This is a genomic window from Bacillus sp. L381, assembly GCF_030284525.1.
In the GTDB taxonomy this organism is placed as follows: Bacteria; Bacillota; Bacilli; order Bacillales; family Bacillaceae; genus Bacillus; species Bacillus amyloliquefaciens.
The window spans coordinates 2408193-2465863 of the sequence record NZ_CP127224.1 but is presented as its reverse complement, the minus strand read 5'-3'; the positions used below and the strand labels follow the sequence as shown (position 1 = coordinate 2465863).

The window sequence follows — 57671 nt, the reverse complement described above, 5'->3', positions numbered from 1 at the left end:
CAACGGATTGAACATCCATCTCGATCCGGTGCTGAAGCGGCTGAGCTATGATCTCTCTGTTTCAAACCCCATGCTTAACGACATCAAAAAAATGTACCCTTATTTGTTTCATCTTATCATCGACGTCTTGGAAGACATCAATCAAACATTTGATCTTCATATTCCTGAAGAAGAGGCGGCATATTTGACGCTGCATTTTCAGGCAGCGATCGAACGGCTGCGCCGAAGCAGTGACAGCCATAAAAGGGCGGTCATCGTCTGCCATATGGGCATTGGTATGTCACAATTGCTGCGGACTAAAATTGAACGGAAATTTCATGACATTACCGTAATAGACTGCATCGCAAAAGCGGAGCTGGCGGAGTATATCAAAAAGCATAAAGATATAGATTTCGTCATTTCTACGATAGAGCTTGAAAATGTAACGAACCCTCATATTGTCGTTTCACCGCTTTTGGAGCCTGCTGATGAAAAAAAGCTCAGCGCATTTATTGGACAGCTTGATATATCGCACCGCCGGGAGCAAAAAACGTTCAAAATGCTGAATGATACGACTCCGTTTCTCGTTTTTTTACAGCAAGAGACAGAGCACCGCTATCAGGTCATTGAACAGCTGGCACGTGCTTTGTACGAGAAAGGCTATGTAGAAAAAGAGTATGGCATTCATGCAGTAATGAGAGAAAAAATGTCGGCGACAAATATCGGGGCGGGTATTGCCATCCCTCACGCTAACTCCAAATATATCAAACAATCAGCCATTGCAATCGCCACGTTAAAAGAGCCGATTGAATGGGGGTCGGAAAAAGTGTCGCTCATTTTTATGCTTGCCGTCAAACATGAGGATCAAAACATGGTAAAGCAATTATTCAGTGAGCTTTCCTATCTCAGCGAGCAGCCGGCATTGATTCAAAAACTGACCGAAGAAAAAAATGTGATGACGTTTTTATCTTATTTAAACTATTAAAAGCAGGGAATGGCTCCCTGCTTTTTTTCTGTTTATAGGAAAAAATGCCGTTATTTCCGGAACTTATGGTAAAAAAACGCGCTAATTAAGGTGTGATTTCAGTATAAAGTTGAGACAAGATCTTGATATTCAAACGGCAGAGGAGGATTTATATGAAACTGGTAGCGATTACATCATGTCCGAACGGCATTGCCCATACGTATATGGCTGCCGAAAATTTGCAAAAAGCCGCCGGCAGATTAGGCGTTCAGATCAAAGTGGAAACCCAGGGCGGAATCGGAGTGGAAAATAAGCTGACCGAAGAGGACATCCGGGAAGCAGACGCAATCATTATCGCTGCGGATCGTTCGGTGAATAAAGACCGGTTCACAGGAAAAAAGCTGCTCGCTGTCGGAGTTCAGGACGGCATCCGCAAACCGGAAGAATTAATTCAAAAAGCACTGAGCGGTGAAGTGCCCGTCTATCAATCAGCTTCAAAAGCTGAATCGGGAAGTCAGCAGGAAAAAAAACAAAACCCGATTTACCGCCATTTAATGAACGGCGTTTCTTTTATGGTCCCCTTTATTGTAGTCGGCGGTTTATTGATAGCGGTTGCATTGACGCTTGGAGGAGAAAAAACACCAAAGGGCTTAGTCATACCAGATGAGTCTTTTTGGAAAACGATTGAACAGATCGGCAGTGCTTCTTTTTCATTCATGATCCCGATTTTAGCCGGATATATCGCGTTCAGCATCGCCGATAAGCCAGGTCTGGTCCCCGGAATGATCGGCGGATATATTGCGGCATCCGGAAGCTTTTACGACAGCGCAAGCGGCGCAGGATTTCTCGGAGGAATCATTGCCGGATTTTTGGCGGGGTATGCGGCGCTTGGAATCAAAAAATGTAAAGTCCCGAAAGCTATCCAGCCGATTATGCCGATTATTATTATTCCGGTGTTTGCTTCACTGATTGTCGGTTTGGCGTTTGTATTTTTGATCGGTGCCCCCGTAGCTCAAATTTTCGCATCTTTAACGGTTTGGCTGGCGGGAATGAAAGGTTCGAGCTCAATTCTCCTGGCATTGATTTTGGGAGCGATGATCTCCTTTGATATGGGCGGCCCCGTAAACAAGGTGGCGTTTCTTTTCGGATCGGCCATGATCGGAGAAGGAAATTATGAAATTATGGGGCCGATTGCCGTTTCCATCTGTATACCGCCGATAGGGCTTGGAATTGCGACGTTTTTAGGGAAAAGAAAATTCGCCGCATCAGAAAGGGAAATGGGAAAGGCTTCATTTACAATGGGCCTTTTCGGTATCACGGAAGGAGCCATTCCATTTGCAGCCCAAGACCCCCTTCGTGTGATCCCGAGTATTATGGCGGGCTCTATGACCGGCTCGGTGATCGCGATGATCGGCCATGTGGGTGACAGAGTGGCACACGGCGGCCCTATAGTTGCCGTGCTTGGAGCAGTTGATCATGTATTGATGTTTTTTATCGCTGTAACAGCAGGTTCTCTTGTCACAGCTCTGTTGGTTAATGTACTGAAAAAAGATATGGCGAAATCCCCCGCGCCCGGCGAAGCTCCGCCGGCTGCCGAACCAAATGAAGCTGCAGCGGCAAAAGAAACTGAGAAACAATCTCAGTCCAGTCAAAAAGGCGGCATGACCGACATCAACAAATTAACTGACATTATCAGCACAGACCTGATTGAACCGTATTTAACCGGAGAAACCAAGGATGGCATTATCGATGAAATGATTCAGAAATTGTCCCGTAAAGGCATGTTGCTTTCTGACAGCGGATTTAAACAAGCAATTTTGAGCCGTGAACAGCAGGGAACCACAGCGATAGGTATGAATATCGCAATCCCGCACGGAAAGTCTGAAGCCGTCAGAACACCGAGCGTCGCATTCGGGATAAAGCGCTCAGGTGTTGACTGGAACAGCCTGGATGGATCCGATGCAAAACTGATTTTTATGATTGCCGTACCGAAAGAAAGCGATGGAAATCAGCATTTGAAAATATTGCAGATGTTATCCCGAAAACTGATGGATGACAACTATCGGAAGAGGCTGCTCTCCGTACAGACAAAAGAAGAGGCGTTTGAGCTTCTGGATGAGATCGAATAAAGCGGGGGATGATCATGTCAATTGAACCGATATTTTTCAAACCGGTTTTCAAAGAAAGAATGTGGGGAGGCAATGCCCTGCGTGCTTTTCACTATAATATTCCGTCAGAGCGGACAGGGGAGTGCTGGGCATTCGCCGCTCATCAAAATGGGCAGAGCACAGTGCAAAACGGAAGGTATAAAGGATGTACGCTCGGTGAATTATGGGAGCATCACAGAGATTTATTCGGATACCTTGAAGGGGACCGTTTTCCTCTTCTTACAAAAATTTTAGATGCAGACCAAGACCTGTCCGTTCAGGTGCATCCGAATGATGATTTTGCCAAAATGCATGAGAACGGAGAACTTGGAAAAACCGAATGCTGGTATATCATTGATTGTGAAAAAGATGCGGAGATTATTTTCGGCCACAATGCAACAACAAAAGAAGAGCTGGTATCCATGATTGAGCGCGGAGAATGGGACGGGCTCCTGAACAGAGTTAAGGTAAAGCCGGGAGACTTCTTCTTTGTTCCAAGCGGCACCGTTCACGCGATCGGGAAGGGCACACTCATTTTAGAAACGCAGCAAAATTCAGATACGACTTACAGATTATATGATTACGGAAGAAAGGATGCGGACGGCAGACCGCGCGAGCTCCATTTGGAAAAAAGTACAGAAGTCATAGACGTTCCATCATTCCGTGAACGGCCGACTGTTCAATATAAACAAACGGATGATCTGCTCGCAGCTATATTAATAGAATGTCCTTATTTCTCAGTCGAAAAGTGGGATGTAAAAGGTGAAGCAAATCTATTTCAGAATCATCCCTTCCTTCTTGTCAGTGTGATCGAAGGCGAAGGCATGATGGTTACCGGCAAGCAAGAACATCACTTTAAAAAAGGTGATCATATTCTCCTGCCTTCCGGTTTGGGGGAATATAAAATTACGGGACATTCAGAATGTATTGTGTCTCATCTGTGATCTTCTAAACCCTTCTCTGTCATCAGAGAGGGGTTTCTTAGCGGTATTTACGGAAGTGTCAGCAGCTAAATTTGTTTCATGATGATTAACCGCGAAAGATTCCCTCAGCGCATCGGCGCTAAAGAGTTAATCTCTCAATTTGTATATTTCCCGAGCCATGGATTCAAGTATGTACATAACGGGGATTTGGGTGGTGATATTCGCATTCTCAACCCATTCTTCCGTCACGTAATATGACAGATTCACATCGGACATTTTGGCAATGGTTGAATGTTTATGATTTGTAATACTGATGACCCGGCTGCCTTCTTGTTTCAGCTGATTCAGATGAGTCACCGTAGAATGGCCTTCACCTGAAACCGACAGAGCGATTGTTATGCTGTTATGGCGGAAATGGGAATGGACCGGAAAGTAAGGATCTTTAATATACATTGAAAGTTTCCCTAAGCATGAAAAATATCTGGCTCCGTATTCGGCAAGAATTCCTGAGGTGCCCACTCCGATAAAAATGACGTTTTCTGCATCGGCGACAAGGGATGCGGCTTCCTTCAGCTTTTCTTCCATGTCACCGCTTACTGTTCTTTCAAAAAACTCGGTAACGGAATGATGGGAACTCTTTAAAGTCGTTTTTTTATCAGCTTCAGCATACATTTTGAGCTTGACCTTAAACTCCGAAAATCCTTCGCAGTTTATTTTTTTGCAGAAACGTAATATAGAAGCCGTAGATACGTGGGTTTCATCTGCCAATTCACGGATTCGCATATAGACGGCTTTCTCGCTGTTTTGGCAAATGTAATTGTATAAAGAAGTTTCAAGCTCGTTAAATGAAGCAATCATTTCGTGTGTGAACATGCAGGGGGATTCTCCTTTTTATGAGAATAGTGACCGTACATCTAATCGTAACATATCACATAGTGTTATATTCATGTGACAAATCACTTTTTGTGTCATTCAAAACAAAGCGCCGTCAAACGTTTACGTCACGGATCAACTGCGGATATAATTCGTTCATACGCATTATTTGAATGGGAGCGGGACGATATGAGTATTAAACTGATAGCGGTTGATATGGACGGAACGTTTCTGAGTGATGAAATGGCATATAACAAAGAGCGTTTTATGAACCAGTATCGTGAATTAAAAGCGCGGGGAATTTATTTTGCCGTAGCGAGCGGAAACCAATATGCGCAGCTTATATCCTTCTTTCCGGAAATCGAGAATGAAATTGCTTTTGTTGCGGAAAATGGCGCTTTCGTCGTGAATGCCGGAAAAGAATTATTCGCGGGTAAAATGTCTGAAGACACAATAAAGGCAGTAATCCGGGCATTAGAGCAGTATGATGTGAAAAACGCCATTGTCTGCGGGAAAAAAAGCGCGTATATTCATAAAAATGCCAGTGAAGATGAATATCTGCACGCCAGTAAGTATTATTATGTGTTAAAAAGGGCGCCGCATTTTGAAAAGATCGATGATGACATCTTTAAATTTTCCGTCAGCTTTCCCGCCGAACATTGTCCCGCACTGCTGAGCCATTTGAAAAACACCATCGGATCTTTTGTGACGCCTGTATCAAGCGGACACGGTGACATAGATCTGATCATACCGGGGCTTCATAAAGCAAGCGGGATTCAGCTTCTTCAGAAACAATGGGGAATCAATAATGAAGAATGCGCGGCCTTTGGAGACAGCGGTAATGACCTGGAGATGGTGTCCGCTGTGAAATACGGAGTCGCAATGGATAACGCGCAAGAAAGCATTAAACAGGCTGCCGCGCATATCACGCAATCAAATAACGAAGAAGGAGTCTTAAACGCGATTGATTCCATTCTCAAATATGAAAAACCTTTTGTCTTAAAGAGACGGGGTTCAACTGCGGAGGTGCTGAACGATGATTAAATTAGTAATTACGGATTTAGACGGCACGTTTTTAAATAATCAAGGCGGCTTTGACAGAACGTTATTTGAAAAGACAAAAAGAGTAATGGAGGAACAGCATGTCGCCTTCGCCCTCTGTACCGGAAAGCAGTGTGAAAGGGTGGAAGCATTGTTCGGAGAAGATGCGAAAGATTTTTGGATTTTAGGAGACAGTGCCACACGTATGAAAAAGAACGGCAAATTCGTATATGAATCTTTGATCAGCAATAAAGCGGGACTGTCAATTATAGAGGCTTTAGAAAAAATCAGCTGCAGGCACAGCATTATTGCGTGCACAAAAAAAGGCGCGATGGTAAAAGAAAACCTGTCTGAAAGCGAAATGAGATATGTAAATGCCTCTTATGCACATGTAACGAAAATAGCTGATTTTACTGAGATAAAAGACGACTTTATCAAAATTACGGTTCATGACCCTCACGCCAACTGCCCGGAAACGAGAGAAAAGCTGCATGAATTTTTTCACCAGTTTTATATCGTAGCATCAGAAGATACCTGGATCGACATTTCAAATATCGGAATACATAAAGGAACAACAGTACAAGAACTGCAGCGATTATTAGGAGTTTCGCCTGATGAGACAATGGCGTTCGGAGACGGCCGCAATGACAAAGAGTTGATGGAAGCGGCATCCTACAGCTTTGCGGTCAAGAACGCCATTGACGAAATAAAAGATGCGGCGCATTTTGTCATCAAATCAAACGAGGAAAGCAGCGTCATGCACACGATTATGAGAATATTAACGCTGCAGAAACAGAACATGAAAGACAGAACATGAGAAAATGGCGTGTGCTGGAGAGCCTGACATTAAAAAATATTGAATCTGCCGGGTTCCCTTAGGATCGGAGCATAAAATGTTCGATTAAAGTTTTGTTCTTTTTAACTAAACGTTGCACTATAATTGAGCTGTAGGCGCATGAAAAAAGGAGGATTTTCGTGTTTCAAACTTTAGACCATTTTTTGAAATCTTGGGAATTCGAAGCCGATGCCACACAGAAACTGCTGAATCATCTGACTGATGAATCACTTAAACAAGAAATCACTTCACAAAATTGGACTTTAGGCCGTATTGCTTGGCATACTGTTGCTGCTATTCGCATCATTACCTCAAACACCAACTTAACGTTTCATGCCCCAGCTGAAGATTATCCTGTTCCCGCTTCGGCTCAGTTGATAGCTGACAGCTATCATCAAGCCAGACACGCATTAGTGCAGGCGTTAAAAACCCAATGGACTGACGATACATTTCAAGAACGTATTAATTTTTTGGGTCAGCAAATGTCAAATGGTTCACTTTTAATGTTTTTAATTCAACATCAAAATCATCATCGAGGACAAATGACTGTCCTGATGAGACAAGCAGGTTTAACTGTTCCGGGGATTTATGGTCCGGCAAAAGAGGAATGGACAAAATTTGGTTTGGAAGCTCCGAAAATGTAATCAAATTATAAAGAAGTTAACCTATTACAAACATACAAGAGCATGCTTTGATCAATGTTCAATTTGCTTAATTTTCATTCCAAACGCTTCAAATCATAGGCTTTTGTAGATAAGGGACTCGAATTAACAGGCGATACCAAACGATGTTTGGTATCTTTTTTGTTTTAGTCTTAAAGTTTAAAGCGGTTTAGGAATATCCATGACAGGCCGCTTGGGACTATGGAATTGCTTTGGATCGATAATTGGATTTGTTGAACACTCTTTCTTTCCTGTACTCATTTTAGCCCGGTTGATTTAAGAGACTGGTGCAGCCGCATTAGGTTGTAGTTGCGCGCTATATTCCGAGAGAGAACAGGGAGAAAGCATTTGGTCTGATCGATCCGCAGAATCAATGGGAAAGGTGTCGGACCAGCTATAGGCGGAATGGTTGCTCATTACATCCATTGGTCATATTTGCTGCTTGTTCCAACTGCAACAATTATCACTGTTCCATTCCTTATAAAACAGTTGAAAAAGGAAGAAAGAATCAGCGGTCACTTCGACATTCCTAATCAAAATAAAAACAAACGCTGTTATTATAGAGGTTTTTGCAACTCCTAATAAAGGCTCTCTTTATTGAGGGCCTAGCGGAATGAAAAGAAGCCGGAATATGAGATCCCGGCTTCTTTTACATTATTTCCCCTTCGCCTTCTCTGCCCGGTAAAACTCATGAAACATCTTCATCAATGCGCGTTTTTCAATCCGGGATACATAGCTCCTTGAAATGCCGAGCTCCTTCGTGATCTCACGCTGCGTTTTTTCTTTTTTTAAATTTAGTCCGAAGCGGGCCAACGATGACTTCTTTTTCGCGGTCGTCTAAAATGTCGATATATTTTTTGACCTTTTCAAGCTCCATGTTGAGCTGAATGGTATCGATCACATCTTCACTTTCCGACTTAAGGACATCAATCAGGCTTATTTCATTCCCTTCTTTATCCTGGCCGATCGGATCGTAAAGGGAGACGTCTTTTTTCGTTTTTTTCAAAGCGCGCAGATGCATTCAAATTTCATTAAATAATTCTTTAATGAGGATTATCACAGTAAGATGCAACGGATAAAATAAGTAAAAAGCCCATTTCATAAAAGTACTTGAATAACCTTTTTTACCGTTATACAGGAGAAAGAACGGGAAAGCGAAAACCATCATCCATTGATAGTCATATAAAAACAATTGGTTAAACAAGTCCGGTGCACCTAAATTGGTCAGTAAGAAGAACAAGCTGAACAAGATATAAGTGATAATCTTCAGGCCTTTCTTTTCTCTTAGGAAGTAGAATATGAGTACCATCCCTAGACCGTATAGGGATGCTTCGGTAAATAACATAAGTATGCCAATAACAATAGCTGCAATCGTACTCAATGCGTATTTTTTCGTCCGTTTACCATAATCCAAGACTGTTAGCAGCACTATACCGCATCCTAAGGATAAGAAAATGTTATTTGGTATTTTAAGTAAATAATCTAATGCAACCATTACAATCGCAAAACCAAATAACCGAATAATATATTTTTTCCGATTTCTCGTATGGATAAATCCTTCAACAATCAAAAAGAAAAATATTGGTGCAGCTAATTTTCCAACGTATCCGAACCATATGGGATAATTGGGGATATAAGTATAAACGTGGTCAAATATCATTAAAATGATGGCTAATAATTTTAAAACAAATGAATTCATAATTTACTCCTTTAGAAAATTTTTAAGTTTCATATGTTATGTCCTGCTAAAGAGCGGCGAAAATTCATCTTAATCCTTCAGAGCTTGTAAAACTGTTTTTTATTCGGCCCATAAGCCAAAACGAATTTCCCACTACTTTCTGGCACAGTATGCACAGTATAAAATAAAGGACTCACAAAAAAAATAGAGAAAGATTACGCTAAGCTTTCAATTTTGTAATCTTTCTCTGTTTATATTCCTAATTTTCGACGTTTGGTATATATGCTGTCTTAAGCAAATACCTAGAACATCTTGATCAATGGGCACTTTTTAATCCAAGACACAAGCCGCGCGAAATTCCAAGACTCCTTCGTTCATCTCTTTCTCAAAACAAGGCTGAATGGACCGACGATGACTTCTTTTTCGCGGTCGTCTAAAATGTCGATATATTTTTTGACCTTTTCAAGCTCCATGTTGAGCTGAATGGTGTCGATCACATCTTCGCTTTCCGACTTGAGGACATCGATCAGGCTTATTTCATTCCCTTCTTTATCCTGGCCGATCGGATCGTGAAGGGAGACGTCTTTTTTCGTTTTTTTCAAGGCGTGCAGATGCATTAAAATTTCATTTATAAGTTTCAATAATGACTGTTTGTATACTCCAAGGATGAAAACCTCTTAAAGACGACAATCTAAAAATTTGATTCGTTTAAATATTATAGGGAAATCACGATTTAATAAGGACTGTTTTCGTAAGCAGTATGGTTTTAACACGCATCTGGATTCCCCTATCAAAGTAAAGGTTTTTGGGGATTTTTGTTAAAATGATAGTAAGAACCTTTTGCAGCGGACAGGGAGTTTCGTTGCTTCATAAGGAGAGGGAACTATGAAAAAAAATATTCACATACTGGGAGCCTCTGGAGTCGGAACTTCAACATTGGGTGTTGCATTATCAAAGCATTTGCCTCATACGCATCTTGATACTGATGATTACTATTGGACAGATAAATTCACTAAAAAAAGAGAAATTCCTGAAAGAAGAAAGCTGCTTGAAAAAGACTTGACAATCAATGAGAAATGGATTCTTTCTGGCGCAGTGTGCGGCTGGGGCGATGATCTAAAAAGTTATTTTGACCTTGTCATCTTCTTATGGGTTCCGCAAGATATACGGCTTGAGAGATTAAGGCATAGGGAATTTCAGCGTTATGGAAACGAAGTGTTAGCCGGCGGCAGTAAATATGAACAATCAAAAACATTTTTAGAGTGGGCTTCTTTATATGATAATGCTGGAATGGAAGTTAGAAGTAGAGCTTTACACGAACATTGGATGGCAGATTTATCTTGTCCATTGTTAAAAATTGAAGGAGATTACTCAGTCAATGAAAGAGTTGATCGTGTCTTGGATTATCTGAATTCTAATTAAACTAACGGATGGAGATAACTTAACCAGAAAATAAATCCAAAAGTCAAAGGCATTTTCAGTTTGTCTGTTGTGAAGTGATTTATTTTCGGCAGCATCCTACAACAGACAAGTGATTTGTTCTTCGTTAAGTTCTCCGTATTAAAGCCCTCTCATAACGAGAAGGGCTTTCCGCCTTTTAATATTTTCTCTTTAAAAAGAAGGGGAAGGCTTTATCCATTTATCCCTCGTATAGTTTATTAATCAGCTCTGTAAACATGAGGGAGTTACAATAATTGGTTAAAGTGAGCGTTGCTAGGGGTATACTTATGTTTGTGAAAATAATTATAAATATATTTTTAGAATTTTTTCGATCCAAACAAATATCTTTAAAAAAGTTACCGGAAACATCTTCATCGATGCACATTTTTCAATGCGGGATACATTGCTTCTTGAAATGCCGAGCTCCTTCGCGATCTCGCGCTGCGTTTTTTCTTTTTTAAATCAAGTCCGAAGCGGCCGACGATGACTTCTTTTTCGCGGTCTTTTTCATAGGAAAAACGTCCAAAAGTGCAGGGTTATCCAAATGAAATGGATTGTTAAAAAGGAGTTTTCTTGTTGGAGGGGTTTAATATCCATCAATTGAAAGTTGCTTACGCAGAGGTATATAAAAAATTTTAGTTTATGTCGAGAACGATGTTCACCTTCACCGCTTGTTTAATTAGAGGAAGTGATTCTTCTTTAGGGGAGATCACTTTTACTTATTCAACTAAAACAGCAGTTTTGCGGAAGAAGGAGAAAAATCAGTTGACTTACTTGAATGCTATTAATACGAAGGATTGAAAAAGAAGAACACACAGCAGATGATTCACTTGCTCTTGTTGGGGGCAAGTGTTGACAACCCTATTACTGGTTTAATTAAAGAAGGAGTATAAAACCTGTATCAATGATGTTACTGGATATCTGCGACACAGGTTTTATATTTAGGTAACTAATATATTATGCAATAGTTCACTCTATTTCTGCTTTCAATTTTTCGAACCATTCTAAATTAACCAAGTGATGTGAACGGGAATTTTCATTCATACGGCGAAAGTAATTGATTGTGCCGGGAATTTCTTGATTAATGGACAAGTATTCATCAAGGAGCTCGATTCGAGCTTTAGTCTGATCGATTTGTGATTGGATCAGATCCAGTAATTTATTTTTGTCGAATTCATCGGCAAAGAGTAACGCCCCATAAAATTGCAGGTTCACATATTCCGATTTGGTGCCGTATTTGATCATTAATTTTTCGAATTCTGCCCTTCCCGCTTCTGTGACTTTAAAGTTACGGATTTCACGCCCACTGGTTGAGGGTTTCTGCTGAATCTGTTCAATCAAACACTTTTCTTCAAGTTGCTGCAGATTGTAATAAAATGAACCTTTCGTGAAGTTAACAATGTATTTGTAATGACGTTTTTTCATTAAGGCCAGAAGTTCATAGCCGTGAGCTCCGGGGTTTTGGATTAACAAGCCAAGGATAAGTAAGGGAATTATAGTTTCATCACCTTCGCCATCCGCGCCTCAAATTCCGCGTACGTTATTTTACCCGAAGCCAAATCCATGCTATGAAGGTAAATCTGTTCTGTTTTAGAATAGTCACCATTCACTTTCAGTGATTGCTCCTCTCCCGAAATGGGTTTCAAGATATGGTGCTTTTTCGAAAAAGCCTCGAAATAGCGGTAACCGAATTTGCGTTGTGAAGCTGCGTCTAAATGAATGCCATCAGGATTCGCAGTCAAACCTGTTGCAGTAACAAAATAACAATTCTGTTGTTCATTAGCAAAACGCAGCAATTGTTCATTAACCTGTCGAAATTCAGTTGCGTGCTGTCCAAAACCGGTCTTCCCAAGAAAGTCACCAAGCCCTCCAATAATCAACGGTACCTCATCAAGTTTCAACTCGTTTCTTAGCGTCTCGATGATAAGAGTTAATTTCTCGTAATAAGTTTCATGTAGAGAACGATAACTGTCACTCTCACCTTGGTGCCAAAGGATCCCACAAATTTGACTGGACCTGAGGGCAAAGCGGGCTTCGGACAAAGCATGCTGAAAAAGGATGCCTTCCGGATGCCAGTCATTCAATGAGCTGCCACCTTCCGCACAAGGGATCAAGCCAATTTCTTCATCGGGATGAGCTTTCGACCATGCATCTGCAAAAGATGCTGCCAGGCCAATGCCGGAAACCGGACGGTCGTAATTAATCGGCTCTGTCATCATCTGCCACTGTCCATTGCGCAGCATTTTTATTTTTTCATTATAGATAGGGTCTACTTCATTCAAAAATCCACGGCCCGCCATATTCGACTGGCCCAACATTAAAAAAGACTTTATCATCTAATTTTTCACTTCTTTACATCGATATTTTAGTCTATTTAGACTATAGTCAATTCAGTTTGTCTTGTAAAGTTTCCTATGAGGTTCAAAATCATTTTTCAAAGGAAGTACGTTCAATGATGGAAGAATGATGAAACGAACTGATATGTGGACAAATGGTGGAAATGAATCATTTGATCTGAGTCTGTTTGCTTTTTATTGAAACAGGCTATTGAGTGTGGAAGAGTTTCCTAATAACACCCCCACCATGACTGACATAATAAAATGCAGAAAAAGCCGGATGTCAGATCCGGCTTTTCGCTCACTTTCCCTTCGCCTTCTTCCGCTTCTCTTTCTCCGCCCGGTAAAACTCATGAAACATCTTCATCAATGCGCGTTTTTCAATCCGGGAGACATAGCTCCTTGAAATGCCGAGCTCCTTCGCGATCTCGCGCTGCGTTTTTTCTTTTTTTAAATCAAGTCCGAAGCGGCCGACGATGACTTCTTTTTCGCGGTCGTCTAAAATGTCGATATATTTTTTGACTTTTTCAAGCTCCATGTTGAGCTGAATGGTGTCGATCACATCTTCACTTTCCGACTTGAGGACATCGATCAGGCTTATTTCATTCCCTTCTTTATCTTGGCCGATCGGATCGTGAAGGGAGACGTCTTTTTTCGTTTTTTTCAAGGCGCGCAGATGCATTAAAATTTCATTCTCAATACATCGTGCGGCATATGTGGCAAGCTTCGTGCCTTTTCCTGCTGAATAGCTTTCAATTCCTTTAATCAGCCCGATTGTACCGATGGAGATCAGATCTTCTGCGTCTTCTCCCGTGTTTTCGAATTTTTTTACAATATGGGCGACCAAACGGAGATTATGTTCGATCAGCATATTGCGGGCGTGTTCATCTCCTTCAGCCATAAGGTCTAAGTATTTTTTCTCCTCATTATTTGAGAGCGGTTGTGGAAAGGCATTATTTTTCACGTATGATACTAAAAACACGAGTTCTTTCACAATAAACCCGAGCGCTGCAAAAACACCTGTCACCATCCTCACCTCCACAAAGTTATGTAGGCAAAAGCCTATATGTAACTGTATGTGGCAGTCAGGCTGTCTGTGTCTGTACAGGGAAATTAATCAAAGGCAAGTTTTATTTCTAAAGGCCTCTTGATTTTTTCTGATTGAGCCTGTATATTGTTAAAAAAAGTAAGAGCGAAAAGAATATACGTAAAAAGCGCTGAAGAGAAGAGTAGGCAGGTATCATTCATGACAGAGAGCTCCGGGAGCTGGGAAGGAGTATGAATGGATGTGTTGAAACAAATCTCTTAGCTTCGCATCGGAATCGTGCAAAACGAGGATGATGCGGCGGATACTCCTGTTACCGAGTAAGCTTTGTACCCGGCAAGGCCGGCACCAAACCGAATTGAGGTGGCATAGCGGGTTGTTTCCCGTCCTCAAGACTTCATTGTCTTGAGGGCGTTTTTTTATTTTTGAGGGGAAAAACCGGAAGTCTTGGCGGTACCCGCTGCTTTTGTTAACCGGAATCGGGATCGCAAACATTGGAGAATGGATTTATTTTTTGTCTCTTAATCTCATTGTCTTAAAAGAAACGGGATCTGCTTTTGCCGTTTCCATCCTCTATTTAATCAGGCCCGCGGCTGTTTTGATGACAAATGGCTGGGCGGGCAGCATCATCGACCGATGTAACAAACGGAATATGATGATGTCGCTTGATTTCATCCGGGCTGCATTCATTGCCGTTCTGCCGCTGATGTTTACTGCACGGTCTTTGTTTTCCATTTATTGTATCGTGTTTTTGATTCAAATGGCCAATGCGATGTTTCGTCCATGTTCCATGGCGTATGTGACGATGCTTATCCCGGCCGAAAGGAGAAAACAATTCAATTCACTCAGGGCATTGCCGGAATCAGGGGCTTTTCTCCTCGGACCGGCTGCGACTGGGCTGCTTTTTATCATCGGCACGCCGATTTTTGCGATTTGGGTGAATACGGCAGCTTTAATGCTGTCCGGTATTATCACAATGATGCTGCCAAACCTTGAAAATGAACCTCATGTACATTCTCCCAGACAGAAGCTTTCTTTGGCAGTGTACAAAGAAGATTGGAAGCTCGTATATCGCTTCAGCCGAACGGCGCGAAACGTCATGATCATTTATTTTTTATTCAGCCTGGTCATGACCGTTATGATGTCTGCGCTTGATTCGCTTGAAGTCGCTTTTGCAAAAGAGGTTCTTCAGCTGACTGATGCCGATTACGGTTTTCTTGTCAGTGTGTCTGGGGCGGGCGTTATTGCAGGGGCGCTTGTCAATGTGTTGTTTAATAAAAAAATGCCGGCTTCTTTATTGATGGGAATGGGCTCTTTATTCACAGCGGCCGGATATATGATTTATGCGCTTTCTGACGTTTTTTGGACGGCTGCTTTTGGCTTTTTCTTTCTGGCTTTTTTCCTGGCATTCGCTAATACGGGATTTCTGACGTTTTATCAAAAGAATGTTCCGGTGGACATCATGGGGAGGGTGGGGAGCTTTTATTCACTAGTTGAAGCCGGCTTCATTATATTGATAACGGCCGTGTTCGGAGCGGCGGCAGTCAGTTCTTCCATCCGCCATATCGTCATCACAGGCGCTGCCGTTATGCTGATGTTGGCAGCTGTTTTATGCTCATTCTTAATTGCGGCCGCAAAAAGGAGGACACCCGATGTATTTCAAGCGGATCAATTTAAACAAACATAAAGAGACGGCCGTTTCAGCTTTGGCACGGCGGATCATTTTAATAAGGATGAGTATCTCAGATGGCTGTCATCCCAAATCAAATGCTTTCCCGACGGTTTTATGCTGCTTTTTCATAACGGGCAGCCGATCGGACAGCTTGAAGCTTCCGTCAAATCGTACGGTAATCAAAAAATCGGTTATGTGCACCTTTACTATATTACTGAGCAGCAGAGGGGAAGGGGGTGCGGAACGAAGCTCCATCAATACGCGAATCAGTTTTTCAGAACGAACGGTGTTTCGGAATATCATCTCAGAGTTTCTCCGGACAATAAAACGGCCTTCTCATTTCACAAAAAGCAAAACCTGGAAGTGCTCGGTTCGGAATTGAACGGAAAGGTTCTCAGAATGAGAGGAGCCGTACCGCCGGTATAGGGGGCGGTACGCACTTCATTTTTTCGTTGTTTTTAAAAGACCGGGAAACTTTTTATAAATGACCGCCATTAACACGAGCATATACATTCCGTAAATCCCAAAAGACAGCAGTTTGTTGCTTGTAAATGAAGCGCCTGCGACCGTCACGATCACAATGTTCGGAATTTTGCCGAGCGCTGATGCGGAAAAAAAGATCGGCCAGCGTATGTTACTCAGCCCGCAGACGGTATTCATGGCAAGCGACGGAATAATCGGAATCAGCCGCCCGAAAAGCACCGCCGTAAACGCGTGCTGATGAAATGAATCTTCATATTGGGCGGCGGCCGGGTAAGCTCGCAGCTTTTTTCTGGCCCAGTCTCTGAATCCGTAGCGGACGAGAAAAAACAATGCCATTGTTCCGAGCATCGCGCCTGACAGTGTAATCCACACCCCGTTTACAATCCCGAAAACCGCTCCGTTTAAGGCCGCGATAATGGCGAATGGAACAATCGGAAAAAATACGTCTGCTGCAACCAGCAGGATACTCATAAGGACGGCGTACATTCCGCCCGCCCGAATCATGCCGAGCCAGACGTCTTTTTGCATAAAGCCGATCATCACGACAGCAATGATGACGGCAAGACTGAATCCTTTTTTTATCATTTGCACGTTCACCTCTTTTCAAATAGTATACAGCACAAATCTATCTCCTTCTATTAAAATAGGCTGTCCGATAAGCGTGTTTCTGCATTGTTTAATAGGGGAGGGGATAAAATGGTATCCATAAAAAAAGACCTGATACCGAAATCAAACGGCAACCGGCCGGGATATGCCATGAATCCGGACTATATTACCATTCATAATACGTCCAACACGGACAAGGGCGCAGACGCGAAGATGCATGCAAATTATGTGAAACAGCCGGATACTGCCGTCAGCTGGCACTTTACGGTGGATGATTCTGAGATTTATCAGCATTTGCCGCTTAATGAGAACGGCTGGCATGCCGGTGACGGAACAAATGGGGCAGGAAATCGGAAGTCAATCGGAATTGAAATTTGTGAAAACGCTGACGGTGATTTTGATAAGGCGGTGAAAAATGCGCAATGGCTCATTAAAAAGCTCATGAAAGATTATCATATACCTCTTGACCGCGTCGTTCCCCATAAAAAATGGTCAGGAAAGAATTGTCCCGACAGGCTGCTGAACAGCTGGGAATCCTTTAAAAAAGGCATAACCGGCTCTGACGACTCTGCAAATAAGGCGCCTAAAATCTACCCGCTGCCTTCAGGAATCATTAAACTGACGACCCCTTATACAAAGGGCGAAAAGGTGACTCAAGTGCAACGAGCTCTTGCCGCCGCTTATTTCTATCCTGATAAACATGCGAAAAATAATGGAATCGACGGAATATACGGACCGAAAACGGCCAATGCCGTAAAGCGTTTCCAAACCATGAACGGCTTGCAGGCTGACGGGATTTACGGTCCGAAAACAAAAGACAAGCTGGAAGCGGCGCTGTCATAATTCAGCATCACCTGCTTCTTACAGCAGAAGCGGGTGATGTACATAAATTGAGGTGCAGAATGATTTTTAAAAAAGGGGACACGTTAACAGTAGTGTTTACTGGAGGTGTAAACGTTGAGATGCTTTCATCTGATCATCATGATATGCGTCCTCACGAGTCTCACTGCCGTGTCCGCCGATGCGAAATCATTAAAAAGAAGTGACATGGAGAAGACGGGAAACGTGTACTGGGATATAAGGTCTGAAAAAAAGAAACTATCTTTAACCTTCGATGACGGCCCCCATCCTGTCTATACGGAGGCTGTGTTAGACGTGCTGAAACAGCACAATGTTAAAGCAACCTTTTTTTGTATCGGGAACCGTATAGACAAATACCCTATAACGGCAAAGCGTATCATTGAAGAAGGGCATGAAATCGGCAACCATACGATGAACCATGTTTATTTTCACCGTCTGAAACGCAAAGAAATTTTAAAAGAGCTTCACAGCTCCGCGCAACATATCAGATCGCTTCAGCCGGAAGGGGACAAGTTATTCCGCCCGCCGGGAGGGTCGCTGAATCATACGGCTTTCAAAAACATTTTAAAAGAGGGCTACCTTATCATCATGTGGTCATGGAACCAAGATCCGATGGACTGGAAAAGGCCCGGAAAAGGAAAAATCGTCAGGCATGTTGTCTCACATGCCAGGGATGGAGATATCATTCTTCTGCATGACGGAGGCGGAAACCGGCGTCAGACGGTTGAGGCTTTGAAAGAAATTATTCCCCAGCTGAAAAAACAGGGCTACACATTTGTTAAGGTTTCCGATTTGATCGGACAGGATTCCGGCCCTTTTCATATTCATTAAAGAGAGCGCCGCGTTGAAAGCCGCAAAAGAGATGTGTACCATAGGATGTAAGGTTTGGGGGGAGAGAAAATGAAGTTTGCTGTTCTTTTTATTACGATAACCTGTCTGTTATCGGGATGCGCCGCAGGCAAAGAGAAAAGTGTTGTCGCATTCGGCGACAGCAATACGCGCGGTTCCAATTGGGATTATCGTGATTATCCAAAGGCGCAGCAGTGGGTAAACATTTTAAAAACAACGGAACGCGGGCGTCTTACGGTTGTGAATGCGGGAATAGGCGGTCAGACGACTGAAGATGCGCGCCTGCGCTTTCAAAGCGACGTGCTTGACCGTAAGCCCCAATATTTATTTATCATGTTCGGAACAAATGATGCGGGCATTTTGACTGGAGATCAGCCTCGAGTATCAAAGAAAAGGTTTAAAGAAAACCTGACTTATTTTATAAACGAAAGCCGAAAACACGGCATAAAGCCGATCTTAATGACGTGCATTCCGGTTATAGAAGGAAACGGAACGCATCATCTCTATTACTATTCAAGATATAAGGCCTCAGCCTTTAAAGAAAAAGGCGGAGCGAGGAAATGGCATAATTCCTATAACGGCATTACAAGACAGGTTGCAAAAGAGTTAAAAGTGCCTCTGGTGGATAACTGGAAACACTTTATACACGCGGACGGCGGCAAAGCTACAGACCGGGCGCTGATCCAATCCGGACTGATTGATCCTTCCGGAAATCACATGACGCCAAAAGGGGCCAGAATCTTAATTGAAGGCATAAAAAATGGGCGGGTTTTGGAACGCTGACGCGGTCAGCTGCCTAAGCCGTTTTGCCCCTGCATCATAGGCTGTAGAAAAAACATCTTTTTGGAGGCGATATGCTATGAACGGCGGTTTCCCTCCGCAATATCCTGTATGCCCGCCTCCTCGGGTGAATGCGGGGTACTGGTACGCATTTTTTGTTGTCCTGCTCGTCGTTTTTCTCGTTCTGGGCGGTCTGTATTGGTTCAAATAATAACAGCAGTCCTCTTAAACACCTCTATTTTAGGGGTGTTTTTTGTTGAAAGTGGTAGTAAAGCGCATAACCGAAGTGATATAATATCAGTCATCTGAGTAAAAAAAGGGAATTCGCCCGGAAAATTTTTTCTGTTTAAGAAGAAACGGAAATAATGTGTCCGAGCGATCTTCTTTTGATTTCGTTTTCAATTAACTCGATAAATTCACGGCTCAAATTCATTTCATTGGCTTTGAAATAAGATTCTATTAGTAATTCATCAGAAAGCTTTCTCATGCCGGGGACCCAATTAATGGGAGTGGCACCTCCTTAATAATTGTAATCAATCATCAGACGCAAGCATATGATGAAGGTTGCGTTTCAATCATGGTGAGGTTATCTTTAATCTACCATGAAATACAAATAAGAACAATCGTTCTGTTATCCACACTCACAAGTGGATAACTTGTTAGTATCTTGTTTATAATTTGGATAAATCCGGATGTAATAAGAGTGGATAATGTGTGTAATTTTATCCACAACTGGTGAAGAAACCCAATTTTTGTCGAAATTTTTTTGCTCAGTCCGACTTTGTTTTTAAATCTGACAGATTTCGACATATAGATGATAGAAAGAAAAGGGAAGGGTGCGGGTTTTGTTAAAAAAGTTTTTTTTACCTGACGAATTTGTGAAAAATATATTTCATATCACACCGGAAAAGCTCAAGGAGCGCAATGTGAAAGGTATTATCACTGACCTTGACAACACGCTTGTGGAGTGGGACAGACCGAGTGCGACACCTCGATTAATCGAGTGGTTCGAAGAAATGAAGGAGCACGGCATTAAAGTCACGATCGTCTCCAATAATAATGAACGAAGAGTGAAATTATTCTCGGAGCCGCTTGGCATACCGTTTATTTATAAGGCAAGAAAACCGATGGGGCGCGCCTTTAAAAGAGCCGTCAGCAGCATGGATCTGAAAAAAGAAGACTGTGTGGTCATCGGCGACCAGCTGCTTACTGACGTTCTTGGCGGAAACAGACACGGGTATCATACGATCCTCGTCGTGCCTGTCGCTTCCTCTGACGGGGTCATGACGCGCTTTAACCGCCGGATTGAACGGAGAATATTGAGTTCTTTGAAACGTAAAGGCCATATTCAGTGGGAGGATTAGAAATGGAAAAGGTTGTTTGCATCGGCTGCGGAGTAACAATCCAGACCGAAGATAAACAGGGTCTCGGGTATGCGCCAAAGGCATCCCTCACAAAAGAGAATGTCATCTGCCAGCGCTGCTTCAGACTGAAAAACTACAATGAAATTCAAGATGTTTCATTAACGGATGATGACTTTTTAAATATCTTGCACACAATCGGCGATACTGACTCTCTTATTGTCAAAGTCGTTGATATTTTTGATTTTAACGGAAGCTGGATAAACGGACTGAACCGCTTTGTCGGCGGTAATCCGATCATTCTTGTCGGTAATAAGGCCGATATCCTTCCGAAATCCGTAAAACGGGAACGGCTCGTTCAATGGATGAAACGCGAAGCGAAAGAATACGGCTTAAAACCTCTTGATGTCTTTTTAATCAGCGCTTCCCGCGGACAAGGAATGAAAGAAGTCATTGACGCCATTGAACATTACCGCGAAGGCCGCGATGTGTATGTGGTGGGCTGTACGAATGTCGGGAAATCAACGTTTATCAACCGGATTATTAAAGAGGTCTCAGGGGAAGAGAACATTATTACTACCTCTCAATTTCCGGGGACGACGCTTGATGCAATTGAAATCCCGCTTGATGACGGATCTGCGCTTTATGATACACCGGGAATCATTAACCATCACCAGATGGCGCATTACGTGGACAAGCGTGACTTAAAGGTGCTGACACCGAAAAAAGAACTGAAACCGCGCACTTTTCAGCTGAATGAGAAACAAACGCTTTACTTCGGCGGGCTCGCACGTTTTGATTATGTTTCAGGCGATAAATCGGCGTTTGTCTGCTATATGCCGAATGAATTGATGATTCACAGAACAAAGCTTGAAAATGCTGACGCCTTATACGAAAAGCATGCGGGTGAATTGCTCACCCCGCCCGGAAAAGATCATTTGGATGAATTTCCGGAGCTTACGGCCCACACATTTACGATTAAAGAAGGAAAGACGGATATCGTTTTTTCCGGCCTCGGCTGGGTCACGGTGCAGAACGCAGATAAAAAAATAACGGCATACGCTCCGAAAGGCGTACACGTATTTGTCCGCCGATCATTAATATAGAGAGAAGGGGAGAGGGAGCATGAAACAATTGTACGGAGTAATCGGAAATCCGATCGGGCATTCAATGTCACCCGATATTCATAATGCGGCTTTAAAAGATAAGAACATCAACGGGCAGTATTTTGCGTTTCAGGTGGAACCTCACAATCTCAAGGACGCCGTTAACGGAATCAAGGCGCTTGGCATCTGCGGAATTAACGTCACAGTCCCGCATAAAGTCGCTATCATGGAGCATTTGGATGAAATAGATGAAAGCGCGAAAGTACTCGGGGCCGTAAATACCGTCAAAAGAGAGGGAGACAGGCTCATCGGTTATAATACTGACGGAGATGGATTTTATAAATCCTTAGTCAAAGTATTGGACAAACCCATATCAGAGCTCTCCATCTTAATGATAGGAGCGGGAGGGGCGGCAAGAGCGATTTTTACCACGATCGTCCGCAAAGAGCCGAAACAATTTGACGTTTGCAACCGCACGCCGGAAAAAGCAGAAAGCCTGATTGCGGCCGCTCCCTCTTTTCAGCAGAAACGCGCCCTCACATTAGAAGAAGCTGAAAATCAGCTTGAGCAATATGACGTCATTATTCATACAACATCTGTCGGCATGTATCCGAACACGGATGCCGTGCCGCTCTCATTGGAACGGGCCAAAACGAGCGCCATCGTTTGTGATATCGTATACAACCCGATTCAAACGGCGTTTTTAAAAGAAGCTGAAAAAAGAGGTTTAACAACCCTTGACGGCATCGGCATGTTTGTAGAACAGGCCGCTTTGGCTTTCAAGCTGTGGACGGAACAAGAGCCTGACAGCGGCTTGATGAGAACAATTGTTGAAGGAAAACTAGGAGGAACACAATGTTAACAGGAAAACAAAAACGGTTTTTGCGTTCAAAAGCGCATCATTTAACGCCTATTTTTCAAGTAGGAAAAGGCGGAGTCAACGAAAATATGGTGAAACAGATTGCAGAGGCATTGGAAGCAAGAGAGCTGATTAAAGTCAGTGTGCTTCAAAACTGCGAAGACGATAAAAATGATGTCGCGGCAGCCCTTGTGAAAGGCAGCCGCGCACATTTGGTGCAGACAATCGGAAATACGATCGTATTGTATAAGGAATCAAAGGAAAATAAACAAATCGAACTTCCGTAAGGTGGTTGACATGAGGAAAATCGGAATATTCGGGGGCACATTTGACCCTCCGCACAACGGTCATCTTCTGATGGCTAATGAAGTCCTTCATCAGGCGGAGCTCGATGAGATTTGGTTTATGCCGAATCAAATCCCCCCGCATAAGCAGAATGAAGACTTTACCGACAGCCGGCGCCGGGTGGAGATGCTGAGGCTTGCCATCAGCTCTAATCCCGGCTTTAAGCTTGAGCTGGCGGAAATGGAGCGGAAAGGTCCTTCTTATACCTATGATACCGTCCGTTTACTGAAGGAGCGGCACCCGAACGACAAGCTTTTCTTTATTATCGGGGCGGATATGATTGAATATCTGCCGAAATGGTACAAACTGGACGAACTGCTCACGCTCATTCAATTTATCGGAGTGCGGCGCCCGGGGTATCATATTGAGACCCCGTACCCGCTGCTTTTTGCAGACGTTCCGGAGTTTGGCGTTTCGTCAACGATGCTGAGAGAACGTCTAAAAGCAAAAAAACCGACGCAATACTTAATGCCGGATGAAGTGAGGCAGTATATAGAGGAGAATGATTTATATGAATCGTGAGGAAGCACTTGCCTGCGTCAAAGAACAGCTGACCGAGCATCGCTATATCCACACAATCGGCGTGACAGATACGGCGGTTATTCTCGCGGGCCGGTTCGGGGCAGATCCGAAAAAAGCGGAAATGGCTGCTATTTTTCATGATTATGCGAAATTTCGGCCGAAAGAAGAAATGAAGCAGATCATCGTGCGGGAAAAAATGCCGGCTGAGCTCTTGGATTACAATGCCGAGCTGTGGCATGCTCCTGTGGGGGCGTATTTGGCTGAGAAAGAAGCGGGGATCACTGACCCCGAGATCTTAGATGCGATCCGTTATCACACGTCAGGGCGTCCCGGAATGACCCTTTTAGACAAAGTCATTTACGTGGCGGATTACATTGAACCCGGCCGCCATTTTCCGGGAGTGGAAGAGGTGCGCCGTCTGGCGGAAACGGATCTGAACGAAGCGCTCATACAAGCGATGAAAAATACAATGATATTTCTGATGAAAAAAAACCAGCCGGTCTTCCCGGAGACGTTTGCAACTTATAACTGGCTGGTGTCTCAAAAATGACAGGAGGAACATGGAAATGAATCAAGCTTCCGTATTAAAAACCGCGGCAAAAGCATGCGATGATAAACGTGCAGAGGATATTTTAGCGCTGGACATGGAAGGAATCTCTCTTGTAGCGGATTACTTTTTAATCTGCCACGGGAATTCTGATAAACAGGTTCAGGCAATTGCGCGTGAAATTAAAGATCAGGCAGAAGAAAACGGCATTGATGTCAAAAAGATGGAAGGGTTTGATGAAGCCCGCTGGATTTTAGTTGATCTCGGCGACGTCATTGTTCACGTTTTCCATAAAGATGAAAGAGGCTATTACAATCTTGAAAAGCTATGGGGCGACGCGCCGCTCGCAGAGCTTGAACTCGGCTTGAACTCATGATTTACCAAGGCTTCGCCGGCGTATATGACGAGTTAATGTCCCATGCGCCGTATGATGAATGGGCAGACTGGATCGAAGCGGCTCTTCCGGAAAAGGGACGGGTGCTTGATCTTGCCTGCGGAACCGGAGAAATTTCCGTCAGGCTTGCCGAAAAGGGCTGCGAAGTCACGGGAATCGATTTAAGTGAAGACATGCTGAGCTGTGCCCAGCAGAAAAAAACGGGAAAGCCGATTCTATTTCTCCAGCAGGATATGAGAGAGCTTTCCGGTTTTGAAGAACAGTTTGATGCCGTTGTCATCTGCTGTGATTCCTTAAATTACTTAAAAACAAAAAATGATGTCTTCAGCACCTTCAAAAGTGTTTTTCGTGTTTTGAAAGAGGGCGGCTTGCTGCTGTTTGACGTCCATTCCCCATATAAAATGACGGAGCTTTTTCCGGACAGCACCCATGCGGATCAAGATGAACAGATCAGCTATATCTGGCAAAGCTTTGCCGGTGATGAAGAGCTTTCTGTCATCCATGATATGTCCTTTTTCGTATGGAACGGACAGTCATATGACCGTTATGACGAGACGCATGAGCAAAAAACATTTTACATTGAAGAATATGAACAAATGCTTGCAGAGAGCGGATTTGAACTGAAGAAAGTGACGGCTGATTTTACAGACCGGCCTCCTTCAAGAGAGTCTGAACGTCTTTTCTTTACGGCAGGCAAACCAAAAACCATCGTTTAAACGGAACGATGGTTTTTAAAATGCATTTTTTGCGATTGGCACGATAAAGCCCTTTATGGCATACTCATTTACACGTGAAATTGCTTCTGCACTAAAGATATATCTTCATCGTATTTGTCATGTGTACGCTGAAAGACACGGTTGAACATATCCTGCACACCGTTTTCGAGAGCCTTCAGTCCTTCTCCGGTAACGCCGCCTTTTACGCATACTTTTTCCTGCAAGGCGGGAAGGGTGTAATGCCCTGTTTCCAAAAGCTTTCCGAGACCGACAAGCATTTCCGTCGACATAATCACGGCTTCTTCTTTTGTAATGTCCGTTTCTTCCACCGCCGCGTCAATAAAGCGCTGAACGAGATAACTCATAAAAGCGGGTCCGCAGCTGACAATGTCTGATGCCGCCCTCGTAATGCCGCTGCTGATTTCTACAGGTTTTGAAATATGAGTGATCAGTGTTTGAATATCCGCTTTTGCGGACTCGCTGCAGCTTTTGCCGAATGTAACAAGCGAGACACCGGCAAAGGCGCGGTTCGTAATGCTCGGAATGACGCGGGCCGTCTGACACGGAACCGCATGTTCAATCTGCTCCGTTTGAACGGGACTGGTAATGGAGATTAAAATGTGATCTTTTCGTAAATGCGGTGTGAGTTTCTTCAGCAAAGGATATATATCCAGCGGTTTTACACAAATGAATATCATGTCATTTTCCTGAACGAGCTTTTCCTGATCCTCGGTGACTTGGATGCCGCTGAAACGTTCTTTTAGTTTCAATGCTTTTTCGATTGTTCTGTTTGTGATGGTGATATGTGAGGGATCGGCAGCGTTTGATTCAATAAGCGATTCAATCAGGATCGTTCCCATGTTTCCGGTGCCGATAAAGCCTATTTTCAATGAAATTCCCCTCCTTTTTCCCTTAATCCTCTAAACCTTATGCGGGGAGGCAATGCAATATGACGAAAGTGATGATGACGGAGCGGCAGAGGCAGTACCTGAAAATTCTTGGCGTTTGTCTTGCGGCAGGGGCGGTTTTGATCTGCATTTTGCTGTTTCGTCCCGAAAAAGAAGAGCCTGTCAAACAGACGTCCGTTCTCGGCCAAACAGCCTCAGCACCCGTAACGGACAAAAAAGACACCGCAGACGATAAAATTATGATTGATATTAAAGGAGCGGTCCGACATCCCGGCGTGTATGAAATGAAGGCGGGAGACAGAGTGACGCAAGCCATTAAGAAAGCCGGCGGCCTGAAGGAAAAGGCGGATGAACTGAATGTTAATTTAGCAGAGCAGCTGCAGGACGGAACGGTCGTTTATATCCCGAGTGAAGGCGAAAAGGAGAATCCCCCGAAAACCGCGGCAGGTGGAAAGGAGAATGCTTCTATCAATATCAATACGGCATCTCTGGATGAACTTCAGGCGATTTCCGGAGTGGGACAGAAAAAAGCGGAAGCGATTATTGCCTACCGAGAAGAAAACGGACGGTTTCAGACTGCTGAAGATTTGATGAATGTATCAGGTTTTGGAGAAAAGTCATTTGAGCGGATAAAAACTTCCATTACGGTAAAGTGAATTGACGGTTTCGCTCAAAACTATGTAAACTTAGAAAAGCAACAAGACTTTTGGAGGGAACACTTGTGGAACGAATCTCATGGAATCAATATTTTATGGCGCAAAGCCATTTGCTGGCGCTGAGAAGCACATGCCCGAGACTGTCAGTCGGGGCAACCGTTGTCAGAGACAAGCGGATGATTGCCGGCGGGTACAACGGTTCAATTGCCGGCGGCGTCCACTGCGCTGATGAAGGATGCCTTTTAATAGATAATCACTGCCAGCGGACCATACATGCAGAGATGAATGCGATTTTGCAATGCTCTAAGTTCGGTGTGCCGACGGAGGGCGCCGAGATTTATGTGACGCATTATCCTTGTATTCAATGCTGTAAATCGATTATCCAGGCGGGCATCAAAACGGTCTATTATGCCGAAGATTACAAAACACAGCCTTACGCAAATGAGCTGTTCACCCAAGCCGGAGTCAAGGTGGAGCAGGTTGAACTTGATGAAATGATCATCGATTTGAAAAACCGCGAAAAATTGTCTTTTGTAGCCGGGCTGATTCAGCAATTATCTGATGCGGGGGTTAAGGAAGACGAACTGAAAAAAATTCATGAACAGGCCAATGAGCTGTTTACCAGTTACGTATAAATGAAATATAAATACCTTCTTCTCCCTCTGGCGGCGGTTTCTGCAACCGCGGGAATTGCCGCCGCTAATTCCTTCTGGATCCTATTCTTTTTCCTTCTGTATCTTCTCTTTATTATCGTAAAAATAAAGCAGCACACACCGGTTATCGTCTGCCTCGTTTCTTTTTGTCTTTATTTCTTTATTTATACGGCTTGTGACGCTGCGAATGTATCCCGGTATCAGGCCGGCAGCTATACTGAACAGGCTCTCATAATAAACATTCCGAAGGTTGACGGAGCGAAAATGTCAGCCGTTATCCGTACCCATGACAAAGAAAAATGGGCTGCTTCGTACAAAATCCGGTCCCTTGAAGAAAAAAAACTCATTGAACAGCTGGAACCGGGGATGCGCTGTACGTTTACAGGCTCACTGGAACAGCCCGGACATGCGACGATTCCCGGGGGTTTTGATTATAAGGAATATCTTTACTCCCAGCATATTCACTGGATATTTTCCGTTACTTCCATTAAGCAGTGCGAAAAATCCGAACAGCCGCTGTTTAAGCTTCTGAACATCAGAAAGAATTTGATTTCGATCATTCGGAATCATGTACCTGAATCTTCCGCGGGAATTGTTGAAGCGCTGACCTTAGGTGAAAGATTTTCTATAGAGGACGACATACTGAGCGCTTATCAAAATTTGGGAGTCGTTCATTTAATGGCGATTTCCGGAATGCATGTCGGTCTTATTACGGCGGGATTATTTTATGCCCTTATCAGAATTGGACTGACAAGAGAAAAGGCGGGGATGTTGCTGCTGCTTTTTTTGCCGGTGTATACGTTGTTAAGCGGTGCCGCCCCTTCTGTACTGCGCGCATCCCTCATGCTGGGATTTTATATCGCCGGAACTCTTTTGAAACGCAGCATTCATTCCTCGGCTGCATTGTCCATGTCTTATCTGCTGCTTCTGCTGTTTGATCCTTACCTCCTTTGGCAGGCGGGCTTCCAGCTTTCCTTTGCGGTAAGCGCCGCTTTAATTCTGTCATCCTCCATTTTAAAGAAAGCAGGGAAAAACAGACTCGCAGGGCTTGCGATGGCTTCATTCATTGCGGAGCTCAGTTCGCTTCCGTTTCTTCTCTATCATTTTCAGCAGATTTCGCTCGTCAGTTTTCCGATGAATATGGTGATGGTGCCTTTTTATACGTTATTTGTCATTCCGTTTTCTGTCATCGGTTTCCTTCTTCTCTTATTTTCCAGGCAGGCGGGGGAATTTTTGTTTTACCTGTTTGACCTTGTGATGAAGCCTGTGCATGATTTCATTACATATGCGGCATCCGTTGATTTATTTGCAATGATTGCGTCAAAGCCTGACTTTCTGTCGCTTCTTATGCTTGCGGTTTCCGTTTTTACGCTTTTTGCAGCTTTGGAAAAGAGAGGTTTTTTAAAGCTCAGGAAATCGGCTCTTTTTTTCTTTGCGGTTTTGGCTTATATAATGTTCCGTCCTTATTTCAGTCCTTGGGGAGAAGCGGATATGCTTGATATCGGGCAGGGAGATTCACTGTTTATAAGTGCCCCGCACCGTAAAGGTACCGTAATGGTTGATACAGGAGGAGTGATTGCTTATTCCGAAGAATCGTGGAAAGAAAAACACCACCCGTATTCTATCGGCGAGAAGGCTTTAATTCCGTTTTTGAACGGAAAGGGAGTGAAAAAGCTGGATGCACTGATTTTAACCCATGCGGATCAGGATCATATCGGGGAAGCCGGAGTATTAATCAAAAAACATAAAGTGAAACGGTTAATTGTCCCCGTGGGGTTCGTGAAGGAACAGAAGGATCGGGAAATATTGAATATGGCGAAAGAAAATAACATTCCCGTTGCAGAAGCAAAACGGGGCGATACCATAACAGCCGGTGATCTTCAGTTTCAGGTGCTGTCTCCGGAGTCGCCTGACGGAAGGAGTAAAAATGATTCGTCACTGGTGCTTTGGACGGTTTTAGGCGGAGTGAGCTGGCTTTTGACGGGAGATTTAGAATCGGACGGCGAAACAGAGGTGCTGAAAACGTATCCGAATCTGAAGGCCGATATATTGAAGGCCGGTCATCACGGCAGCAAAAGCTCTACGAGTGAAGCCTTTTTGAAACAGCTTCAGCCGGAGACAGCGCTGATTTCAGCAGGAAAAGATAATCGCTATCATCATCCGCATGAAGAAGTGCTGGAGCGTCTGAAAGCTTACTCTGTCAATGTGCTTCGCACTGATGTTAGCGGAACGATTCAATACAGATTTAAAAAAGGCGCCGGAACGTTTTCTGTCTTCCCTCCATATGATATAGAAGAAACCAGGGCGCAGGAAGTAAAAAAGACTGCCGATTGACAGCAGCCCGGAATGCGGCTAAGAGCCGATAAGATGGATGGCTGTTGCCATCACGAACAAAAAGGCGAAAAATCCGAAGGACACGACAAAACCGACAGCTGAGTCAACAGCATCATTTCGTTTGCTTTGAACGTTTTTTTCAAAATCATTCAATTTCATCCCTCCTGACTTCCTTAAGTATACTGGAATTGTTTTGAAAAATCTAGAAGTGATGGTAACGTTTTCTGTTCTTGTGATTATCGCCTTTTTACAAGCAGCCCCGGGAGCTTGTGAATCAGGCGTTTATTATAAATGAGGAAGCTGCCCTTTTTAAAGCTTCCTCTTTACTATTTGCCGAACTCAATTTAGGATAGAAGGGGATCAAGAAAGAGAGGAAGTCATACGATCATGGTATTTGATGTTTGGAAAGCCCTGAAAAAAGGGGATGTCCGCTCCGTTTATTGTTTATACGGAAAAGAAACTTATCTGCTCCAAGAGACTGTCAGCCGGATCAGACAAGCAGTCGTTGATGAGGGGACGAAAGATTTTAACCTGTCTGTTTTTGATCTTGAAGAGGATCCGCTTGACCAGGCCATAACCGATGCGGAAACGTTTCCGTTTATGGGGGAGAAGCGGCTGGTCATCGTAAAAAATCCTTCTTTTTTAACAGGGGAAAAAAAGAAAGAAAAAATAGAGCACAATACAGGCGCTCTGGAGACTTATCTGAAGGAGCCTGCGCCTTATACGGTCTTTGTGATTGTGGCTCCGTATGAGAAGCTGGACGAGCGGAAAAAGCTGACGAAGACGCTGAAGCAAAAAGCACTTATGATTGAAGCAAAGGAGTTGAATGCAAAGGAGACGACTGATTTTACGATTAATCTGGCGAAATCCGAAAATAAAACGATCGATACAGAGGCTGCCGAGCATTTGGTTCTGCTCGTAAACGGCCACCTGTCTTCCATATATCAGGAAATACAAAAACTCACCGCCTATACCGGTGACAGACAAGAAATCACGCTTGAAGATGTCCGGGAGCTTGTCGCAAGAAGTTTGGAACAGAATATTTTTGAGCTGATCAACAAAATTGTGAACCGAAAACGGACGGAAAGCCTTCAAATATTTTATGATCTTTTAAAACAAAACGAAGAACCGATCAAAATTATGGCGCTGATCGCCAATCAATTCCGTCTGATTATGCAGACAAAGTATTTTGCCGGACAAGGATACGGCCAAAAGCAAATCGCATCCAACTTAAAGGTTCACCCCTTCCGGGTAAAGCTGGCGATGGATCAGGCGAGGCTTTTTTCTGAAGAAGAGCTTCGGCGTATTATAGAGAAACTCGCAGTGATGGATTATGAAATGAAAACGGGGAAAAAGGACAAGCAGCTCCTGCTTGAGCTCTTTCTCCTTGAACTTCTCCGGACTGAATGAAAAAAACGATCCCCGTTAAAAGGGATCGTTTTTGTATTATGCAGAAAGTCCGTTCACTTGTTTCGCAAGTCTTGATTTGTATCGAGCTGCGGCATTTTTGTGTACAAGACCTGTTTTCACTGCTTTATCAATACGTTTCGCTGCTTCAGAAAGAGCAGTTTTCGCTTTATCGGCTTCGTTGTTAGCAACAGAAGCTTCTACTTGTTTGATTGCAGTACGCATAGCAGATTTGATTGTCGCGTTATGAGCGCGGCGTTCGTTGTTTGTTTTTGTACGTTTAATCGCTGATTTAATGTTTGGCATGTGTTTCACCTCCTAAGATACAACCTGTAGCACAGTGTCTTAAGGTTAAATCTTCTTCACAATAGAACAAATTGTATTCTATCAAACAGAACTTTAGATTGCAATATAAATGTAAAGTATTTTTCGTTGATGGGTAAATTCGCATGATTCGTTTTGCAAATGGCAACACTATGTACCACGATGATTGAAGGAGGTCTACCCTGTGAAAAACAACGAACTGGATGTCAATCAATTTCTGATACGGACGGATTTAGCGGTAGAAACGAAACAGGCGGTAAAAGACGGACAAACCGATCAGAAAAAAGAAATAAACGGGTTTATTGAAAAAGAACGCGACAAAGGCGGCATTAAAGTCAGAACCGTAGATATTACAAAAGAAGGCGCAGAGCTATCGGGCAAAAAGCAGGGGCGCTATGTCACGATCGAAGCACAGGGGGTCCGGGAGCACGACTCTGAAATGCAGGAAAAAGTAACGGAAGTGTTTGCCGAGGAATTTTCCGCCTATCTGTCGGCTTTAAAGATTCCAAAGGATGCAAGCTGTTTGATCGTCGGTCTCGGAAACTGGAATGTGACGCCGGATGCGCTCGGCCCTCTCGTAACCGAAAACCTTCTTGTGACGAGGCATTTGTTCAGGCTTCAGCCGGAAAATGTGCAGGAAGGGTACAGGCCGGTCAGCGCGCTTGCCCCCGGTGTGATGGGCCTAACGGGAATTGAAACGAGCGATATTATTCAAGGTGTGATCAAAGAATCAAAGCCGGATTTCGTGATTGCTGTAGACGCTCTTGCGGCAAGAGCCGTTGAAAGAGTGAACACGACCATTCAATTTTCTGATACGGGCATTCATCCGGGATCAGGTGTCGGCAATAAGAGAAAAGAATTAAGCAAGGAAACGCTCGGCATCCCCGTCATCGCAATCGGTGTACCGACTGTCGTTGATGCGGTAACGATCGCAAGCGATACAGTGGATTACATATTAAAGCATTTCGGCAGAGAGATGAAAGATGACAGCCCGTCAAGGTCTCTGGTGCCCGCCGGAATGAATTTCGGCAAAAAGAAGGTGCTTACAGATGAGGATCTTCCTGGGGAAAAGGAACGCCAATCCTTTCTCGGCATTGTCGGCACGCTTGACGAAAATGAAAAACGCCAGCTGATTCATGAAGTGCTTTCCCCGCTCGGCCATAATCTGATGGTTACGCCGAAGGAGATTGACACCTTTATTGATGATATGGCGAACGTGCTTGCAAACGGGTTAAACACCGCCCTTCATGAAAAGGTCTCACAAGATAATAAAGGTTCTTATAATCACTAAATTGGTTCTACCTCCTCTAGCTTGTTCATAGAGTAATTACTAGACAAGCGCTGGAGGGATTCAAATCATGAGAAAAAAACGCAGAAACCGTCAAATTGTCGTTGCAGTAAACGGTGGAAATGCGCTCAAGGGCATGTTTTTGTTTATGACAAGCCTTATCGTTATTTTCGTATTATCCGGTGTGCTTACATCGCTTCGTCCTGAACTGAGGCTTTCTTCCGATTCTCTTCACGGAATTGCCGGAGAACTCCCGGGTGACGCGTTTGCACACCTCCTTGGCATGGAAAATCATTATTTCGCGTCAGAACTTCCCGAAAAAGACTCATTTCAGCTGTCCCGGCTTTCCTTAAAACTGGCGACAAGCATTAATCTGGAAGACCCGCGGAGCTTCTTGGGACGTGAGCTTCCGGGATTTGCCCAATACGATACGGAAATCCTTTTGGCGGGGCAGGGGACGGATTATACGAATATGCCGGCTGAATCTCCGCCGCCGTCAAAGGTGATGGAAAAAGAAAAAGAAGTGAACCTGGCAGAAATCGAAAACAAAACGAAAAAAGAAGAAACGGCGCCGCCCGAACATTCGACCGGCAGCAAGAAGGTCGTCTTTATTTATCACACTCACAATACCGAATCCTTTCTCCCTCTGTTAAAAGGGGAAACAAATCCTGATAATGCCCGCCATTCAAAGGCCAATGTCACGCTTGTCGGAGATATGTTCGGAAAAGCGCTTGAAGCCCAAGGTGTAGGAGCGACCGTAGATAAAACCGACATACAGGCCCGCCTGAACAAAGACGGTTTAAATTATGCGCGAAGCTATGACGAATCAAGACCGGTCGTAAAAAGCGCGCTCGCCAAAAATAAAAACCTGCAATATACCATAGATATTCACCGGGATTCCCGCCGCAAGAAAAATACGACAGCCGATATCAAAGGAAAAAGCTATGCCAGAGTCGCCATCGTCGTCGGCAAAAAAAGCGCCAATTTTGAAGAAAACTATAAACTCGCAAGTGAACTTCATAAGCTGATGGAGAAAAAATACCCTGGCTTAAGCGTCGGTGTTTTATCAAAAGGCTCTCCGGGAGATAATGGAGTATACAACCAGGATTTAAACGACAGATCGCTTCTGCTGGAATTCGGGGGCGTGGATAACAACCTTGAAGAACTGAGACGCGCATCAGACGCTATGGCTGATGTATTCAGCGAACTGTACTGGGACGCCGAAAAAGTCAGCTCGCAATCAGGAGAGAAGAAAAAACAATAGAAATCAGGTGATTCGAATGATCCGTTTTACCGGCAAATGCCTGCTGATCGCCATTGTCATGTTTGTCGGCGTTTTGTTCGGCATGCAGCAGGCAAACAGCGGAATGCTTGATATGAAAGGATACAAAGACCCCTCATTAAAAGGAGCGTTCACGCTTGGCGGCGGGGAGGGGCAGGAGAAAGAAGCTTCCATTTTGGGCCAAACCGTTACGGCGAAAGATTTGGAAGAAAAACAAAAACAGCTGGAACAGGCGGAAACCTTCAACCTGTTTTCAAAAGCAGGAGAAACCCTTTCAAATACCGTGACGGACTCGGCGCAGGCGATGTATGAGTGGGTTTTGAAACTGAACCGATAGCATTGATGAAGAGAAAAGCGGATGATTCCTTAAAGGAAGCTTTTCTCTTTCTTGTTTTAATTGAATGTTTACAATCCTATTGATATAATCTAAGCTAGTGTATTTTGCGTTTAATAGTAGGAGTGATAGATTGTGACAGATAAAGAAAAGCGTTTAGAGAGGCAGTCAAGAATCCGGAATTTCTCCATCATCGCCCATATAGACCACGGCAAATCGACCTTGGCGGATCGGATTTTAGAAAAAACATCGGCGATCACCCAGCGGGAAATGAAAGAACAATTGCTTGATTCAATGGACCTTGAACGCGAACGGGGAATTACCATCAAATTAAATTCCGTTCAGCTGAAATACAAAGCAAAAGACGGAGAAGAATATATATTCCATCTCATCGACACGCCCGGACACGTCGACTTTACATATGAAGTATCGCGAAGCCTGGCTGCCTGTGAAGGCGCGATTCTCGTTGTTGATGCGGCTCAGGGAATTGAAGCGCAGACATTGGCGAACGTCTATCTGGCGCTTGATAATGACCTTGAGATTCTTCCTGTCATTAATAAAATCGATCTTCCGAGCGCAGAGCCAGAACGTGTGCGTCAAGAGGTTGAGGACGTTATCGGCCTTGACGCTTCAGAGGCCGTCCTCGCTTCAGCGAAAGCGGGCATCGGCATCGAAGACATTTTAGAGCAGATAGTAGAAAAAGTGCCGGCTCCCGCGGGAGATCCGGAAGCTCCGCTGAAAGCGCTCATCTTTGACTCGCTTTATGACGCGTACCGCGGAGTCGTCGCGTATATCAGAGTCGTGGAAGGAACGGTAAAACCGGGCCAGAAAATTAAAATGATGGCGACCGGAAAAGAGTTTGAAGTCATCGAAGTAGGCGTCTTCACGCCGAAAGCGCAGCCGGCTGACGAATTGACAGTCGGTGATGTAGGCTATTTGACAGCCGCCATTAAAAACGTCGGCGACACCCGTGTCGGTGATACGATCACAAGCGCGGTTAAGCCTGCGGCTGAAGCGCTTCCGGGCTATCGCAAACTCAATCCGATGGTGTACTGCGGACTTTATCCGATTGACACAGCCAAATATAATGATTTGCGCGAAGCTCTGGAAAAACTCGAATTGAACGACTCATCCCTTCAATACGAGGCGGAGACGTCCCAAGCACTCGGCTTCGGCTTCCGCTGCGGCTTTTTAGGAATGCTTCACATGGAAATCATTCAAGAGCGGATTGAACGGGAATTTAAAATTGATCTTATCACGACCGCGCCGAGCGTTATTTATGATGTTTATATGACGGACGGCGAAAAGATCATCGTCGATAACCCGTCAAACATGCCTGACCCGCAAAAAATAGAGCGGGTGGAAGAACCTTATGTCAAAGCGACTATGATGGTGCCGAACGATTATGTCGGAGCTGTTATGGAGCTTTGTCAGGGAAAACGGGGCAACTTTATCGACATGCAGTACTTAGACGCCAACCGGGTCAGCATTGTATATGAGATGCCTCTTGCGGAAATTGTTTATGAATTCTTTGATCAGCTGAAATCCAGCACGAAAGGGTACGCTTCTTTCGATTACGAGCTGATCGGCTACAAGCCGTCCAAACTTGTCAAGATGGACATTATGCTGAATGCAGAAAAAATAGATGCGCTGTCATTTATCGTGCACCGTGATTACGCATACGAGCGCGGGAAAGTCATCGTCGAAAAATTAAAAGAACTGATCCCACGCCAGCAATTCGAAGTGCCGGTGCAGGCAGCGATCGGACAGAAAATCGTGGCGCGTTCAACCATTAAGGCCATGCGGAAAAACGTTCTTGCAAAATGTTACGGAGGAGACATCTCGCGGAAACGGAAGCTTCTTGAAAAACAAAAAGAAGGAAAACGCCGGATGAAGCAGGTCGGCTCAGTCGAAGTGCCGCAGGAAGCGTTTATGGCCGTCCTTAAAATGGATGACAGCCCAAAAAAATAACGGAAGCCGCCGCAGTCCCGCACTGCGGCTTCTTTCTGTAAAGAAGAAGGTGTTTCAAATGAAATCAGCTTATATTCATATTCCGTTTTGTGAGCACATCTGCCACTATTGCGATTTCAATAAATATTTTATTCAGAGCCAGCCTGTCGACGAGTACTTAAACTCACTCGAAAAGGAAATGATAAATACTATAGAACGGACGGGACGACCTGATCTCCGTACGATTTTTATCGGGGGAGGCACGCCGACATCGCTCTCACCCGTCCAGCTGGATCAACTTATGGATTCCATTCACCGCGTGCTGAAGCCCTCAGACGGACTCATAGAATTTGCTGTGGAAGCAAATCCGGATGATTTATCCTCGGAAAAATTAAGAATCTTGAAAAATGCCGGTGTCAATCGGCTGAGCTTCGGTGTTCAAACCTTTGAAGATGCGCTTTTGCAAAAAATCGGCAGGGTGCATAAACAAAAGGACGTCTTTACTTCCTTTGAACGGGCGAGGGCCCTCGGCTTCGACAACATCAGTCTCGATTTAATGTTCGGCCTGCCGAATCAGACGCTTGATGACCTTGACAATTCCGTCAAAACGGCTTTGTCGCTTGATGCGGAGCACTATTCTGTTTACTCGCTGATCGTAGAGCCGAAAACGGTATTTTATAATTTAATGCAAAAAGGCCGACTGCATCTTCCGGCGCAAGAAAAAGAAGCTGAGATGTATGAAACGGTCATGGGACAGATGAGTGAAGCAGGCATCTGCCAATATGAAATCAGCAACTTTGCAAAGCCCGGATACGAGTCGCAGCATAATCTGACGTATTGGAGCAATGAAGAGTATTTCGGTTTCGGCGCAGGGGCTCACGGATATATCAGCGGCACCCGCACCGTCAACGCCGGTCCTGTGAAACATTACATTCAGCTCATCGAAGAAAAAGGGCTGCCTTACCGGGACACGCACGAGGTGACACGGGAGGAACAGATTGAGGAAGAAATGTTCCTCGGCCTCAGAAAAATGTCAGGCGTGCAAAAGAAAGCTTTTCTCGAAAAATTCGGACGCTCAGTCGATGAACTGTTTCCGGATGTTCTTAAAAATTTAGCTGAAAAAGGCTTGATTTGTGACACGGAAAAATCGGTTGCGCTGACGCATGAGGGCAAATTATTAGGAAATGAAGTTTTTGGCGCTTTTTTGGGTGAGTTATAATTGACATTTTTCTTTTGGTTTGTTACTTTTGATATAGAATTAGCACTCGCTGACCTAGAGTGCTAACAGGGGTGATGATGATGTTAACAAATCGTCAGCTGCTGATCCTGCAAGTGATTATTAATGATTTTATACAATCAGCGCAGCCTGTAGGATCAAGAACTCTTTCAAAAAAAGACGAGATTACATTCAGCTCTGCAACGATCAGAAACGAGATGGCTGACTTGGAGGATTTGGGCTTTATTGAAAAAACCCATTCATCCTCAGGACGGATTCCGTCGGAAAAAGGGTACAGGTATTATGTCGACCATTTGCTGTCACCCGTCAAGCTGACAAAAACCGATCTGGATTTAATTCACTCGATATTTAAAGAAAAAATCTTCGAGCTTGAAAAAACAGTCCAAAAATCAGCGCAGATACTGTCTGAGCTGACAAACTACACATCGATTGTCCTCGGGCCGACGCTGAGCGAGAATTATCTTAAACAGATTCAAATCGTTCCGATCCAGCCGGATAAGGCGGTCGCCATCCTCGTCACGAATACGGGGCATGTCGAGAACCGCACCATCAGTTTCCCGGCTAAAGTGGATTTGTCCGATATTGAAAAACTGGTCAATATATTGAACGATCGATTAGCGGGCGTGCCGATGGACGAACTGAATGAGCGTATTTTTAAAGAGGTTGTCACATATTTAAGGCAGCATATTGCCAACTATGACAGCATTCTCGAATCGCTTCGATCCACATTCCATCCGGCGACCCATGTTGAGAAATTGTTTTTCGGCGGAAAAATCAATATGCTGAATCAGCCGGAGTTCCACGATATTGAACGGGTCCGCTCGCTCTTATCCTTAATTGAAAAAGAGCAGGATGTTCTGAAGCTGTTTCAGTCATCAAAAGCCGGAATTTCAATCAAAATCGGGAAAGAAAATGACTACGAAGAAATGGAAAACTGCAGCTTAATCACGGCCACCTATACTGTTGATAAGAAGCAGATCGGATCAATCGCCATCATCGGGCCGACGCGCATGAATTATTCAAGAGTCGTCAGCCTGCTGCAGCACGTGACTTCGGACTTGTCAAAAGCATTCACAAGTTTGTATGATGAATAAGGGAATTTTGGCAATCATTTTCAGTCATCTTTTTACAGCATTTGAGGGAGGTGAACACAATGTCAGAAGAAAAACAAACCGCAGAACAGGTTGAAGCAGCAGAACAAGAAGAAATGACAGAACAAGCCGCTTCAGAAGAACAGCATGAAGAAACCGCTGGTCAGGAAGAAGACCTTCAGCACCAAATTGATGAATTGCAGGGTTTGCTTGATGAAAAAGAAAACAAGCTTTTGCGTGTTCAAGCAGACTTTGAAAACTATAAACGACGCAGCCGTCTTGAAATGGAAGCTGCTCAGAAATACCGTTCTCAAAACGTCGTAACGGAAATCCTTCCGGCTCTCGACAACTTTGAACGGGCTTTACAGGTAGAAGCTGAAAGCGAGCAGACAAAAAGCTTGCTGCAAGGTATGGAAATGGTCCGCCGCCAGCTGATGGACGCTCTTGAAAAAGAAGGCGTTGAAGCCATCGAAGCTGTCGGTCAGGAATTCGATCCGAACCTTCACCAAGCCGTAATGCAGGTCGAAGATGAAAACTTCGGCAGCAATATTGTTATCGAAGAACTGCAAAAAGGCTACAAACTGAAGGATCGCGTTATCCGTCCTTCAATGGTAAAAGTGAATCAATAACTACATAGCAGGAGGTAATTCAAAGTGAGTAAAGTAATCGGAATTGACTTGGGTACGACAAACTCATGTGTGGCAGTGCTTGAAGGCGGCGAGCCTACAGTTATCGCCAACGCTGAAGGAAACCGTACTACTCCGTCAGTCGTTGCATTTAAAAACGGCGAGCGCCAAGTAGGGGAAGTGGCAAAACGCCAATCCATCACAAACCCTAACACAATTATGTCTGTCAAACGCCATATGGGTACTGACTATAAAGTAGAAATCGAAGGAAAAGACTACACGCCTCAAGAAGTGTCAGCTATTATCCTTCAGCATCTGAAAGCATACGCTGAAAGCTACCTGGGCGAAACAGTTTCAAAAGCCGTTATCACGGTTCCGGCATACTTCAACGATGCAGAGCGCCAAGCGACAAAAGATGCCGGTAAAATTGCCGGTCTTGAAGTAGAGCGTATTATCAACGAGCCGACTGCAGCAGCGCTTGCATACGGACTTGATAAAACGGACGAAGACCAAACCATTCTTGTATACGACCTTGGCGGCGGTACGTTTGACGTATCTGTTCTTGAACTTGGCGACGGCGTGTTTGAAGTCCGTTCAACTGCCGGTGACAACCGTCTTGGCGGGGACGACTTTGACCAAGTCATCATCGATCATCTCGTAGCAGAATTCAAAAAAGAAAACGGCATTGATCTTTCAAAAGACAAAATGGCGCTTCAGCGTTTGAAAGATGCAGCTGAGAAAGCGAAAAAAGACCTTTCCGGCGTATCATCTACGCAAATTTCTTTACCATTTATCACAGCGGGAGAAGCAGGTCCCCTACACCTTGAGCTGACATTGACCCGCGCTAAATTTGAAGAGCTTTCCGCTCATCTTGTTGAACGCACAATGGCTCCTGTCCGTCAGGCTCTTCAAGATGCGGATCTTTCTGCAAGCGAAATCGACAAAGTTATCCTTGTCGGCGGATCTACACGTATTCCTGCTGTACAGGAAGCAATCAAAAAAGAAACAGGTAAAGAAGCGCATAAAGGCGTAAACCCTGATGAAGTTGTAGCGCTTGGTGCTGCGATCCAAGGCGGCGTCATCACCGGAGACGTAAAAGACGTTGTACTTCTTGACGTTACACCGCTTTCTCTCGGTATTGAAACAATGGGCGGCGTGTTCACGAAACTGATCGACCGCAATACGACAATTCCGACGAGCAAGTCTCAAGTATTCTCAACTGCAGCTGACAATCAAACGGCTGTTGACATTCACGTGCTTCAAGGTGAGCGCCCGATGTCTGCCGACAACAAAACGCTCGGCCGCTTCCAGCTTACTGATATCCCGCCTGCACCGCGCGGCGTACCGCAAATCGAAGTTTCTTTCGATATTGACAAAAACGGTATCGTAAACGTAAGAGCGAAAGACTTAGGCACAGGAAAAGAACAAAACATTACAATCAAATCTTCTTCAGGTCTTTCAGATGACGAGATCGAACGCATGGTAAAAGAAGCGGAAGAAAACGCTGACGCTGATGCGAAGAGAAAAGAAGAAATCGAAGTCCGCAACGAAGCTGACCAGCTTGTGTTCCAAACGGAAAAAACACTAAAAGACCTGGAAGGCAAAGTGGACGAAGAGCAAGTGAAAAAAGCAAACGACGCGAAAGACGCGCTGAAAGCAGCTATCGAGAAAAACGAAATTGAGGACATCAAAGCGAAAAAAGATGAGCTTCAAACAATCGTTCAAGAGCTTTCCATGAAGCTTTATGAAGAAGCAGCAAAAGCGCAGCAGGCTGAAGGCGGCGCAAACGCTGAAGGCAAAAAAGCGGACGATAACGTTGTCGATGCGGAATACGAAGAAGTAAAAGACGACGAAGCGAAAAAATAAGTTCTTTCCGCAGAAAGCGGAAGAACACACAGCATATTCTGATTCAACAGACAGAAAGTCAAAGTCAGGCATCTCTTGGCTTTGACTTTTTTTCTTGCCCGGGATAAAAGGAATTGAAAAAACATAATTCAAAATGATACAATCTAATTTATGTGAGAAATTCGGGAGAGTGAAGCGAGATGAGTAAGCGTGATTACTATGAAGTGCTTGGAGTAAGTAAGAGCGCTTCAAAGGATGAAATCAAAAAAGCCTATCGGAAGCTTTCAAAAAAATATCATCCTGATATCAATAAAGAATCCGGAGCAGATGCAAAATTCAAAGAGGTAAAAGAAGCATACGAAGCGCTCTCAGATGACCAAAAACGCGCTCAATATGATCAATTCGGCCATACTGACCCTAATCAGGGCTTCGGCGGCGGCTTCGGCGGCGGGGGAGACTTCGGCGGTTTCGGTTTCGATGACATCTTCTCAAGCATTTTCGGCGGCGGCACGAGACGCCGTGATCCGAATGCACCTCGGCAAGGCGCTGATCTGCAGTATACAATGACACTGTCATTTGAAGATGCGGCTTTCGGAAAAGAGACGATCATTGAAATTCCGCGCGAAGAGAATTGCGAAACATGTAAAGGCTCTGGCGCAAAGCCGGGAACAAAGCCGGAAACGTGCTCGCACTGCGGAGGTTCAGGCCAGCTGAATGTCGAACAGAACACGCCGTTTGGCAAAGTGGTTAACCGAAGAGTCTGCCACCACTGTGAAGGAACAGGAAAAATCATCAAAAACAAGTGTGCGGACTGCGGCGGCACGGGCAAAGTGAAAAAACGGAAAAAAATCAACGTTACGATCCCTGCCGGTGTGGATGACGGACAGCAGCTGCGCGTTCCGGGTCAAGGTGAACCGGGTGTAAACGGAGGTCCTCCGGGAGATCTGTTTGTCGTATTCCATGTGCGCGCCCACGAGTTCTTTGAGCGTGACGGAGATGATATTTACTGTGAAATGCCGTTAACGTTTGCCCAAGCGGCACTCGGAGACGAAGTGGAAGTGCCGACGCTTCACGGAAAAGTGAAATTGAAAATTCCTGCCGGCACACAAACCGGCACAAAATTCAGATTAAGAGGCAAAGGCGTGCAGAATGTCCGAGGCTACGGACAAGGCGACCAGCACATTGTCGTCCGCGTCGTCACACCGACAAATCTGACAGATAAACAAAAAGACATTATCCGCGAATTTGCTGAAGTCAGCGGTAACCTGCCGGATGAACAAGAAATGAGTTTCTTTGACAAAGTAAAACGCGCATTTAAAGGCGAGTAATGATTGGATAGGAGTTGGTAGTTTTGAAATGGTCCGAAATCAGCATTCACACAACACATGAAGCGGTCGAACCCATCTCAAATATTTTGCATGAAGCTGGTGCGAGCGGGGTTGTCATCGAAGATCCGCTTGATTTAATGAAAGAGCGTGAGAATGTTTACGGGGAAATCTACCAGCTCGACCCCAATGATTACCCCGATGAGGGTGTCATTGTCAAAGCATATCTGCCGATCAACAGTTTCCTAGGCGAAACGGTCGACGGCATTAAAGAGACAATTAATAATCTGCTGCTGTACGATATTGATTTGGGCAGAAACAAAATCACCATTTCTGAGGTTAATGAAGAAGAATGGGCGACAGCTTGGAAAAAGTATTACCATCCTGTGAAAATTTCTGAAAAGTTCACGATCGTTCCCACATGGGAAACATATACCCCGGTGCATACGGATGAACTGATTATCGAAATGGACCCGGGGATGGCATTCGGTACGGGAACGCATCCAACAACCGTTCTGTGCATTCAGGCGCTTGAGCGTATCGTTCAAAAAGGAGACCGTGTCATTGATGTCGGCACGGGTTCTGGAATTTTGAGCATCGCAGCCGCCATGCTTAAGGCTGAATCGGTTCATGCGTATGATCTTGACCCGGTCGCTGTTGAAAGCGCGCGTCTGAATGTGAAATTGAACAAAGTGAGCGATACGGCCGAAGTGAAGCAGAATAATCTGTTAGACGGCATCACTGGCGAACATGATGTCATTGTCGCAAATATTTTGGCTGAAGTGATTCTCCGCTTTACATCGCAGGCGTACGACCTGCTCAAAGACGGAGGCCATTTTATTACTTCAGGCATTATCGGCCAGAAAAAACAGGAAGTAAAAGAAGCGTTGGAAAAAGCCGGCTTTACCATCATAGAAATTCTGTCTATGGAAGATTGGGTCAGCATCATCGCGAAAAAATAACAGTTAGTAGGTGTCACAGCGTATGCAACGATATTTTATCGAGCTCACGAAGCAGGAGATGGATGAAACCCCCGATTTTCACATCACGGGGGAAGACGTCCACCATATTGCCAACGTCATGAGAATGAGTGCAGGAGGCCGGGTTATCTGCTGTTCGAAAGACGGCCATGAAGCGTTATGCCTGCTCAAAGAGGTTTCTAAAGATCATATATCATGCAGCGTCGCTGAATGGACGGGGGAAAACCGTGAACTGCCTTTAAAGATCAGGATCGCCAGCGGCCTTCCGAAAGGCGATAAGCTTGAGTGGATTATCCAAAAAGGGACCGAGCTCGGGGCAAGTATGTTCATCCCTTTTCAAGGCGCCCGATCCGTCGTTAAGCTTGACGACAAAAAGGCAAAGAAAAAGCGGGAGAGATGGGCGAAAATCGCGAAGGAAGCGGCGGAGCAATCGTACCGCAATGAAATTCCCGAAGTGAAAACCGTTCATACATTCCGGCAGCTGCTTGAGATGGCGGAGAATGTCGATAAATGTGTCGTTGCATACGAGGAGTCATCAAAGCAGGGAGAAACGGGCGCTTTCGCCGCGGAACTCAAAAGCCTTCCGCAAGGTTCGTCTCTTTTAATCGTATTCGGCCCTGAAGGCGGTCTGACTGAGTCTGAAGTTCAGCAGCTTTCAGAAAAAGGCGCCGTCTTATGCGGCCTCGGACCGAGAATTTTACGGACTGAAACTGCGCCGCTTTACGCGTTAAGCGCAGTTTCCTATCATACAGAGTTATTAAGAGGTGATCAGTAATGGCAACTGTTGCTTTTCATACCCTTGGCTGCAAGGTCAATCATTATGAAACAGAAGCAATCTGGCAGCTGTTTAAAGATGCGGGTTATGAACGAAAAGAATTCGAACAGACAGCAGATGTATATGTCATTAATACATGTACGGTAACAAACACGGGAGATAAAAAAAGCCGTCAAGTCATCAGACGGGCGATCCGCCAAAATCCTGACGGCGTAATCTGCGTAACAGGGTGCTATGCGCAAACATCTCCGGCAGAAATTATGGCCATCCCGGGTGTTGACATTGTCGTCGGCACGCAGGATCGTGAAAAAATGCTCGGCTATATTGAGCAGTACAGGGAAGAGCGCCAGCCGATCAACGGTGTCGGCAACATTATGAAAGCACGCGTGTTTGAAGAGCTGGATGTTCCCGCTTTTACTGACCGGACAAGAGCGTCATTGAAAATCCAAGAGGGCTGCAACAACTTCTGTACGTTCTGCATTATCCCTTGGGCGCGCGGCCTGCTTCGTTCACGGGATCCTGAAGAAGTCATTAAACAGGCGCAGCAGCTGGTGGATGCCGGTTATAAAGAAATCGTTCTGACGGGGATTCATACGGGCGGCTACGGCGAAGATATGAAAGATTATAATTTCGCCAAGCTTCTTCGTGAGTTGGATACACGTGTAGAGGGACTGAAACGGATCAGAATTTCATCTATTGAAGCAAGCCAAATCACTGATGAAGTGATTGAAGTGCTGGATGCGTCTGATAAAATCGTCCGCCACCTTCACATCCCGATTCAATCAGGATCAAACACCGTGCTGAAACGGATGAGACGAAAATATACGATGGAATTTTTCGCTGACCGTTTAAATAAGCTGAAAGAAGCGCTGCCGGGTCTTGCCGTCACATCTGATGTTATCGTCGGTTTCCCGGGTGAAACAGAAGAAGAATTTATGGAAACATACCGGTTCATTAAAGAACATAAGTTTTCTGAGCTTCATGTATTCCCTTACAGCAAACGCACCGGAACACCTGCGGCCAGAATGGAAGACCAGGTTGACGAGAATGTGAAAAATGAACGGGTGCACAAGCTGATTGCCTTGTCTGACCAGCTTGCCAAAGAATATGCCTCTGATTACGAAGGAGAGGTTCTGGAAATTATTCCGGAGGAGACGTTTAAAGAGTCTGATGAAGACGGCATGTTCGTCGGCTATACGGACAACTACATGAAAGTCGTCTTCAAAGGCACAGAAGATTTAATCGGCAAACTTGTCAAAGTCAAAATTCAAAAAGCGGGCTATCCGTACAATGAAGGACAATTCGTCCGCGTCGTTGAGGAAGAAATGACTCAGAATATGCGCATGTCTTCATAACAGATAAAAAAACCGATGCTCTCGCGCATCGGTTTTTTTACGGTTTCGCAGGGATCAGCCTGTCAATCAGCCGGTAAAACAAATGAGTGAACGGCAGAAACAATAAGGCGGTGACAACATTAAACAAAAGGCTGAAATGCGCGATCATTTGCGCGGGATCGTCAGACAGCCGCTCCGTAAAATCCGCTGTTGCGGACAGGAAGGGAAACACGAGAAGTACGCCGAGAATATTAAAGACAACGTGAGCGCCGGCGGTCTGTCTGGCGGCATAGCCGCCTGAAACAGCAGCCATGACGGCCGTGACGCATGTCCCGATATTAGACCCCAAAACGACGCTGACCGCCTGATCAATGCCGATCATCCCTTCGTTCATAAAGCTCATTAAAATGCCGATGCAGACGGAGCTTGAATGAATGATTGCAGTCAATATCATGCCGATAAAAAGAGCGGACCAGCTTGAATCATTTACATGGCGCAACACCTCCGCCCCCGCCTTCATTTCTGTCAGCGGAACGGCAAGACGGCTGAAGCATGTGATGCAAAAAAAGATGATGCCGAGACCGAGGAAGCTTATGCCGATCTGCCTGAATGGATATTTACGGATGAGAATCAACACAAGGCCGCCGATAAAAAGCACCCAAATGAGCACATCCATCTTTATGGCCAAAAATTCCGTCGTAAATGTGGAGCCGACATTCGTGCCGAGAATCATCGGAATGGTCCGTTTAAAAGGCAAAGCGCCTGCACTGACAAAGCCGATAACAATGACCATAAAGGCTGAGCTGCTCTGAAGAAAACCCGTGAATACGATGCTAATGAGAAAAGCTTTCAACGGGTGGTCGGTAAATAAGAGCAAGCTCTTCTCAATTTTTGAATACGTTAATGCGATCAGTCCCTGTCTGAGCAGGCTCATTCCGAGTAAAAAAAACAGGATAAGTGCGGTGAAAAGAATCAGTATCAGCAAACGAAACACCCCTTTCCGTCATTATATAGACAAGCCGCCTGTTTCATGCCGGAAAAGTGAATTCACTTAGTTGACCTGACTGATGGCTTATATTATAATGTCAAAGTACATGTTTATATGTGTATCTTTTTAAAGGTAGTCGATTGGTGTATTCGGAGGGAGGGAAAGAGAATGTCAAAAACGGTCGTTAGAAAAAACGAATCGCTTGAAGATGCTCTTCGTCGCTTCAAACGCAGTGTATCAAAGACAGGTACTTTGCAAGAAGCAAGAAAGCGCGAATTTTATGAAAAACCTAGCGTAAAGCGCAAGAAAAAGTCAGAAGCTGCTAGAAAACGCAAATTCTAAAAGAGGGTGGATTTATGAGTCTTCTTGAGCGACTTAACCAAGATATGAAGCTGTATATGAAAAGCCGTGAGAAAGACAAACTGACTGTCGTTCGAATGGTGAAAGCTTCACTTCAAAACGAAGCAATTAAGCTTAAGAAAGACAGTTTGACCGAGGATGAGGAACTTACTGTCCTATCTCGTGAACTTAAGCAACGTAAAGACTCCCTCCATGAATTTTCAAACGCTAATCGTTTAGATTTAGTAGATAAAGTTCAAAAAGAGCTGGACATTTTAGAAGTTTATTTACCGAAGCAGCTTTCTGAAGAAGAGCTGCAGACAATCGTAAATGAAACCATCGCTGAAGTCGGTGCGAGCTCCAAAGCGGACATGGGCAAAGTGATGAGTGCTATTATGCCTAAAGTAAAAGGTAAAGCTGACGGCAGTGTGATTAACAGACTTGTCAGCAGTCAATTATCCTAATTGACAAGAAAAAGACATCTTTCCTGGAGAGATGTCTTTTTTTATACATAAAAAAATGAAACTAAAGTACATTTGTTACGTATATAAAGAAGAATGAAGCAGGAAGGAGGGTATATTTGCCTTGTTCCGAAAAAAAACCGGAATTGCTGTTGCTCTATTGGGCTTATTTGTATTATCTTTATTAGGGGTTCAGTTGAACGCAAAAGCTGATCATCCATCGGTTTATGTCATCCCGGTTGAGAAAAATGTCGAACAGGGGCTCGCCTCGTTTTTATCGCGTTCTTTCAAAGAAGCGAAGGAATCCGGTGCGTCACACATTATTCTTGACATCAATACACCGGGAGGCGCTGTTCAATCAGCCTTGGATATTGCAGATATCATCGGCGGCTCGGATGTGCCTGTTACCGCTTACGTGAATAAACGGGCGCTTTCTGCCGGGGCTTATATAGCGCTTCAGGCAGATGAAATCTATATGGCGCCGGGCGGAAAAATGGGTGCCGCAGCCATCATCGACGGGAAAGGAAATGCGGCAGATCAAAAAGCCCAATCGCTGTGGCATGCAGAAATGGAGGACGCAGCGGCTAAAAACAACCGAAACCCGAAATACGCCCTGGCCATGGCAGACCCCGCCATCAATGCAAAAGAAGCGGGCGCCCCAAAGGGAAAACTGCTGACACTGACAGCTGAAAAAGCCAAGGAAGTCGGATATTCGGAGGGCACGGTTTCAAACCTTGATGCTTTATACACAAAGCTCGGTTTTGATAAATCGGATGTTCATCATGCAAAAGAGGGTTTTGTCGGCAAATTGGGAAGATGGCTGACAAATCCGTTTATTGTCCCCGTCTTATTAACGCTTGCTTTGCTTGGTTTGACCATTGAATTGTTCTCGCCGGGCCTCGGAATACCGGGTGCCGTCGGACTGACAGCCTTGCTGCTGTTTTTCGCAGGCCATATCGCAGCCGGATTTGCCGGCTATGACAGTATATTCTTATTTTGCGCGGGCTTGGTGTTTATCCTTTTAGAGATTTTTCTGCCCGGGGGTATAATCGGCCTTATCGGTGTTGCAGGCGTCATCGCAAGCCTCTTTCTCGCTGCGGGCAGCTTTACTGTAATGGCGGTTTCTCTCTTGATCGCCTTTGCTGTGTCTATTACAGCCTTTATCATATTAACAAGGGTGTTGGGGAAACGAATGAAATTCTTTAAGAAATTGATATTAACTGATTCAACAAGCACGGAGAGCGGTTATGTCTCAAATCAGAACCGGACGGAGCTATTGGGGAAAGTCGGCGTTACCGCTACAGCCCTCAGACCGTCAGGCACCGTGATTATTGATGATGAACGTCTGGATGTTGTTTCGGAAGGGTCATTCACTGAAAAAGACAGACAGGTGAAAGTAGTAAAAGCGGAAGGCTCACGCATTGTCGTGAGAGAAATATAGATGATAACCTTGAGGAGGAATTAGATGGAACTGTCAAGTTTGGCGATTTTAGCATTAGTTGCAGCTGCCATTATTGTGTTAGCCATATTCTTCACCTTTGTACCGGTGATGCTGTGGATTTCGGCGCTTGCAGCAGGAGTCAGAATCAGTATTTTCACTTTGGTCGGGATGAGGCTGCGCCGCGTTATACCAAGCCGCGTTGTCAATCCGTTAATCAAAGCGCATAAAGCCGGCCTTGCCGCTACAACAAATCAGCTCGAAAGCCACTATCTGGCCGGAGGTAATGTCGACAGGGTGGTTAATGCCCTGATTGCGGCACAGCGCGCCAATATTGAGCTGTCATTCGAGCGATGCGCAGCCATTGACCTGGCCGGGCGCGACGTATTGGAAGCCGTACAGATGAGCGTAAATCCGAAGGTTATTGAAACACCGTTTATCGCGGGTGTCGCCATGGACGGAATTGAAGTAAAAGCAAAAGCCAGAATCACGGTAAGAGCCAATATCGACCGTCTTGTCGGGGGAGCGGGAGAAGAGACGATTGTCGCCCGTGTCGGAGAAGGGATTGTCTCGACAATCGGTTCCTCGAATAATCATAAAAAAGTACTTGAAAACCCCGATATGATTTCACAGACCGTCCTTGGCAAAGGGCTGGATTCAGGCACCGCATTTGAAATTCTCTCGATTGACATCGCCGACGTTGATATCGGCAAAAACATCGGAGCGATTCTTCAGACAGATCAGGCAGAAGCAGACAAAAACATTGCGCAGGCCAAAGCGGAAGAGCGCCGCGCCATGGCCGTCGCCCAAGAGCAGGAAATGCGCGCACGCGTAGAAGAAATGCGTGCGAAAGTCGTGGAAGCCGAAGCGGAAGTTCCGCTTGCGATGGCTGAAGCATTGCGTGAAGGTAACATCGGTGTCATGGATTATATGAACATAAAAAATATCGACGCTGACACGGACATGAGGGATTCTATCGGCAAGCTGACAAATGACCAGCAAGATGAAGACCAACAATAACCTCTCTATTAAGGAGGGAGCCGCTATATGCACGAGATTCTGACAAATCCGCTCGTCATTGCCGCCGTCATCGGCATTATATCGGCAATATTCGGCAAGAAAAACAAAGATGAAAAACGTCCGCCGGGCACACGTCCCGAGAATCGGGCAAAAAAGCAGGAGCACAAACAGCCGCATAAAGAGCACAAGCCGGAAGCGGAAGAAATGCCTGCCGTTTCAGAAGAGAACCCTTTTGAGAAAAAAAGAAGGGAAGCTGAAAAGCGTCTTGCGGAGACAGAGCAGATGTTCAATGGGCTTGAACATCAGCTGACATCTGCACGCGCACGAAATGCGACTCTGAAGAAACCAGCCCTCAAAATAAAGAAAGAAACTGCGGTGCAAGGCATCATATTCAGTGAGATTTTAGGCTCGCCCCGTGCGAAAAAACCTCACCGGACCATGCAGAGCATCCGTAAAAAATAAAGTGTTAGAACCCCTTTTCTAATCATACATATGAGATGAAAGGGGGTTCTTTTTTTATGGGGCAAAGAAAGAATCGTGTAAAGGCGTGGCTGACAAGAGCATTGGAAATTCCCCCGGACGTTATGATGGATCTGCCTCGTATTACGATGGTCGGCAGACTTCATATCTACATAGAGAATCACAGAGGCCTCTTGCTGTTCAGCGAAGAAGAAGTCAGGCTGATGCTCAAGCAGGGGCAATGTATCATATCAGGAAAAAACTTGGTCATTAAGGCAATCCTTCCTGAGGAAATTCTTTTGGAAGGCACGATAGATCACGTACGATATGTCGATTCATAAAGCCGGGGGGAAATAATGTGAAAAACAAATGGCTGTCATTTTTTTCGGGTAAAGTCCAAATGGAAGTCAAAGGAAAAGGGATTGAACGGCTGCTTAATGAATGTACCAGAAACGGAATCGCCATCTTTGCGGTGAAAAAAAAGCAAGACTGTGTTCTGCTGATGATTCAGCTTCAGGATGTACATGCTTTCAGAAGAATCATCAGAAATCATGAATGCAAAGCAAGCTTTACAAAAAGAAAGGGCCTGCCCTTTCTGCTTCTCAAATCTAAATTAAACATAGGCTTTACCGCGGGATTTGTGATTTTTTTCATTATATTGTTCCTTTTGTCCAACATGATTTGGGAAATTGATATTAAAGGGGCCAAGCCCGAAACCGAGCATCAGATGGTGAAACACCTTGAAGAAATCGGTGTGAAAAAAGGCCGTTTGCAATTTTTAATGATGACGCCGGAGAAAATTCAAAAATCATTAACAAACGGTATCGATAATATTACGTGGGTCGGTGTGGAATTGAACGGGACAGCCCTTCATATGAAAGTGGTCGAAAAAAATGAACCGACAAAAGAAAAATACTTGAGCCCCCGCCATATCGTTGCCAAAAAGAAAGCGGTCATCAAAAGAATGTTCGTGCAAAAGGGTCAGCCGATGGCTTTTGTGAACGATCATGTTGACAAAGGCCAGCTCCTTGTCTCAGGTCTGATCGGTAATGAAGAGCAGCAGAAGAAAGTCGCCTCCAAAGCGGAAATTTACGGAGAAACATGGTACAAGTCTGAAGTAACCGTGCCTCTTGAAACATCATTTACGCTATATACGGGTAAAGTAAGGACGAAGCACAAGCTGTCTTTCGGATCATGGGGCGTGCCTTTTTGGGGCTTCGGGTTTAATGAAGAGCCGCTGAAACATCCGAAAACCGAGGAAGAAAAGCACCCGTTTCAATTTCTGGGGTTAAGGCTTCCTGTTTCTTACGTTCAAGAACATATAAGAGAAAGCGAAACATCCGTGCGGACTTATACAAAAGACGAAGCGGTTCAGGCCGGCATCAAAATGGGCAGACAAGACGTAGAAAAGCGATTAAGCGGCAGCGGAGAGGTGGAAAGTGAAAAAGTTTTGCACCAATCCGTTGAGAATGGTAAAGTAAAGTTGATTATTCTCTACCAAGTTATAGAAGATATCGTTCAAACCACACCTATTGTTCAGGGAGACTAAAGAATGGCAGAACATTTACTTGCGATTAATCACAAACTGAAAAGCCCGGACGAAGCACTTTCTTTGTTCGGCAGCCAAGACGCCTTTTTACATTTGCTGGAGAAGGATCTGGGCGTAAGTATCATCACACGCGGTGAAACCATTTACGTTTCCGGCAATGATGAGTCTTTTGAGATTGCTGACAGATTATTGGGCTCGCTCCTTACTTTAATTCGCAAGGGGATCGAGATTTCGGAACGTGATGTGCTGTATGCCGTGAAAATGGCAAAGAAAGATGAACTGGACTATTTTGAAAGCATGTATGAAGAAGAAATAACGAAAACGGCAAAAGGCAAACCGATCCGTGTCAAAACCATCGGCCAGAGAGAATATGTCGCGGCGATGAAGAAAAACGACATGGTGTTCGGCATCGGGCCGGCGGGAACCGGCAAGACATATTTGGCGGTCGTAAAAGCGGTGCATGCTTTAAAAAACGGCCACATTAAAAAAATCATTTTAACAAGACCCGCTGTGGAAGCCGGCGAGAGCCTCGGTTTTCTGCCCGGAGATTTAAAGGAAAAAGTAGATCCTTACCTGCGCCCGCTGTATGACGCGCTCCATGATGTGCTCGGAAGCGACCATACGGAACGTCTTATGGAAAGAGGGGTTATCGAAATCGCCCCGCTCGCCTATATGAGAGGGCGGACGCTTGACGACGCGTATGTGATTCTTGATGAGGCCCAGAATACCACTCCCGCTCAAATGAAAATGTTTTTGACGAGATTGGGTTTTGGCTCTAAAATGATCATTACGGGCGACGTAAGCCAAATTGACCTGCCGAAAGGCGTCACATCGGGACTTGCAGTAGCGAGGGATATGCTGAAGGATATAAACGGCATTTCCGTGATTGAACTTGACCAGACAGATGTGGTCAGACATCCGCTTGTTGCAAAAATTATTGAAGCTTATGATAAGCAAAAGTAATGCAAAAATGACCCGATCTCCCGTTATCGGGTCATTTTTATATGATGTGTTCCTGATGTTTCAGGGAGGAGGTTCTTGTTTTGAAAAAGAAGGGAAAGGGTAAAAGCGCCCGGGAACGGTTCCGCAGTTTCAGACATGCCCGCTCAGCCCATGTGCTGCTGTATCTGCTGCTTTCAGCGATCATGTTTGGTTTGCTCTTTATTCATGTAAAACCTGAATCACTTAATTTGGATTTGTTTTCAGTCAGTGATAAGACGATTTACGCGCCCGCCACAGTGGAAGATCAACAGGCGACGGAAGCGAAAAAACAGGCGGCCGAAGATGCGGTGGAAGATCAATACACTCTGAAAAAAGGCTATACCGACAACCGGCTTGATCTGATCACTTCCATTTTTGACAGCATCGGTGAAGTGAAACAAGATGCGGATAAAGACAAAAAGTCACCTTCGGAAAAATCGCTGGTGAAAGCGGTGAAAAACAAGCTGACACAGGATGTCAATGAATCCATCTCGGAAGATGCTATTACATCGCTTCTCCATGCGAACAATGAAGATTTCTCATTTGTAAGAGATTCCGTCATTACTGCGGTGAACACGGTGATGAGCAGTGAGATACCGTCCGAAAAATTAGCGGAAGCGAAGGAAAAAGTCGCAAAAGAGCTGAAAAGCGCTTCCGTGCCGTCAAAGTATTTGTCAGCGGCAACTGAAATCGGAAAATATGCGGTCATCCCGAATTATGTATTTGATCCGAAAGCGACTGATGCGAAGCGCCAGGAGGCGTCAGACAGTGTCCAGCCGGTTCAGATCAAACAAGGACAGGTTCTTGTTGAAGAGAATGACTTGATCGACCGGGAAGTATACAGAAAGCTCGAATTAACGGGGCTTTTGAATAACTCCAACCTGTTAAAACCAATCAGCGGTCTCCTTCTGATGATCGGTCTGTTCATTGCTACGCTTGTCTACTATTTTGAGAAACAGCAGCAGGAACTTAAGCTGAAAAATAAATCACTTTTGTTATTTTCCATTATTACAACGCTGATTCTTGTCATAATGGAAGTCGTCAGCCTGTTTCAAAAAATCGAATACACGAATATTGGTTATTTAGTTCCGATCGCTGCCGGCGCCATATTATTCAGGCTGCTGCTTAATGAAAGGCTCGCTATTTTAGGAAGCATCATTTTGGCGATTTGCGGCAGTATGATGTTTAATCAAGGCGTGACGGGAACGTTTAATTATGTGATCGGTATTTACTATTTAATCAGCAGCATTTCAGGCATTCTGTTTTTGGGAAAACATAACGCGAGATCAAAAATATTGCAGGCGGGACTGTTTGTATCATTTATTAATATGATTATCGTGCTGTCGCTTTTATTAATACAAAATACGGCGCTGTCACCTGTTGAAATCGGAACGCTGATGCTGATGGGGGTCGTCTCGGGGCTTGCTTCATCCGTATTGATTATCGGCCTGATGCCGTTTTTTGAGACGGGATTCGGGATTCTTTCAACGATGAGGCTGATTGAACTGTCTAATCCGAACCATCCTCTGCTTCGGAAGATTTTAACGGAAACACCAGGTACATATCATCACAGCGTCATGGTGGCAAATCTGTCGGAGGCGGCCTGTGAAGCTGTAGGGGCGAACGGTCTTTTAGCACGGGTCGGAGCGTATTATCACGATCTCGGCAAAACGAAACGCCCGCAATATTTTATTGAAAATCAGATGAATATGGATAATCCGCATGATAAGCTGTCTCCTCAGCTCAGCAAAAATATCATTATCGCACATACGACAGACGGCGCGAATATGCTCAGAAGCTACAAGTTTCCGAAAGAGCTTGTGGATATCGCGGAGCAGCATCACGGAACGTCCCTTTTAAAATTCTTTTATTATAAAGCGAAAGAAAAAGGCGACCAGATAACAGAGAAAGAGTTCCGCTACCCGGGACCGAAGCCGCAATCAAAAGAAGCGGCCATTATCTCAGTGGCCGACAGCGTCGAAGCCGCCGTCCGTTCCATGCATAATCCCAATCCCGAACGTATTGAAAAACTGGTGCGGGGGATTATATCCGACAAGCTTCAGGACGGGCAGTTCTCAGAATGTGATCTCACGTTCCGAGAGCTGGATACGATCGCAAAAACACTATGTGCGACTTTAAAAGGAATTTTCCACTCCCGGATTGAATATCCGGAGGCTACGAAGAAGGTGAAATAAATGGGTTTACTCATAGATATTGTTGATGAAACAAACAGTGTTTCAGCCGATGCGCTCCAGGAAGTGGAGAAGCTTCTCCAATTTGCGGCGGAAAAAGAAGGCGTTCAGGATCAGGCTGAAGTATCGGTTACGATTGTGACAAATGATGAGATCAGAGAAATCAACAGAGACTACCGGGGAAAAGACACTCCGACTGACGTGATTTCGTTTGCGCTGGAGGAAGAAGGCGAAGACGAGGTTGAAATCGTGGGCGCCGACATGCCGCCTGTTTTAGGAGATATTATCATCAGCGCAGACAGAACGAAAGAGCAGGCCGAAGAGTACGGCCATTCGTTTATGAGAGAGCTCGGTTTTCTGGCCGTCCACGGCTTTTTGCATTTGCTTGGCTATGATCACATGACAAAAGAAGAAGAGGAAGAAATGTTTTCAAAGCAAAAGGATTTGCTGGATGAGTATGGACTCACGAGATCATAAAAACGAGTGGAGCAGGTTCCTGAAAAGCTTTGTCCATGCATGGAGGGGAATCTGGAAAACGGCGCGGTCAGAGCGGAATTTTCAATTTCATATCATCGCGGCCTGCGCCGTTATTCTTTGCGGTTTTCTCACCGGGCTCAGCACGGCCGAATGGGCCGTTGTTTTAATGCTGATCGGCGGAATGCTTGCTCTGGAGCTTATAAATACCGCGATAGAGCATGTTGTTGATTTAGTTACCGATCAGTATCATCCGCTCGCAAAAGCGGCAAAAGACGCGGCCGCCGGAGCCGTTTGCGTCTTTGCCGTGATTTCGTGTATCATTGGTTTACTCATCTTCTTGCCGAAAATATGTTAGCAGAAGATTCTTACAATTATTTTACATTGCCAAAAATGGGCGTGAAAAACCAATCATAATTATGTAAAATAAAAGTGACAGCGGTATCATACAGGATAAAGGTAAGAGAGGAATAAGTACACATGAACAGACAAGAATTGATTGCAGAAGCATTAAAAGCGCGGGACACAGCGTATGTGCCGTATTCAAACTTCAGAGTGGGAGCCGCTCTTCTTACCAAAGACGGAAAAGTGTACAGAGGCTGCAACATTGAAAATGCGGCATACAGCATGTGCAACTGTGCCGAACGCACGGCGATATTCAAAGCTGTTTCCGAGGGGGATACTGAATTTGCGATGCTCGCCGTGGCTGCGGACACTCCGGGACCGGTTTCGCCTTGCGGAGCCTGCAGACAAGTGATTTCCGAGCTGTGTTCAAAGGATATGCTTGTTGTTCTGACCAACTTACAAGGACAAATAAAAGAAATGACTGCGGAAGAATTATTGCCGGGCGCATTTTCATCGGAGGATTTACATGACGAACGAAAGCTTTAAATCAGGATTTGTATCTATCATCGGAAGACCGAACGTAGGAAAGTCTACCTTTTTAAACAGGGTCATCGGTCAAAAGATCGCCATCATGAGCGACAAACCCCAGACGACAAGAAATAAAGTCCAAGGGGTGCTGACAACAGGCACATCGCAGACTATTTTTATTGATACACCGGGCATTCACAAGCCGAAGCACAAGCTTGGCGATTTTATGATGAAAGTGGCGCAGAACACGCTGAAAGAAGTTGACTTGGTGTTATTTATGATTAACGCCGAAGAAGGGTACGGAAAGGGCGACGAGTTTATCATTGAAAAGCTCGGACAGACGTCCACGCCCGTTTTTCTGATCGTAAACAAAATTGATAAGATCCACCCTGATCAGCTCCTTCTTTTAATTGATGAGTACCGTACGCGCTATCCGTTTAAGGAAATCGTGCCGATCTCAGCTTTGGAAGGAAACAACGTCGAGACCCTGCTCGCGCAGATTGAAGCGTATTTACCGGAAGGGCCTCAGTTCTATCCGAGTGATCAGGTGACTGACCATCCAGAGCGGTTTATTATTTCTGAACTGATCAGAGAAAAGGTGCTCCATCTCACAAGGGAAGAAGTGCCGCACAGCATCGCTGTCGCTATCGAGTCCATTAAAGGCCAGGAAAACGGCTCCGTCCATGTCGCCGCCACCATTGTGGTCGAGCGGGATTCTCAAAAAGGAATCGTCATCGGGAAAAAAGGAGCTCTTCTGAAAGAAGTCGGCAAAAGAGCGCGGGCTGATATTGAAGCGCTGCTGGGTTCACGCGTTTACCTGGAACTATGGGTAAAAGTGCAGAAGGACTGGCGGAATAAAATGTCTCAGCTGCGTGATTTCGGTTTCAAAGAGGATGAATATTAAATAATTTCAGCCCATACGTGAGGTGTGGGATTACCTCACAGAAACAGGGATTCGTTAGCAAAATTTGTTTAACATGAAAAGGAGGACATCAGGTCAAGATAAGGGTAAGAATTTGGATTGGCAAGCTAGTTTAATGATGAAAGGTGGGTTTTTTGTGTTGAATTTTACCTGGAACGTATTTTCTCAAACAGGAAGTGTTGATACGTACCTTCTTTTTAAAGAACTGGAAAAAGAGAACCTGGAAAGACCCGAAGAACCGGAAGATGAGCTAGCCCGAATTGATTTTCCAATTTTGTAAACCTCTTGGCCCCTCCCGTTGTTGGAAGGTGCAGAAATGCTGACAAAATGTGAAGGAATCGTGCTCCGTACGAATGACTACGGAGAGACGAATAAAATCGTGACATTGCTGACGAGGGAACACGGCAAAATCGGCGTTATGGCAAGAGGCGCCAGGAAGTCAGCCAGCCGGCTCTCAGCAGTCAGCCAGCCGTTTTTGTACGGGTCATTTTTAATGCAAAGAACATCCGGACTCGGCACGCTCCAGCAGGGTGAAATGATTCTCAGCATGAGAACGATCAGAGAAGACTTGTTTTTAACGGCATATGCCGCTTTTATCGCTG

The 57671-nt window shown here is 44.8% G+C and carries 61 protein-coding genes, 7 pseudogenes and 1 other annotated feature (2 of these 69 cut by a window edge); of the genes and pseudogenes, 54 read left to right on the top strand and 14 right to left on the bottom strand.

Annotated elements, in window-relative coordinates:
• The 3 genes from manR to manA all read left to right on the top strand — a co-directional run.
• Positions 1–964, top strand: partial view of a mannose transport/utilization transcriptional regulator ManR gene (manR, locus tag QRX25_RS12585; RefSeq protein WP_212098529.1) — the 3' portion only. It extends 989 nt beyond the left edge of the window; 964 of the gene's 1953 nt are visible here — the last part of the coding sequence; the start codon falls outside the window, past its left edge; it ends in the stop codon at positions 962–964.
• Positions 965–1116: 152 nt separating this feature from the next.
• The gene (locus QRX25_RS12580) at positions 1117–3072 is read left to right on the top strand and encodes a fructose-specific PTS transporter subunit EIIC (protein ID WP_212098527.1); all 1956 of its coding nucleotides are present in this window, start codon (positions 1117–1119) and stop codon (positions 3070–3072) included.
• 14 nt (positions 3073–3086) lie between these two features.
• A complete protein-coding gene (gene manA, locus QRX25_RS12575; protein WP_065981934.1) occupies positions 3087–4034 on the top strand; it encodes a mannose-6-phosphate isomerase, class I in 948 nt (315 codons plus the stop codon).
• Between the two features lie 126 nt (positions 4035–4160).
• Here the strand turns inward: manA and QRX25_RS12570 are convergent, their stop codons facing one another.
• Positions 4161–4886 (bottom strand): MurR/RpiR family transcriptional regulator, encoded by a 726-nt coding sequence (locus QRX25_RS12570; protein ID WP_065981933.1) that lies wholly within the window; start codon positions 4884–4886, stop codon positions 4161–4163.
• Between the two features lie 189 nt (positions 4887–5075).
• On the opposite strand from QRX25_RS12570, the gene QRX25_RS12565 reads away from it, so the two are divergent.
• The 4 genes and pseudogenes from QRX25_RS12565 to QRX25_RS12550 all read left to right on the top strand — a co-directional run.
• A complete protein-coding gene (locus tag QRX25_RS12565) occupies positions 5076–5930 on the top strand; it encodes a Cof-type HAD-IIB family hydrolase (RefSeq protein WP_065981932.1) in 855 nt (284 codons plus the stop codon).
• Positions 5923–6744, top strand: coding sequence for an HAD-IIB family hydrolase (locus QRX25_RS12560; protein ID WP_065981931.1), 822 nt, complete (start codon positions 5923–5925; stop codon positions 6742–6744). The genes QRX25_RS12565 and QRX25_RS12560 overlap by 8 nt, the downstream gene beginning before the upstream one ends.
• A gap of 158 nt (positions 6745–6902) precedes the next feature.
• Entirely contained in the window at positions 6903–7406 is a 504-nt protein-coding gene (locus QRX25_RS12555; RefSeq protein WP_065981930.1) for a DinB family protein, read from the top strand.
• A gap of 223 nt (positions 7407–7629) precedes the next feature.
• Positions 7630–7952, top strand: a pseudogene (locus tag QRX25_RS12550) (hypothetical protein); the annotation flags it as partial.
• Positions 7953–8078: 126 nt separating this feature from the next.
• Here the strand turns inward: QRX25_RS12550 and QRX25_RS19780 are convergent.
• The 3 genes and pseudogenes from QRX25_RS19780 to QRX25_RS12530 all read right to left on the bottom strand — a co-directional run.
• Positions 8079–8445, bottom strand: a pseudogene (locus QRX25_RS19780) (sigma factor-like helix-turn-helix DNA-binding protein); the annotation flags it as partial.
• Complete coding sequence (locus tag QRX25_RS12535; protein ID WP_212098524.1) at positions 8446–9123, bottom strand: TraX family protein; 678 nt, start codon at positions 9121–9123, stop codon at positions 8446–8448.
• 359 nt (positions 9124–9482) lie between these two features.
• Positions 9483–9731 (bottom strand): annotated as a pseudogene (locus QRX25_RS12530) (RNA polymerase subunit sigma-70); the annotation flags it as partial.
• A gap of 256 nt (positions 9732–9987) precedes the next feature.
• Between QRX25_RS12530 and QRX25_RS12525 the strand changes: the two are divergent.
• Positions 9988–10524: an ATP-binding protein gene (locus tag QRX25_RS12525; RefSeq protein ID WP_065522717.1), complete on the top strand. Its 537-nt coding sequence runs from the start codon at positions 9988–9990 to the stop codon at positions 10522–10524.
• A 321-nt stretch (positions 10525–10845) separates the two neighbouring features.
• On the opposite strand, the pseudogene QRX25_RS12520 reads toward QRX25_RS12525, so the two are convergent.
• The 4 genes and pseudogenes from QRX25_RS12520 to sigK all read right to left on the bottom strand — a co-directional run.
• Positions 10846–11045, bottom strand: a pseudogene (locus QRX25_RS12520) (sigma factor-like helix-turn-helix DNA-binding protein); the annotation flags it as partial.
• A gap of 466 nt (positions 11046–11511) precedes the next feature.
• The gene (locus QRX25_RS12515; RefSeq protein ID WP_212101739.1) at positions 11512–12039 is read right to left on the bottom strand and encodes a PadR family transcriptional regulator; all 528 of its coding nucleotides are present in this window, start codon (positions 12037–12039) and stop codon (positions 11512–11514) included.
• Positions 12036–12878, bottom strand: a complete 843-nt coding sequence (locus tag QRX25_RS12510) for a sialate O-acetylesterase (protein ID WP_212098521.1) — start codon at positions 12876–12878, stop codon at positions 12036–12038. The genes QRX25_RS12515 and QRX25_RS12510 overlap by 4 nt, the downstream gene beginning before the upstream one ends.
• A 301-nt stretch (positions 12879–13179) precedes the next feature.
• Complete coding sequence (sigK, locus tag QRX25_RS12505) at positions 13180–13908, bottom strand: RNA polymerase sporulation sigma factor SigK (RefSeq protein WP_014472613.1); 729 nt, start codon at positions 13906–13908, stop codon at positions 13180–13182.
• Between the two features lie 178 nt (positions 13909–14086).
• Positions 14087–14317, top strand: a binding site (T-box leader).
• A gap of 27 nt (positions 14318–14344) precedes the next feature.
• On the opposite strand from sigK, the gene QRX25_RS12500 reads away from it, so the two are divergent.
• Positions 14345–15610, top strand: a complete 1266-nt coding sequence (locus tag QRX25_RS12500) for an MFS transporter (protein WP_212101736.1) — start codon at positions 14345–14347, stop codon at positions 15608–15610.
• 99 nt (positions 15611–15709) lie between these two features.
• Positions 15710–16021 (top strand): GNAT family N-acetyltransferase, encoded by a 312-nt coding sequence (locus QRX25_RS12495; RefSeq protein WP_346345794.1) that lies wholly within the window; start codon positions 15710–15712, stop codon positions 16019–16021.
• Between the two features lie 15 nt (positions 16022–16036).
• On the opposite strand, the gene QRX25_RS12490 is transcribed toward QRX25_RS12495, so the two are convergent.
• Entirely contained in the window at positions 16037–16663 is a 627-nt protein-coding gene (locus tag QRX25_RS12490) for a TVP38/TMEM64 family protein (RefSeq protein WP_065522723.1), read from the bottom strand.
• A 111-nt stretch (positions 16664–16774) separates the two neighbouring features.
• Here QRX25_RS12490 and QRX25_RS12485 point away from each other — a divergent pair, with 111 nt between their 5' ends.
• The 4 genes from QRX25_RS12485 (at position 16775) to QRX25_RS12470 (ending at position 19385) form a co-directional block, all read left to right on the top strand.
• The gene (locus QRX25_RS12485; protein WP_212098518.1) at positions 16775–17527 is read left to right on the top strand and encodes a peptidoglycan recognition protein family protein; all 753 of its coding nucleotides are present in this window, start codon (positions 16775–16777) and stop codon (positions 17525–17527) included.
• A gap of 114 nt (positions 17528–17641) precedes the next feature.
• The gene (locus QRX25_RS12480; RefSeq protein ID WP_065981923.1) at positions 17642–18376 is read left to right on the top strand and encodes a polysaccharide deacetylase family protein; all 735 of its coding nucleotides are present in this window, start codon (positions 17642–17644) and stop codon (positions 18374–18376) included.
• A gap of 69 nt (positions 18377–18445) precedes the next feature.
• Positions 18446–19177, top strand: a complete 732-nt coding sequence (locus QRX25_RS12475) for an SGNH/GDSL hydrolase family protein (RefSeq protein ID WP_212098516.1) — start codon at positions 18446–18448, stop codon at positions 19175–19177.
• 76 nt (positions 19178–19253) lie between these two features.
• Complete coding sequence (locus tag QRX25_RS12470; RefSeq protein WP_014470711.1) at positions 19254–19385, top strand: hypothetical protein; 132 nt, start codon at positions 19254–19256, stop codon at positions 19383–19385.
• A gap of 135 nt (positions 19386–19520) precedes the next feature.
• On the opposite strand, the gene QRX25_RS12465 is transcribed toward QRX25_RS12470, so the two are convergent.
• The gene (locus QRX25_RS12465; protein ID WP_003152850.1) at positions 19521–19661 is read right to left on the bottom strand and encodes a sporulation histidine kinase inhibitor Sda; all 141 of its coding nucleotides are present in this window, start codon (positions 19659–19661) and stop codon (positions 19521–19523) included.
• A gap of 358 nt (positions 19662–20019) precedes the next feature.
• Here QRX25_RS12465 and QRX25_RS12460 point away from each other — a divergent pair, with 358 nt between their 5' ends.
• From QRX25_RS12460 to QRX25_RS12425, 8 genes are read left to right on the top strand one after another with little or no spacing between them, the layout of a single operon-like run.
• Positions 20020–20538, top strand: coding sequence for a YqeG family HAD IIIA-type phosphatase (locus QRX25_RS12460; protein ID WP_014470710.1), 519 nt, complete (start codon positions 20020–20022; stop codon positions 20536–20538).
• A 2-nt stretch (positions 20539–20540) separates the two neighbouring features.
• Positions 20541–21641, top strand: a complete 1101-nt coding sequence (yqeH, locus tag QRX25_RS12455; protein WP_014470709.1) for a ribosome biogenesis GTPase YqeH — start codon at positions 20541–20543, stop codon at positions 21639–21641.
• A gap of 19 nt (positions 21642–21660) precedes the next feature.
• A complete protein-coding gene (gene aroE, locus QRX25_RS12450; RefSeq protein WP_115997665.1) occupies positions 21661–22503 on the top strand; it encodes a shikimate dehydrogenase in 843 nt (280 codons plus the stop codon).
• Positions 22497–22787: a ribosome assembly RNA-binding protein YhbY gene (gene yhbY, locus QRX25_RS12445; protein ID WP_014470707.1), complete on the top strand. Its 291-nt coding sequence runs from the start codon at positions 22497–22499 to the stop codon at positions 22785–22787. The genes aroE and yhbY overlap by 7 nt, the downstream gene beginning before the upstream one ends.
• A gap of 10 nt (positions 22788–22797) precedes the next feature.
• Positions 22798–23367, top strand: a complete 570-nt coding sequence (locus tag QRX25_RS12440) for a nicotinate-nucleotide adenylyltransferase (protein ID WP_065981920.1) — start codon at positions 22798–22800, stop codon at positions 23365–23367.
• Complete coding sequence (gene yqeK / locus QRX25_RS12435) at positions 23357–23917, top strand: bis(5'-nucleosyl)-tetraphosphatase (symmetrical) YqeK (RefSeq protein ID WP_032856887.1); 561 nt, start codon at positions 23357–23359, stop codon at positions 23915–23917. The genes QRX25_RS12440 and yqeK overlap by 11 nt, the downstream gene beginning before the upstream one ends.
• A 16-nt stretch (positions 23918–23933) precedes the next feature.
• The gene (rsfS, locus tag QRX25_RS12430; RefSeq protein WP_115997664.1) at positions 23934–24290 is read left to right on the top strand and encodes a ribosome silencing factor; all 357 of its coding nucleotides are present in this window, start codon (positions 23934–23936) and stop codon (positions 24288–24290) included.
• Positions 24287–25024 (top strand): class I SAM-dependent DNA methyltransferase, encoded by a 738-nt coding sequence (locus tag QRX25_RS12425; protein WP_014470703.1) that lies wholly within the window; start codon positions 24287–24289, stop codon positions 25022–25024. The genes rsfS and QRX25_RS12425 overlap by 4 nt, the downstream gene beginning before the upstream one ends.
• Before the next feature lie 68 nt (positions 25025–25092).
• Here QRX25_RS12425 and comER read toward each other — a convergent pair whose 3' ends face one another.
• Complete coding sequence (comER, locus tag QRX25_RS12420; RefSeq protein ID WP_065981918.1) at positions 25093–25914, bottom strand: late competence protein ComER; 822 nt, start codon at positions 25912–25914, stop codon at positions 25093–25095.
• Positions 25915–25973: 59 nt separating this feature from the next.
• On the opposite strand from comER, the gene QRX25_RS12415 reads away from it, so the two are divergent.
• From QRX25_RS12415 to QRX25_RS12405, 3 genes are all read left to right on the top strand, one after another.
• Positions 25974–26588: a helix-hairpin-helix domain-containing protein gene (locus QRX25_RS12415; protein WP_212098514.1), complete on the top strand. Its 615-nt coding sequence runs from the start codon at positions 25974–25976 to the stop codon at positions 26586–26588.
• Positions 26589–26653: 65 nt separating this feature from the next.
• Positions 26654–27223 (top strand): ComE operon protein 2, encoded by a 570-nt coding sequence (locus QRX25_RS12410; RefSeq protein WP_065981916.1) that lies wholly within the window; start codon positions 26654–26656, stop codon positions 27221–27223.
• Positions 27224–29575, top strand: coding sequence for a DNA internalization-related competence protein ComEC/Rec2 (locus QRX25_RS12405; RefSeq protein ID WP_212098512.1), 2352 nt, complete (start codon positions 27224–27226; stop codon positions 29573–29575).
• 18 nt (positions 29576–29593) lie between these two features.
• Here the strand turns inward: QRX25_RS12405 and QRX25_RS12400 are convergent, their stop codons facing one another.
• The gene (locus QRX25_RS12400) at positions 29594–29728 is read right to left on the bottom strand and encodes a YqzM family protein (RefSeq protein ID WP_003152870.1); all 135 of its coding nucleotides are present in this window, start codon (positions 29726–29728) and stop codon (positions 29594–29596) included.
• Between the two features lie 40 nt (positions 29729–29768).
• On the opposite strand from QRX25_RS12400, the pseudogene QRX25_RS12395 reads away from it, so the two are divergent.
• Both QRX25_RS12395 and holA read left to right on the top strand, forming a co-directional pair.
• Positions 29769–29923: pseudogene (locus QRX25_RS12395) on the top strand (hypothetical protein).
• Positions 29924–29962: 39 nt separating this feature from the next.
• Positions 29963–31004, top strand: a pseudogene (gene holA / locus QRX25_RS12390) (DNA polymerase III subunit delta).
• Positions 31005–31021: 17 nt separating this feature from the next.
• Here the strand turns inward: holA and rpsT are convergent.
• Positions 31022–31288, bottom strand: coding sequence for a 30S ribosomal protein S20 (gene rpsT / locus QRX25_RS12385; RefSeq protein ID WP_003152876.1), 267 nt, complete (start codon positions 31286–31288; stop codon positions 31022–31024).
• A gap of 202 nt (positions 31289–31490) precedes the next feature.
• On the opposite strand from rpsT, the gene gpr reads away from it, so the two are divergent.
• The 12 genes from gpr (at position 31491) to mtaB (ending at position 45394) form a co-directional block, all read left to right on the top strand.
• Positions 31491–32597, top strand: coding sequence for a GPR endopeptidase (gene gpr / locus QRX25_RS12380; protein ID WP_014470697.1), 1107 nt, complete (start codon positions 31491–31493; stop codon positions 32595–32597).
• Positions 32598–32664: 67 nt separating this feature from the next.
• Positions 32665–33858, top strand: a complete 1194-nt coding sequence (gene spoIIP, locus QRX25_RS12375; RefSeq protein ID WP_212098511.1) for a stage II sporulation protein P — start codon at positions 32665–32667, stop codon at positions 33856–33858.
• A gap of 16 nt (positions 33859–33874) precedes the next feature.
• A complete protein-coding gene (locus QRX25_RS12370) occupies positions 33875–34213 on the top strand; it encodes a YqxA family protein (RefSeq protein WP_045510470.1) in 339 nt (112 codons plus the stop codon).
• A 132-nt stretch (positions 34214–34345) separates the two neighbouring features.
• Positions 34346–36181, top strand: a complete 1836-nt coding sequence (lepA, locus tag QRX25_RS12365) for a translation elongation factor 4 (protein WP_014470694.1) — start codon at positions 34346–34348, stop codon at positions 36179–36181.
• A 58-nt stretch (positions 36182–36239) separates the two neighbouring features.
• Positions 36240–37379 carry a radical SAM family heme chaperone HemW gene (gene hemW, locus QRX25_RS12360; protein WP_065982897.1) on the top strand — a complete coding sequence of 380 codons (1140 nt, stop codon included), beginning with the start codon at positions 36240–36242 and terminating at the stop codon, positions 37377–37379.
• Positions 37380–37459: 80 nt separating this feature from the next.
• On the top strand, positions 37460–38491 hold the full coding sequence (gene hrcA / locus QRX25_RS12355; RefSeq protein WP_212098509.1) for a heat-inducible transcriptional repressor HrcA: 1032 nt from the start codon (positions 37460–37462) through the stop codon (positions 38489–38491).
• Between the two features lie 59 nt (positions 38492–38550).
• Positions 38551–39117, top strand: a complete 567-nt coding sequence (gene grpE, locus QRX25_RS12350; protein ID WP_065522737.1) for a nucleotide exchange factor GrpE — start codon at positions 38551–38553, stop codon at positions 39115–39117.
• A 24-nt stretch (positions 39118–39141) separates the two neighbouring features.
• Positions 39142–40980, top strand: a complete 1839-nt coding sequence (gene dnaK / locus QRX25_RS12345; RefSeq protein WP_065522738.1) for a molecular chaperone DnaK — start codon at positions 39142–39144, stop codon at positions 40978–40980.
• A gap of 179 nt (positions 40981–41159) precedes the next feature.
• Complete coding sequence (gene dnaJ / locus QRX25_RS12340; protein WP_212098507.1) at positions 41160–42287, top strand: molecular chaperone DnaJ; 1128 nt, start codon at positions 41160–41162, stop codon at positions 42285–42287.
• 23 nt (positions 42288–42310) lie between these two features.
• Positions 42311–43246 (top strand): 50S ribosomal protein L11 methyltransferase, encoded by a 936-nt coding sequence (gene prmA, locus QRX25_RS12335; RefSeq protein WP_065522739.1) that lies wholly within the window; start codon positions 42311–42313, stop codon positions 43244–43246.
• 22 nt (positions 43247–43268) lie between these two features.
• Positions 43269–44039 carry a 16S rRNA (uracil(1498)-N(3))-methyltransferase gene (locus QRX25_RS12330; RefSeq protein WP_212098504.1) on the top strand — a complete coding sequence of 257 codons (771 nt, stop codon included), beginning with the start codon at positions 43269–43271 and terminating at the stop codon, positions 44037–44039.
• Complete coding sequence (mtaB, locus tag QRX25_RS12325) at positions 44039–45394, top strand: tRNA (N(6)-L-threonylcarbamoyladenosine(37)-C(2))-methylthiotransferase MtaB (protein WP_013352930.1); 1356 nt, start codon at positions 44039–44041, stop codon at positions 45392–45394. The genes QRX25_RS12330 and mtaB overlap by 1 nt, the downstream gene beginning before the upstream one ends.
• A gap of 37 nt (positions 45395–45431) precedes the next feature.
• Here mtaB and QRX25_RS12320 read toward each other — a convergent pair whose 3' ends face one another.
• Entirely contained in the window at positions 45432–46358 is a 927-nt protein-coding gene (locus QRX25_RS12320; protein WP_212098501.1) for a Na/Pi symporter, read from the bottom strand.
• A 171-nt stretch (positions 46359–46529) separates the two neighbouring features.
• Between QRX25_RS12320 and rpsU the strand changes: the two genes are divergently transcribed.
• The 15 genes and pseudogenes from rpsU to recO form a co-directional block, all read left to right on the top strand.
• Entirely contained in the window at positions 46530–46703 is a 174-nt protein-coding gene (gene rpsU, locus QRX25_RS12315; RefSeq protein WP_003152957.1) for a 30S ribosomal protein S21, read from the top strand.
• 14 nt (positions 46704–46717) lie between these two features.
• Positions 46718–47164 (top strand): GatB/YqeY domain-containing protein, encoded by a 447-nt coding sequence (locus QRX25_RS12310; RefSeq protein WP_007408278.1) that lies wholly within the window; start codon positions 46718–46720, stop codon positions 47162–47164.
• A gap of 121 nt (positions 47165–47285) precedes the next feature.
• The gene (locus tag QRX25_RS12305; protein WP_212098498.1) at positions 47286–48602 is read left to right on the top strand and encodes an NfeD family protein; all 1317 of its coding nucleotides are present in this window, start codon (positions 47286–47288) and stop codon (positions 48600–48602) included.
• 24 nt (positions 48603–48626) lie between these two features.
• The gene (gene floA, locus QRX25_RS12300) at positions 48627–49619 is read left to right on the top strand and encodes a flotillin-like protein FloA (RefSeq protein WP_065981911.1); all 993 of its coding nucleotides are present in this window, start codon (positions 48627–48629) and stop codon (positions 49617–49619) included.
• 27 nt (positions 49620–49646) lie between these two features.
• Entirely contained in the window at positions 49647–50081 is a 435-nt protein-coding gene (locus QRX25_RS12295) for a YqfB family membrane protein (protein ID WP_212098496.1), read from the top strand.
• Positions 50082–50137: 56 nt separating this feature from the next.
• Positions 50138–50419 (top strand): sporulation protein YqfC, encoded by a 282-nt coding sequence (gene yqfC / locus QRX25_RS12290; RefSeq protein ID WP_003152966.1) that lies wholly within the window; start codon positions 50138–50140, stop codon positions 50417–50419.
• A 17-nt stretch (positions 50420–50436) separates the two neighbouring features.
• Positions 50437–51667 (top strand): annotated as a pseudogene (yqfD, locus tag QRX25_RS12285) (sporulation protein YqfD).
• Entirely contained in the window at positions 51631–52590 is a 960-nt protein-coding gene (locus QRX25_RS12280; RefSeq protein ID WP_065981908.1) for a PhoH family protein, read from the top strand. The pseudogene yqfD and the gene QRX25_RS12280 overlap by 37 nt, the downstream one beginning before the upstream one ends.
• An 80-nt stretch (positions 52591–52670) precedes the next feature.
• On the top strand, positions 52671–54803 hold the full coding sequence (locus QRX25_RS12275; RefSeq protein ID WP_088613137.1) for an HD family phosphohydrolase: 2133 nt from the start codon (positions 52671–52673) through the stop codon (positions 54801–54803).
• Positions 54804–55277, top strand: coding sequence for an rRNA maturation RNase YbeY (gene ybeY / locus QRX25_RS12270; protein WP_013352922.1), 474 nt, complete (start codon positions 54804–54806; stop codon positions 55275–55277).
• Positions 55258–55632 (top strand): diacylglycerol kinase family protein, encoded by a 375-nt coding sequence (locus QRX25_RS12265; protein ID WP_065981906.1) that lies wholly within the window; start codon positions 55258–55260, stop codon positions 55630–55632. Before ybeY ends, QRX25_RS12265 begins: the two co-directional genes overlap by 20 nt.
• Positions 55633–55754: 122 nt before the next feature.
• Positions 55755–56165, top strand: a complete 411-nt coding sequence (locus QRX25_RS12260) for a cytidine deaminase (protein WP_045510514.1) — start codon at positions 55755–55757, stop codon at positions 56163–56165.
• Positions 56146–57051: a GTPase Era gene (era, locus tag QRX25_RS12255; RefSeq protein ID WP_007408285.1), complete on the top strand. Its 906-nt coding sequence runs from the start codon at positions 56146–56148 to the stop codon at positions 57049–57051. The genes QRX25_RS12260 and era overlap by 20 nt, the downstream gene beginning before the upstream one ends.
• A 154-nt stretch (positions 57052–57205) precedes the next feature.
• A complete protein-coding gene (locus tag QRX25_RS12250) occupies positions 57206–57349 on the top strand; it encodes a YqzL family protein (protein WP_007408286.1) in 144 nt (47 codons plus the stop codon).
• 36 nt (positions 57350–57385) lie between these two features.
• Positions 57386–57671: the beginning of a DNA repair protein RecO gene (recO, locus tag QRX25_RS12245; protein WP_014470678.1), read on the top strand. 482 nt of this gene lie beyond the right edge of the window; 286 of the gene's 768 nt are visible here — the first part of the coding sequence; its start codon is at positions 57386–57388; its stop codon lies off the right edge, out of view.

Excerpts from the sequence above, each read along its gene's own strand:
- QRX25_RS12580 (WP_212098527.1), top strand. The coding sequence starts at position 1,117 with ATGAAACTGGTAGCGATTACATCATGTCCGAACGGCATTGCCCATACG.
- manA (WP_065981934.1), top strand. The coding sequence starts at position 3,087 with ATGTCAATTGAACCGATATTTTTCAAACCGGTTTTCAAAGAAAGAATG.
- QRX25_RS12570 (WP_065981933.1), bottom strand. The coding sequence starts at position 4,886 with ATGTTCACACACGAAATGATTGCTTCATTTAACGAGCTTGAAACTTCT.
- QRX25_RS12565 (WP_065981932.1), top strand. The coding sequence starts at position 5,076 with ATGAGTATTAAACTGATAGCGGTTGATATGGACGGAACGTTTCTGAGT.
- QRX25_RS12560 (WP_065981931.1), top strand. The coding sequence starts at position 5,923 with ATGATTAAATTAGTAATTACGGATTTAGACGGCACGTTTTTAAATAAT.
- QRX25_RS12535 (WP_212098524.1), bottom strand. The coding sequence starts at position 9,123 with ATGAATTCATTTGTTTTAAAATTATTAGCCATCATTTTAATGATATTT.
- QRX25_RS12525 (WP_065522717.1), top strand. The coding sequence starts at position 9,988 with ATGAAAAAAAATATTCACATACTGGGAGCCTCTGGAGTCGGAACTTCA.
- QRX25_RS12510 (WP_212098521.1), bottom strand. The coding sequence starts at position 12,878 with ATGATAAAGTCTTTTTTAATGTTGGGCCAGTCGAATATGGCGGGCCGT.
- sigK (WP_014472613.1), bottom strand. The coding sequence starts at position 13,908 with ATGGTGACAGGTGTTTTTGCAGCGCTCGGGTTTATTGTGAAAGAACTC.
- QRX25_RS12495 (WP_346345794.1), top strand. The coding sequence starts at position 15,710 with ATGCTGCTTTTTCATAACGGGCAGCCGATCGGACAGCTTGAAGCTTCC.
- QRX25_RS12490 (WP_065522723.1), bottom strand. The coding sequence starts at position 16,663 with ATGATAAAAAAAGGATTCAGTCTTGCCGTCATCATTGCTGTCGTGATG.
- QRX25_RS12485 (WP_212098518.1), top strand. The coding sequence starts at position 16,775 with ATGGTATCCATAAAAAAAGACCTGATACCGAAATCAAACGGCAACCGG.
- QRX25_RS12475 (WP_212098516.1), top strand. The coding sequence starts at position 18,446 with ATGAAGTTTGCTGTTCTTTTTATTACGATAACCTGTCTGTTATCGGGA.
- QRX25_RS12470 (WP_014470711.1), top strand. The coding sequence starts at position 19,254 with ATGAACGGCGGTTTCCCTCCGCAATATCCTGTATGCCCGCCTCCTCGG.
- QRX25_RS12465 (WP_003152850.1), bottom strand. The coding sequence starts at position 19,661 with ATGAGAAAGCTTTCTGATGAATTACTAATAGAATCTTATTTCAAAGCC.
- yqeH (WP_014470709.1), top strand. The coding sequence starts at position 20,541 with ATGGAAAAGGTTGTTTGCATCGGCTGCGGAGTAACAATCCAGACCGAA.
- aroE (WP_115997665.1), top strand. The coding sequence starts at position 21,661 with ATGAAACAATTGTACGGAGTAATCGGAAATCCGATCGGGCATTCAATG.
- yhbY (WP_014470707.1), top strand. The coding sequence starts at position 22,497 with ATGTTAACAGGAAAACAAAAACGGTTTTTGCGTTCAAAAGCGCATCAT.
- QRX25_RS12440 (WP_065981920.1), top strand. The coding sequence starts at position 22,798 with ATGAGGAAAATCGGAATATTCGGGGGCACATTTGACCCTCCGCACAAC.
- yqeK (WP_032856887.1), top strand. The coding sequence starts at position 23,357 with ATGAATCGTGAGGAAGCACTTGCCTGCGTCAAAGAACAGCTGACCGAG.
- rsfS (WP_115997664.1), top strand. The coding sequence starts at position 23,934 with ATGAATCAAGCTTCCGTATTAAAAACCGCGGCAAAAGCATGCGATGAT.
- QRX25_RS12425 (WP_014470703.1), top strand. The coding sequence starts at position 24,287 with ATGATTTACCAAGGCTTCGCCGGCGTATATGACGAGTTAATGTCCCAT.
- QRX25_RS12415 (WP_212098514.1), top strand. The coding sequence starts at position 25,974 with ATGACGAAAGTGATGATGACGGAGCGGCAGAGGCAGTACCTGAAAATT.
- QRX25_RS12405 (WP_212098512.1), top strand. The coding sequence starts at position 27,224 with ATGAAATATAAATACCTTCTTCTCCCTCTGGCGGCGGTTTCTGCAACC.
- rpsT (WP_003152876.1), bottom strand. The coding sequence starts at position 31,288 with ATGCCAAACATTAAATCAGCGATTAAACGTACAAAAACAAACAACGAA.
- spoIIP (WP_212098511.1), top strand. The coding sequence starts at position 32,665 with ATGAGAAAAAAACGCAGAAACCGTCAAATTGTCGTTGCAGTAAACGGT.
- QRX25_RS12370 (WP_045510470.1), top strand. The coding sequence starts at position 33,875 with ATGATCCGTTTTACCGGCAAATGCCTGCTGATCGCCATTGTCATGTTT.
- hemW (WP_065982897.1), top strand. The coding sequence starts at position 36,240 with ATGAAATCAGCTTATATTCATATTCCGTTTTGTGAGCACATCTGCCAC.
- hrcA (WP_212098509.1), top strand. The coding sequence starts at position 37,460 with ATGTTAACAAATCGTCAGCTGCTGATCCTGCAAGTGATTATTAATGAT.
- grpE (WP_065522737.1), top strand. The coding sequence starts at position 38,551 with ATGTCAGAAGAAAAACAAACCGCAGAACAGGTTGAAGCAGCAGAACAA.
- dnaJ (WP_212098507.1), top strand. The coding sequence starts at position 41,160 with ATGAGTAAGCGTGATTACTATGAAGTGCTTGGAGTAAGTAAGAGCGCT.
- QRX25_RS12330 (WP_212098504.1), top strand. The coding sequence starts at position 43,269 with ATGCAACGATATTTTATCGAGCTCACGAAGCAGGAGATGGATGAAACC.
- mtaB (WP_013352930.1), top strand. The coding sequence starts at position 44,039 with ATGGCAACTGTTGCTTTTCATACCCTTGGCTGCAAGGTCAATCATTAT.
- rpsU (WP_003152957.1), top strand. The coding sequence starts at position 46,530 with ATGTCAAAAACGGTCGTTAGAAAAAACGAATCGCTTGAAGATGCTCTT.
- QRX25_RS12310 (WP_007408278.1), top strand. The coding sequence starts at position 46,718 with ATGAGTCTTCTTGAGCGACTTAACCAAGATATGAAGCTGTATATGAAA.
- floA (WP_065981911.1), top strand. The coding sequence starts at position 48,627 with ATGGAACTGTCAAGTTTGGCGATTTTAGCATTAGTTGCAGCTGCCATT.
- QRX25_RS12295 (WP_212098496.1), top strand. The coding sequence starts at position 49,647 with ATGCACGAGATTCTGACAAATCCGCTCGTCATTGCCGCCGTCATCGGC.
- yqfC (WP_003152966.1), top strand. The coding sequence starts at position 50,138 with ATGGGGCAAAGAAAGAATCGTGTAAAGGCGTGGCTGACAAGAGCATTG.
- QRX25_RS12280 (WP_065981908.1), top strand. The coding sequence starts at position 51,631 with ATGGCAGAACATTTACTTGCGATTAATCACAAACTGAAAAGCCCGGAC.
- ybeY (WP_013352922.1), top strand. The coding sequence starts at position 54,804 with ATGGGTTTACTCATAGATATTGTTGATGAAACAAACAGTGTTTCAGCC.
- QRX25_RS12265 (WP_065981906.1), top strand. The coding sequence starts at position 55,258 with ATGGACTCACGAGATCATAAAAACGAGTGGAGCAGGTTCCTGAAAAGC.
- QRX25_RS12260 (WP_045510514.1), top strand. The coding sequence starts at position 55,755 with ATGAACAGACAAGAATTGATTGCAGAAGCATTAAAAGCGCGGGACACA.
- era (WP_007408285.1), top strand. The coding sequence starts at position 56,146 with ATGACGAACGAAAGCTTTAAATCAGGATTTGTATCTATCATCGGAAGA.